The organism is Idiomarina seosinensis, assembly GCF_003987275.1.
Classification (GTDB): domain Bacteria; phylum Pseudomonadota; class Gammaproteobacteria; order Enterobacterales; family Alteromonadaceae; genus Idiomarina; species Idiomarina seosinensis.
This window is the reverse complement of sequence record NZ_PIQF01000003.1, coordinates 57,672-115,342: the sequence shown is the minus strand read 5'-3', so window position 1 is coordinate 115,342 and position 57,671 is coordinate 57,672. Positions and strand designations below refer to the sequence as shown.

At 47.4% G+C, this 57,671-nt stretch carries 48 protein-coding genes and 1 tRNA gene (2 of these 49 cut by a window edge); 17 read left to right on the top strand and 32 right to left on the bottom strand.

The genetic code is table 11. The annotated features are described in order from the left end of the window. Together CWI81_RS09665 and CWI81_RS09660 are read left to right on the top strand one after the other, a co-directional pair. Positions 1 to 415 carry the 3' end of an MBL fold metallo-hydrolase gene (locus CWI81_RS09665; RefSeq protein WP_126785120.1) on the top strand. Its footprint begins 464 nt before the window's first position, so the window shows 415 of its 879 coding nt (coding positions 465-879); its start codon lies beyond the left edge, outside the window; its stop codon occupies positions 413 to 415. A 12-nt stretch (positions 416 to 427) separates the two neighbouring features. After that, positions 428 to 2,056 (top strand): bifunctional protein tyrosine phosphatase family protein/NAD(P)/FAD-dependent oxidoreductase, encoded by a 1,629-nt coding sequence (locus CWI81_RS09660; protein ID WP_126785119.1) that lies wholly within the window; start codon positions 428 to 430, stop codon positions 2,054 to 2,056. 57 nt (positions 2,057 to 2,113) lie between these two features. On the opposite strand, the gene CWI81_RS09655 is transcribed toward CWI81_RS09660, so the two are convergent. The 6 genes from CWI81_RS09655 to CWI81_RS09630 form a co-directional block, all read right to left on the bottom strand. Beyond that, the gene (locus CWI81_RS09655) at positions 2,114 to 3,748 is read right to left on the bottom strand and encodes an amino acid ABC transporter ATP-binding/permease protein (protein WP_126785118.1); all 1,635 of its coding nucleotides are present in this window, start codon (positions 3,746 to 3,748) and stop codon (positions 2,114 to 2,116) included. Beyond that, complete coding sequence (cydD, locus tag CWI81_RS09650) at positions 3,741 to 5,390, bottom strand: thiol reductant ABC exporter subunit CydD (RefSeq protein ID WP_126785117.1); 1,650 nt, start codon at positions 5,388 to 5,390, stop codon at positions 3,741 to 3,743. Before cydD ends, CWI81_RS09655 begins: the two co-directional genes overlap by 8 nt. A gap of 11 nt (positions 5,391 to 5,401) precedes the next feature. Further along, on the bottom strand, positions 5,402 to 6,409 hold the full coding sequence (gene cydB, locus CWI81_RS09645; RefSeq protein ID WP_126785116.1) for a cytochrome d ubiquinol oxidase subunit II: 1,008 nt from the start codon (positions 6,407 to 6,409) through the stop codon (positions 5,402 to 5,404). A gap of 11 nt (positions 6,410 to 6,420) precedes the next feature. Next, entirely contained in the window at positions 6,421 to 7,803 is a 1,383-nt protein-coding gene (locus CWI81_RS09640) for a cytochrome ubiquinol oxidase subunit I (RefSeq protein WP_126785115.1), read from the bottom strand. Between the two features lie 27 nt (positions 7,804 to 7,830). Further along, complete coding sequence (locus tag CWI81_RS09635; protein ID WP_126785114.1) at positions 7,831 to 8,376, bottom strand: Tll0287-like domain-containing protein; 546 nt, start codon at positions 8,374 to 8,376, stop codon at positions 7,831 to 7,833. A 170-nt stretch (positions 8,377 to 8,546) separates the two neighbouring features. Continuing rightward, positions 8,547 to 9,941, bottom strand: coding sequence for a DUF945 family protein (locus CWI81_RS09630; protein WP_126785113.1), 1,395 nt, complete (start codon positions 9,939 to 9,941; stop codon positions 8,547 to 8,549). A 123-nt stretch (positions 9,942 to 10,064) separates the two neighbouring features. Here CWI81_RS09630 and gdhA point away from each other — a divergent pair, with 123 nt between their 5' ends. The 3 genes from gdhA to CWI81_RS09615 are packed head-to-tail and all read left to right on the top strand — an operon-like array spanning position 10,065 to position 14,202. Further along, positions 10,065 to 11,417: an NADP-specific glutamate dehydrogenase gene (gene gdhA, locus CWI81_RS09625; protein WP_126785112.1), complete on the top strand. Its 1,353-nt coding sequence runs from the start codon at positions 10,065 to 10,067 to the stop codon at positions 11,415 to 11,417. Then, a complete protein-coding gene (locus CWI81_RS09620) occupies positions 11,417 to 11,956 on the top strand; it encodes a DUF3750 domain-containing protein (RefSeq protein WP_126785111.1) in 540 nt (179 codons plus the stop codon). The genes gdhA and CWI81_RS09620 overlap by 1 nt, the downstream gene beginning before the upstream one ends. Before the next feature lie 59 nt (positions 11,957 to 12,015). Continuing rightward, positions 12,016 to 14,202, top strand: coding sequence for an OsmC domain/YcaO domain-containing protein (locus tag CWI81_RS09615; RefSeq protein WP_126785110.1), 2,187 nt, complete (start codon positions 12,016 to 12,018; stop codon positions 14,200 to 14,202). On the opposite strand, the gene CWI81_RS09610 is transcribed toward CWI81_RS09615, so the two are convergent. Then, positions 14,192 to 16,237, bottom strand: coding sequence for a methyl-accepting chemotaxis protein (locus CWI81_RS09610; protein WP_198678670.1), 2,046 nt, complete (start codon positions 16,235 to 16,237; stop codon positions 14,192 to 14,194). The genes CWI81_RS09615 and CWI81_RS09610 overlap by 11 nt on opposite strands. A gap of 191 nt (positions 16,238 to 16,428) precedes the next feature. Here CWI81_RS09610 and CWI81_RS09605 point away from each other — a divergent pair, with 191 nt between their 5' ends. After that, positions 16,429 to 17,046 (top strand): porin family protein, encoded by a 618-nt coding sequence (locus CWI81_RS09605; RefSeq protein WP_157983304.1) that lies wholly within the window; start codon positions 16,429 to 16,431, stop codon positions 17,044 to 17,046. 69 nt (positions 17,047 to 17,115) lie between these two features. Here the strand turns inward: CWI81_RS09605 and CWI81_RS09600 are convergent, their stop codons facing one another. Further along, positions 17,116 to 18,498, bottom strand: coding sequence for a serine hydrolase domain-containing protein (locus CWI81_RS09600; RefSeq protein ID WP_126785107.1), 1,383 nt, complete (start codon positions 18,496 to 18,498; stop codon positions 17,116 to 17,118). A gap of 161 nt (positions 18,499 to 18,659) precedes the next feature. Here CWI81_RS09600 and CWI81_RS09595 point away from each other — a divergent pair, with 161 nt between their 5' ends. After that, the gene (locus CWI81_RS09595; protein WP_126785106.1) at positions 18,660 to 21,638 is read left to right on the top strand and encodes a ligand-binding sensor domain-containing diguanylate cyclase; all 2,979 of its coding nucleotides are present in this window, start codon (positions 18,660 to 18,662) and stop codon (positions 21,636 to 21,638) included. Positions 21,639 to 21,724: 86 nt separating this feature from the next. Then, entirely contained in the window at positions 21,725 to 22,810 is a 1,086-nt protein-coding gene (locus CWI81_RS09590) for a zinc-binding metallopeptidase family protein (RefSeq protein WP_126785105.1), read from the top strand. 2 nt (positions 22,811 to 22,812) lie between these two features. Here the strand turns inward: CWI81_RS09590 and CWI81_RS09585 are convergent, their stop codons facing one another. Further along, positions 22,813 to 23,553, bottom strand: coding sequence for a proteasome-type protease (locus CWI81_RS09585; RefSeq protein ID WP_126785104.1), 741 nt, complete (start codon positions 23,551 to 23,553; stop codon positions 22,813 to 22,815). 146 nt (positions 23,554 to 23,699) lie between these two features. On the opposite strand from CWI81_RS09585, the gene CWI81_RS09580 reads away from it, so the two are divergent. Further along, positions 23,700 to 25,151: a circularly permuted type 2 ATP-grasp protein gene (locus tag CWI81_RS09580; RefSeq protein WP_126785103.1), complete on the top strand. Its 1,452-nt coding sequence runs from the start codon at positions 23,700 to 23,702 to the stop codon at positions 25,149 to 25,151. A gap of 2 nt (positions 25,152 to 25,153) precedes the next feature. Continuing rightward, positions 25,154 to 26,074 (top strand): alpha-E domain-containing protein, encoded by a 921-nt coding sequence (locus CWI81_RS09575; RefSeq protein WP_126785102.1) that lies wholly within the window; start codon positions 25,154 to 25,156, stop codon positions 26,072 to 26,074. 6 nt (positions 26,075 to 26,080) lie between these two features. Here the strand turns inward: CWI81_RS09575 and CWI81_RS09570 are convergent, their stop codons facing one another. From CWI81_RS09570 to CWI81_RS09535, 8 genes are all read right to left on the bottom strand, one after another. Continuing rightward, on the bottom strand, positions 26,081 to 27,781 hold the full coding sequence (locus CWI81_RS09570; RefSeq protein ID WP_126785101.1) for a putative bifunctional diguanylate cyclase/phosphodiesterase: 1,701 nt from the start codon (positions 27,779 to 27,781) through the stop codon (positions 26,081 to 26,083). A gap of 126 nt (positions 27,782 to 27,907) precedes the next feature. Then, positions 27,908 to 27,983, bottom strand: a tRNA-Ile gene (locus CWI81_RS09565). Positions 27,984 to 28,031: 48 nt separating this feature from the next. Next, complete coding sequence (locus CWI81_RS09560; protein ID WP_126785100.1) at positions 28,032 to 29,432, bottom strand: histidine kinase; 1,401 nt, start codon at positions 29,430 to 29,432, stop codon at positions 28,032 to 28,034. 29 nt (positions 29,433 to 29,461) lie between these two features. Then, positions 29,462 to 30,232 carry an amidohydrolase family protein gene (locus tag CWI81_RS09555; RefSeq protein WP_241970413.1) on the bottom strand — a complete coding sequence of 257 codons (771 nt, stop codon included), beginning with the start codon at positions 30,230 to 30,232 and terminating at the stop codon, positions 29,462 to 29,464. Between the two features lie 84 nt (positions 30,233 to 30,316). After that, the gene (gene rpoD, locus CWI81_RS09550; RefSeq protein ID WP_126785098.1) at positions 30,317 to 32,155 is read right to left on the bottom strand and encodes an RNA polymerase sigma factor RpoD; all 1,839 of its coding nucleotides are present in this window, start codon (positions 32,153 to 32,155) and stop codon (positions 30,317 to 30,319) included. A 134-nt stretch (positions 32,156 to 32,289) separates the two neighbouring features. Further along, positions 32,290 to 34,035 carry a DNA primase gene (gene dnaG, locus CWI81_RS09545; RefSeq protein WP_126785097.1) on the bottom strand — a complete coding sequence of 582 codons (1,746 nt, stop codon included), beginning with the start codon at positions 34,033 to 34,035 and terminating at the stop codon, positions 32,290 to 32,292. Between the two features lie 150 nt (positions 34,036 to 34,185). Continuing rightward, a complete protein-coding gene (rpsU, locus tag CWI81_RS09540) occupies positions 34,186 to 34,401 on the bottom strand; it encodes a 30S ribosomal protein S21 (protein WP_006954239.1) in 216 nt (71 codons plus the stop codon). An 86-nt stretch (positions 34,402 to 34,487) separates the two neighbouring features. Beyond that, complete coding sequence (locus tag CWI81_RS09535; RefSeq protein ID WP_126785096.1) at positions 34,488 to 35,249, bottom strand: PilZ domain-containing protein; 762 nt, start codon at positions 35,247 to 35,249, stop codon at positions 34,488 to 34,490. Positions 35,250 to 35,422: 173 nt separating this feature from the next. On the opposite strand from CWI81_RS09535, the gene CWI81_RS09530 reads away from it, so the two are divergent. After that, the gene (locus CWI81_RS09530; protein ID WP_157983302.1) at positions 35,423 to 36,853 is read left to right on the top strand and encodes a serine/threonine-protein kinase; all 1,431 of its coding nucleotides are present in this window, start codon (positions 35,423 to 35,425) and stop codon (positions 36,851 to 36,853) included. Here the strand turns inward: CWI81_RS09530 and tgt are convergent. From tgt to metK, 14 genes are all read right to left on the bottom strand, one after another. After that, positions 36,826 to 37,944 (bottom strand): tRNA guanosine(34) transglycosylase Tgt, encoded by a 1,119-nt coding sequence (gene tgt, locus CWI81_RS09525; protein ID WP_126785334.1) that lies wholly within the window; start codon positions 37,942 to 37,944, stop codon positions 36,826 to 36,828. The two genes, CWI81_RS09530 and tgt, sit on opposite strands and share 28 nt — an antisense overlap. A gap of 23 nt (positions 37,945 to 37,967) precedes the next feature. Then, a complete protein-coding gene (gene queA, locus CWI81_RS09520) occupies positions 37,968 to 39,017 on the bottom strand; it encodes a tRNA preQ1(34) S-adenosylmethionine ribosyltransferase-isomerase QueA (protein WP_126785094.1) in 1,050 nt (349 codons plus the stop codon). A gap of 101 nt (positions 39,018 to 39,118) precedes the next feature. After that, complete coding sequence (locus tag CWI81_RS09515) at positions 39,119 to 40,006, bottom strand: hypothetical protein (protein WP_126785093.1); 888 nt, start codon at positions 40,004 to 40,006, stop codon at positions 39,119 to 39,121. Then, complete coding sequence (locus CWI81_RS09510) at positions 40,006 to 40,551, bottom strand: hypothetical protein (RefSeq protein ID WP_126785092.1); 546 nt, start codon at positions 40,549 to 40,551, stop codon at positions 40,006 to 40,008. The genes CWI81_RS09515 and CWI81_RS09510 overlap by 1 nt, the downstream gene beginning before the upstream one ends. After that, positions 40,532 to 41,095, bottom strand: a complete 564-nt coding sequence (locus tag CWI81_RS09505) for an RNA polymerase sigma factor (RefSeq protein ID WP_126785091.1) — start codon at positions 41,093 to 41,095, stop codon at positions 40,532 to 40,534. Before CWI81_RS09505 ends, CWI81_RS09510 begins: the two co-directional genes overlap by 20 nt. A gap of 140 nt (positions 41,096 to 41,235) precedes the next feature. Next, the gene (locus CWI81_RS09500; protein WP_126785090.1) at positions 41,236 to 42,507 is read right to left on the bottom strand and encodes an inorganic phosphate transporter; all 1,272 of its coding nucleotides are present in this window, start codon (positions 42,505 to 42,507) and stop codon (positions 41,236 to 41,238) included. Between the two features lie 12 nt (positions 42,508 to 42,519). Continuing rightward, complete coding sequence (locus CWI81_RS09495) at positions 42,520 to 43,200, bottom strand: TIGR00153 family protein (protein WP_126785089.1); 681 nt, start codon at positions 43,198 to 43,200, stop codon at positions 42,520 to 42,522. A 109-nt stretch (positions 43,201 to 43,309) separates the two neighbouring features. Beyond that, positions 43,310 to 45,229, bottom strand: a complete 1,920-nt coding sequence (locus tag CWI81_RS09490) for a methyl-accepting chemotaxis protein (RefSeq protein WP_126785088.1) — start codon at positions 45,227 to 45,229, stop codon at positions 43,310 to 43,312. Positions 45,230 to 45,335: 106 nt separating this feature from the next. Beyond that, positions 45,336 to 46,115 (bottom strand): DUF481 domain-containing protein, encoded by a 780-nt coding sequence (locus CWI81_RS09485; RefSeq protein ID WP_241970412.1) that lies wholly within the window; start codon positions 46,113 to 46,115, stop codon positions 45,336 to 45,338. An 86-nt stretch (positions 46,116 to 46,201) separates the two neighbouring features. Continuing rightward, positions 46,202 to 47,266, bottom strand: coding sequence for a class II fructose-bisphosphate aldolase (gene fba, locus CWI81_RS09480; RefSeq protein ID WP_126785087.1), 1,065 nt, complete (start codon positions 47,264 to 47,266; stop codon positions 46,202 to 46,204). A 27-nt stretch (positions 47,267 to 47,293) separates the two neighbouring features. Next, entirely contained in the window at positions 47,294 to 48,475 is a 1,182-nt protein-coding gene (locus CWI81_RS09475) for a phosphoglycerate kinase (RefSeq protein WP_126785086.1), read from the bottom strand. Between the two features lie 34 nt (positions 48,476 to 48,509). Continuing rightward, complete coding sequence (gene epd, locus CWI81_RS09470; RefSeq protein ID WP_126785085.1) at positions 48,510 to 49,523, bottom strand: erythrose-4-phosphate dehydrogenase; 1,014 nt, start codon at positions 49,521 to 49,523, stop codon at positions 48,510 to 48,512. Between the two features lie 2 nt (positions 49,524 to 49,525). Then, a complete protein-coding gene (gene tkt, locus CWI81_RS09465; protein WP_126785084.1) occupies positions 49,526 to 51,523 on the bottom strand; it encodes a transketolase in 1,998 nt (665 codons plus the stop codon). A 103-nt stretch (positions 51,524 to 51,626) separates the two neighbouring features. Continuing rightward, positions 51,627 to 52,772, bottom strand: a complete 1,146-nt coding sequence (gene metK / locus CWI81_RS09460) for a methionine adenosyltransferase (protein WP_126785083.1) — start codon at positions 52,770 to 52,772, stop codon at positions 51,627 to 51,629. 122 nt (positions 52,773 to 52,894) lie between these two features. Here metK and CWI81_RS09455 point away from each other — a divergent pair, with 122 nt between their 5' ends. The 6 genes from CWI81_RS09455 (at position 52,895) to CWI81_RS09430 (ending at position 57,021) form a co-directional block, all read left to right on the top strand. Next, positions 52,895 to 53,635 (top strand): 16S rRNA (uracil(1498)-N(3))-methyltransferase, encoded by a 741-nt coding sequence (locus CWI81_RS09455; protein ID WP_126785082.1) that lies wholly within the window; start codon positions 52,895 to 52,897, stop codon positions 53,633 to 53,635. Between the two features lie 24 nt (positions 53,636 to 53,659). Next, positions 53,660 to 54,604: a glutathione synthase gene (gshB, locus tag CWI81_RS09450; RefSeq protein ID WP_126785081.1), complete on the top strand. Its 945-nt coding sequence runs from the start codon at positions 53,660 to 53,662 to the stop codon at positions 54,602 to 54,604. A gap of 62 nt (positions 54,605 to 54,666) precedes the next feature. Beyond that, on the top strand, positions 54,667 to 55,224 hold the full coding sequence (locus CWI81_RS09445) for a YqgE/AlgH family protein (RefSeq protein WP_126785080.1): 558 nt from the start codon (positions 54,667 to 54,669) through the stop codon (positions 55,222 to 55,224). Next, on the top strand, positions 55,221 to 55,634 hold the full coding sequence (gene ruvX / locus CWI81_RS09440; RefSeq protein WP_126785079.1) for a Holliday junction resolvase RuvX: 414 nt from the start codon (positions 55,221 to 55,223) through the stop codon (positions 55,632 to 55,634). The genes CWI81_RS09445 and ruvX overlap by 4 nt, the downstream gene beginning before the upstream one ends. Positions 55,635 to 55,746: 112 nt before the next feature. Beyond that, positions 55,747 to 56,037, top strand: a complete 291-nt coding sequence (locus tag CWI81_RS09435; protein WP_126785078.1) for a hypothetical protein — start codon at positions 55,747 to 55,749, stop codon at positions 56,035 to 56,037. A gap of 6 nt (positions 56,038 to 56,043) precedes the next feature. Next, positions 56,044 to 57,021, top strand: coding sequence for a hypothetical protein (locus tag CWI81_RS09430; protein WP_126785077.1), 978 nt, complete (start codon positions 56,044 to 56,046; stop codon positions 57,019 to 57,021). A gap of 1 nt (position 57,022) precedes the next feature. On the opposite strand, the gene CWI81_RS09425 is transcribed toward CWI81_RS09430, so the two are convergent. Continuing rightward, positions 57,023 to 57,671 carry the 3' portion of a PhoH family protein gene (locus CWI81_RS09425; protein WP_126785076.1) on the bottom strand. Its footprint extends 755 nt past the window's final position, so 649 of the gene's 1,404 nt are visible here — the last part of the coding sequence; its start codon lies off the right edge, out of view; its stop codon occupies positions 57,023 to 57,025.

The window sequence follows — 57,671 nt, the reverse complement described above, 5'->3', positions numbered from 1 at the left end:
AACTTATGTTATCGGTGATGCAGCATTTGTTGGTGACACATTATTTATGCCCGATTTTGGCACCGCCCGCTGCGACTTCCCAGGTGGCGATGCACGCACACTGTACCGGTCGATTCAAAAAGTCTTCGAGCTCCCTGACGACACTCGCTTATTTATGTGTCATGACTACAAAGCACCAAATCGCGACCATTATGCCTTCGAAACTACGGTAGCCGAGGAAAAACAGCACAATATTCACGTGGGCAAAGATACAACTGAGGACGAATTTGTGAAAATGCGCGCTGAGCGGGACGCTACGCTTGATATGCCGCGCTTAATCCTGCCGTCGGTGCAAATTAATATGCGTGCGGGGCAGTTTCCTCCGGAAGAGGATAATCAGCAACGTTATCTTAAAATTCCTCTCAATCTTTTTTAACCGGAGCCGTCAATGGACATTCAAAAATTAACGCCAGAGTTCAGCGTCTCGCCGCAGATTAGCGTCGACGATGTCAGTGTTGCCGCCTCCATGGGGTTTACTACCATTATCTGTAATCGTCCGGATAATGAAAGCGACGATCAGGTTAACTCGGATGCTATTCAGCAAGCAGCTGAAAGTAACGGACTCAACTTTATCCACTTGCCGGTAATTTCAGGTAAAATAACCGACGCCGACGTGCAACAATTTAAGGCCGCCATAGATAAGTTAGACGGACCTGTACTTGCCTACTGTCGCTCTGGCACTCGCTCGCGTAACCTCTGGACATTAGCGGAGTCGTCCATAGAAACTCCGGCTGCCAGTCACAATATTGTTATTATCGGTGGCGGTGCTGGTGGGCAAGCGGTGGCGGCCAGTATTCTTAAGCGCCAGCCCGATCAGGACATCGCCATCATTGAACCACAACAGGCTCATTACTATCAGCCGGGGTGGACCTTGGTTGGCGGCGGCGTGTTCTCGCAGGCACAGACCAAACGCACAATGACATCAGTCATGCCAAAGCAAGTCACTTGGTATCAAACTGCAGCCAATAAATTTGAGCCTGAGCGACAACAAATCACCCTGGAAAATGGCGAGCGGCTTAGCTACAAAGCTCTTATTGTGGCTACCGGCTTGAAACTCGACTGGGAAGCAATACCCGGCTTGAACGAAACACTGGGTAAAAACGGTGTTACTTCAAACTACCGGTTTGATCTAGCCCCCTATACCTGGGAGCTGGTGCAGTCGTTAAAATCCGGCAACGCTATATTTACTCAGCCACCGATGCCGATTAAATGCGCAGGAGCTCCGCAAAAGGCAATGTACCTATCCTGCGACGAATGGCATAGAAACGGCCTGTTAGATAATATTTCCGTCAGTTTTTGTACAGCCGGGGCCGCATTATTTGGCGTGCAGGCTTACGTCCCTGCACTGCAGAAATACATCGATAAATACGGCATTAAACTGCAGCTCCAGAACAAACTGACTGCTGTCGATGGTCCTAATCAACGAGCCACTTTTGCAGTTACCGACGCTGAAGGTAACACCACGACCGAAGTCAAACCCTTTGACATGCTGCATGTTTGTCCCCCACAAAAAGCCCCCGAGGTTATTGCCACAAGCCCTATCGCAGACGAGGCGGGCTGGGTTGATGTAAGTCCGGAGAGTTTGCAACATACTCAGTACCACAATATTTTTGCGCTTGGGGATATTGCCAACGCACCTAATGCCAAGACGGCTGCTGCAGTACGTAAACAGGCGCCAGTCGTAGCTGAAAACGTCCTGTCTATGCTTTCCGGCAAGCCCGCCATTGCGGTCTATGACGGTTATGGCTCCTGCCCACTGACAGTCGAGCGCGGCAAAATTGTGTTAGCGGAATTTGGCTACGGTGGTAAATTATTACCAACATTCCCCACCTGGCTTGTTAATGGTACCAAACCTTCTCGTCTTTCATGGTTGCTTAAAGAGAAAATGCTGCCCTGGCTCTATTGGGACGTCATGCTAAAAGGCAAAGAATGGTTAGCAGCTCCGAGCCATTCAGTTACTAAGTCTAAACCTGCATCCGTGGAAGACGCATGTAACTTTGAAGAGAAACAAAAATAGTCATTTGTTCCCAACCGGTGGTGACTGCTCAACTTCTCTGGCAGTCGCCACTTTCTATTACAACTTAAGATGCACCCCAATCGGAATCTCTGGCTGGATCGCTTGTACGCTTAAATGACTGATAATAATCCAGGTTTTATCTGAAAATTCAGACACCATCCGCTCTAATATCTTTTCCACCAAACTACGCTCAATACCGGCAAACGGCTCATCTAAAATCATAACCGGCTTATCCTGCAGCAACACTCTGGCTAGCGCCAGTCGACGAAGCTGGCCGCCCGACAATTGAATGCCGCGGGGACCAATTAAGGTCGATAAACCTGCAGGCAATGCCCGCACTTTCTCCGATAAATTAACGCAACGTAATACCTGCCAATAACGCTGGTCAGCGATCGGCTGTCGTCCTGGGTTTAAATTTTCTTTAATCGAGCCATCCAGAATTTCTGTCTCCTGCGTTAGGTATGCTGTCACCTCCGGCAAGTTAACTCGCGGCTGTGTGATTACCTGCCCGCGCCATTGCTGTGCTGGTAACATCCCCATTAAAACTTCAGCCAACGTGCTTTTGCCCTTACCAGAGGCTCCCTCAATCCAGTGCACTCTGCCCGCTTCAAAAGTCACGTGAAGGTGTTGCAACAGCAGCCGCTGTTCGCGCCAAATGCTGATATCCTTCAATTCAACCATAATCGGTATGGATAATTGCTGTTGCTGCTTTGCATGATGTGATGGCGCTGTTCCTGTTACCGCCGGATTTAATAACTGCCGTGCTGCTGCCAGAGTTTTGCCGTAATTAAGCCACTGGCCCGGTAATTCAGCAGCAAGCTCCTGCCAGGCGAGCACCGATAACACCAGCATAATGACCTCGGCAGCGCCGATATGCTGCTGCTCTATTTGAGTTAATGTCACAAAAAACACCAACAGTAACACCAACTGAGTAATCAGCTCAGTCACCCATTGCGCCAGTTGCTGATATCGCCAACCTTTCACTTCTAAATTTTCCAGCGATCGCGCGTTATTTAATAGCGAGGCAGATTGCTGATTAAAGCCACTCCAGGCAATAAGTTCAGCAGCCGAGTCTGCAAGATTCATCGCACCACTGCGAAGTCGCTGTTGTGTCACCAGCGACTTAACCGCCAACGAGCGACTTTTAAAGGCCAGCCATGCGCAACTGCCAGCAATCAATAAAGCTCCCAGCAGCAGTAGCAAACTTAGCCAGGGGCTGTATAGCGACCAAAGTACTAATAATAACGCGCTTGCTAACGTAAAAACGATAACCGGCATCAACAGCCGAATCAGTAGGTTATCCATCGCATCAAGATTGCGCGTTAATTGCTGCACTGTGTCAGAAACACGGAAATTTAAGTTCTTCTCAAGAGGTGTTGTTTGCAACAGCCGATACAGCGCAACACGCCAGCGTGCTTGTAATTTCAGCACTAAGTCGTGATTTAACAGGCGTTCAAGATAGCGGCTGAGCGTGCGACCAATCGCGAAAAAGCGAATGCCGGCTCCTGGCGTATAAATATCAAACCCAACATAGAGTGCAGCCGCAGTAATGAACCAGCCCGATAACGAAAGCAAGCCAATACCAAACAATGCGGTAACCAGCGCTAACGTAACACCAAGCAGTAATTGTAGGCGATAGTTATTGAGCTGCTTCAACCAGGGTTTGAGCAAACGCCAGTCGGTTCTAGTCACCAGCCACCTCCGTTTGTTCCAGACTCACCGTTTGGTCCGCAAGCTGGTTCAGAGCCTGGTCATGACTGGCTACGATAACAGTAATGCCTTGCTCTGCCAGCCACTTTAAGTTATTTCGGATAGCCGCCGCAGACTCATCGTCCAGGTTCTCTGTCGGCTCATCCGCAATAATAAAAGGCCGGTTCGATAATATACATCGCGCCAAAGCAACCCGACGTCGTTCGCCCCCCGACAGTCCCAGTCCACGCTCTCCCAGCTTGGTATCAAGCCCCTCTGGCAACTGGTTTAATAATGTGTCCAGGTTAAGCCGTTCAAACACTTGGGTAATATCGGCATCATTATGCTGCTGGTATTGGTTTACGTTGCTTCTAATTGAGGCCGCTGTTAAAAACGGCTGTTGAGGAAAATAAGCTACCTTTGCTACCGCAGAAGTCTGTTCTGGTCGATGCAAAGCACCATCATACGGCTGCTGCCCCAGCAATACTTTCAGCAGAGTTGTTTTGCCACTTCCTGAGGCGCCGCCAATAACCGTTAAGGAGCTTTTCTGAATGGCCACATCGGGATATTTTATGGTTAGCATTGGCGCTATATTAACGGAGAGATTTTGCCAGCTAATCAATCCATTCTGTGTCTGTCCGACCGCTTGTTCCCGCCTAGCCAGCGGCTCTTTATCGGGGCTTGCCAGCAGCGTTGCTGCACCTACCGCAGCGGCGCGATCGTGGTAACTTTGCGCAAACTGCCGCAAAGGCGCAAAATATTCCGGCGCCAGTAATAATACAAATAGTCCGCTAAACAACGTGAGCTGATCGGCTCCGAGCCAGTCGATGTAGCCCAGCAAACCAAAGCCAACGTAAAGCGCCACACCTGCAATGGCGACACTGGCAAAAAACTCCAGAACCGCGGAAGACAGGAACGCGATCTTTAACGTAGACATCGTCGCAGTTCGGTAATCTTCACCAGCAACAGCAACATCTTGTAGGGCGGCATCACCGGCATCAAACAAACGAATCGTAGATAAGTTACGCAACTTGTCAGTGAACACCCTGCTCAAACCGTGAGTTTGTTCAGCGTGCTTTTGGCTTAATTTCTCGGCCCCCATGCCAACCAGCGCCATGAAAACCGGGATAATAGGCCCACTAAACAACAACAATACACCCACAACCGGATTAATATAAAAACAGGTCATTAATATCATTAAAGGAGAGAAAATAACTAAGTATTGCTGCACCAGATAGCGACCGAAGTACCCTTTCAACGCTTCGATGGGTTCTAACTGCAACGCCCCATCCGCGGCCGAAGGTGGCCTGCCATATATAGTTTGCTGATGCCAGTGCGCCAGTAATTGTCGGCGTGCATGCTCTGTGGCTTGCAACGTTGCTTGCTGCAGATACTTCTGTTGCCAATACGGAGAGCTAACCCGCAGGAGGCTCGTAATACTCAATATCGTCCAGGGCAAGATAAGTGAGCCAACACCTTCACCATCAACCAGCGCAGCTTCGGCAATATAGGCAAGGCAACCCAGCTGCGTAATAACCGCACCGGTTTTTACCATTCCAAACAAAAACGCCCTCTTGATGGGGCGTTTTACTTGGTCCGCGAGTTGCCTTAAATAACGCGTCGCTGATTTAAATTCAGCAGCCATTTTATTGCGCCTTAATGATAACCCTGATCCGCTTTGACCTTACCGCGGAATACCCAGTAAGTCCAAGCGGTATATACCAGCACAATAGGGATAACAAACAACAGACCCAGCAACAGGAATAGTTGTGACTCATGAGCCGAGGCTGCATCCGCCAGCGTGTAATTAGGTGGAACCACGTACGGCCATTTGCTGGCTAACAAGCCTAAGTAGGTGAAAATGAACAGGCCCATGGTAGCCACAAATGGGCTGCCTTCGCGCTTGTTATTCACCGATTTATAAATCCAGTAAGCACAGACTAGTCCCAGCACCGGCAACAACCAGATCAGTGAAATGCCACTAAACCAGCGCTCCGCAACAAACGGGTCAACAAACGGTGTCCACACGCTAATAATGGCGAAAATTAGCAGTACTACCGCAAGCAGTGGCTTAACCAATCGGTAAGCCCATTCTTGAGTCGAGCCCTCGGACTTCATGATCAGCCAGGTTGCGCCAAGCAACGCATAACCAGCGACCAGGCCCAGGCCAGTTAGTACGGTAAATGGCGTTAGCCAGTCAAGCGCACCACCGACATAGCGCATATTTTCCGTTTCGAACCCCTGAATGTAAGCACCTACTACCGCTCCCTGAGCAAATGAGGCAACAGTAGAGCCAACGGCAAATGACCAGTTCCACAGGTACCGGGAAGAATGCGCTTTGAATCGAAATTCAAACGCAACGCCACGGAAAATGAGGCCTGCCAGCAGTAAGAACACCCCGATATAAAGCGCCGGAAGAAAAATACTGTAGACCAGCGGAAAGGCGGCCAACAAGCCTGCGCCACCGAGTACTAGCCAGGTTTCATTGCCGTCCCACACCGGAGCTACCGAGTTCATCATTATATCTCTGTCATGTTCGCTTGGAGCAAACATAAATAGAATGCCCTGACCCAGGTCGAAGCCGTCCATTAACACGTACATAATAACGCCAAAGGCAATAATTGCAGCCCAGACATAGGTTAAGTCAAAAATTGGTTCACTCATGATCGCTATCCTTAATCGAAGCTGGCTTCAGCGGCTGATAATGGGCGTTTAGGTCGATGCTTTTCGTCCTCATGCGAGTCGCTACCCTCAGTACCGCTACGAATAACTCGAGTTAAGTAATAAGCACCCGCGGCAAACACACACGCATAGACCAGGAAGTAGCCAATCAATGTAAATAGTGCCATACCGCCGGTGAGTGATGGAGTAACCCCTTCAGCATGAGTCATTTGACCATAAACTAAGTACGGCGCTCGACCTACTTCGGTAACAAACCAGCCCGCGAGAACCGCAATAAACGGGCTTAAGGTCATTAATCGCAATGTCTGTAAATACCAGCGACTATGCATATAAGCCCGATTGCGTCGTAAAAATAGTCCGACAACCGCAACCAAAACCATTAATAAACCCATTGCTACCATAACTCTGAACGACCAAAACACAATTGGCACGTTTGGCTGCAACTCGGGTGGTTTTTCCTTCACTCCAGGCACTACACCGTCCCAATCGTGGGTTAGAATAAAGCTCGCTAGTTTCGGAATGCCCACCTCAAAGTGATTGGTTTGCTGGTCCTGATCAGGGATGGCAAACAGCAACAGCGGTGCCCCCGCCTGGGTATCCCAGTTACCCTCCATTGCGGCTACTTTGGTTGGTTGGTGTTTCATGGTGTTCAGACCATGTAAGTCACCAATAAATACTTGCAGCGGCGTTAGGAAAAGCAGCAACCACAATGTCATTGATAATGCTTTCCGGTGCAGCTCAGTATCCCGTTTTTGAATCAGGAACCAGGCACTGACTCCGGCAACTACGAAACCGCCGGTTAAAAACGACGCTAACCCCATGTGCGCAAAACGATACCAAAAAGATTCGTTGAAGATAGCCGCAGACCAGTCCACCACATGATAGATACCATCCCGTATCTCGACGCCCGCAGGAGTCTGCATCCAGCTGTTTGCGGACAGAATCCAGAACGATGAAATAAAGGTACCAATAGACACCATTAACGCGGCGAAAAAATGAACGCCATTGGGCACTTTGCCACGACCGAAAAGCAGCACGCCTAAGAAAGCCGCCTCCAGGAAGAATGCGGTAACCACTTCGTAGCTAAGCACCGGCCCCAGAAAATTTGCCGTGGCCAGCGAGAAGTTACTCCAGTTAGTGCCAAACTGGAACGACATCACGATACCCGATACCACTCCCATACCGAATACAACGGCAAAAACCTGCGTCCAAAAAGCACCCAACCGTTCCCACTTCGGGTTGTTGGTTTTAAACGCTAAGCCATAAATCAGTGCGATATAGGAAGCGAGCCCGATAGTAAAGACCGGGAAAATGGCGTGGAAGGAAACAACGAACGCGAATTGAATTCGCGATAGTAATAGCGGGTCAAGCTCCATGGCGTGATCTCCTGGTTACACAACAAATTAGTTTGAGGTTACAACAAATGCCCCACGAATCTCTCCAATATCAAAACCTGTCGCCTTATCGTTCGGATAACGTGCATTGATTGCCTGCTTTAATTCAGGTTTAATCGACTTGCCATGGCAGGCGGCACACTGCGGCTGCATTACAATCGCTTTCATCCAAACGGTATGACCGTCATCATTTACGTAGGTTTCGGTTGGTACACTCGCTTTGCTTTGCTGCCAGCGCTCTTCAAAATCTTTTAGCACATCTCGCTGAGCATTATTCGGTTTATTATCTTGATTACGTACTTTAAGCGCCGTACGGCCCACCGTTAAACCCAGTTCTTCGCTAACAGCGCTGGCGATCTCCGGTGCTTGTTCGTTACAGACGTCAATAGCAGCAATATGTCCTTGCTCTTGTATCGTCGTCATAAGCACTTTACCCAATCGCTGCTGTAACTGAGTGGCGGTCGATTGATAGTCCCTCTCGGATGCGAAACTAACGCCAGAAGCTGCTAAGCTTGCTACGAGAAAAATACTAAAAATAGTTTTATTGAATGACATACCGGACTCCTTAATGGAAAACCGATATAATGATATATGCTTATTACAAATAGTTCTATATATTTTTCTGTGACAATTTGTCGCACCCAAACAAGGTCAAATGAAGTGAAATGCAGCCATCGTTAGGTCTGGGCTCTTAACGTTTATGCGCCCAGACCGGATGACCCGCATTAGATCAGCGGTATCGGATTGCCATTTAGCAGAAAGCCGCCTTCCCTAAACTCAAGGATACTTTCGTACTCAGTGTTTTTATCGACCAGATACCCATTTTGTAAATAAAAGCTAATTAATTGCGTCACTTGCTGATCAACTTTGGACTTGAACTGATCAGACTCAACATCCATGTGTGGCATCTGCCGCGCCAGCACAGAACGTAACTGCAGCCCCACTATACTCTCGACTAAAGATTTATCGACCTGAATAGCCCCTTCACCCAACAAATGATTCCGCCAAAACTCAGCCGAGACCCCGTCTGAAGGTAATGTGTCGATTTCATCAAGAACGACATTCGCCTTGCCATTAAAGTCACCGTCAGGAAACTTACCTGACAGTTCTGTGATGGAAAGCTTTGGTTTTGCAGCAATCAGCTGGTCCAGGTGCTGTTCAAATAACGCTGCTATTTGCTCTTGCTGATACTCGGGATCTCCCCCGTCGGTAGCAATGCCAAGCTGATAATACGCTTTCATAAAATCGCTATCGATGCTATCGACTGACAATTTTAACTCCAGATCTTTCGCAACTTGCGATAGCACCGCCACACTAGCAATAGATTGTTCAAAATCGACGTCGATAGTTTCGCCATCTTCTGATAGCTCTGTGGACCCCATCATCCGCAAACCTTCTGCTAAGGTGTTGCTATTACTGCTAATGTTTTCGACAGTAACCAAATGGTTGTTTTCTAACAGTCCCCCGGTGAGCGCATCGATCATCGCCCCCTTAAACTCAGTTTCAAATGCAACATTATTGAGCAGTACCGGTTCGTTTTCGATTCCAAAAACAAGCTTTCCACTAGCTCCCTGATAACGCGACCATTCCCTGCTAAAAGCACCTTCCCCTTGCAATCCTGAAATCTGAAAAGTGAAATTCTGTGTTTTATTTTGATAACTTACATCCGCAATCTCATCACGAAATACTCCCCGGCCAGTTATGCCCACCGAACCGATTGCTTGATACAGCGGTTTATCAGCATCCCAGGTCAAGGCATCACGGAGACTTTGATCATTAGCAGTTAGCTGCCAGGAGAGCGTGCCTAAGCCCGCATCGTAACGGGTTAGTACGGGTCCATGCTGGAGATCCAGTGTGACATCACCGCTGTGCAAAGTAATTTTTCTATCACCCGCGATTTCTTCCGTCTCCGGCAATTCAGAGGTAAAAGTTAATACCGCATGTGAGTTAAACCAATTCCGCTGGTATGACTTAAGTTCAGCACCATAAAGCGGATGTTTATCAATAGCCTCAACCAGCGATTTTACATCACGCTCGGTGGCTTTTCCGATAAACGTCGGAGTAACCACCGCAGCAACAACAGCGATACCGAGAGCAGACAGCACAATATTTTTAATCATAGAAATTTGTAGTTTTTTTGTTAGCTATAATAAGAGCTTATCGGTTCTTTTTTAAATAATCCACTTTTGCTCGATGACAGTAGTACTATGGGCAAAAGCAATTCATCAAAATAGGGAAGCTAGATGGCGTTTATCAAAGATACTATCGAAAAGCTTAAGCAAACCAGTCCCGCGCAAAGCGAGTTCTACCAAGCCGTGGAAGACGTGCTGGAGTCGATAGAGCCTATTATCGAAGAACGACCGAAGTATCAGAAACAAGGTATCATCGAACGCCTGGTGGAACCCGAACGACAGATCATGTTCCGTGTGCCCTGGGTCGATGACGAGGGTAATGTGCAGGTTAATAAAGGCTACCGCGTTGAGTTTAACTCCGCGTTGGGTCCCTACAAAGGCGGCTTACGGTTTCACCCCAGTGTTAACGCCGGCATTATCAAGTTCTTAGGGTTTGAACAAATATTTAAAAATGCTCTAACCGGACTTCCTATTGGGGGCGGCAAAGGCGGTGCTAATTTTGACCCTAAAGGAAAATCCGACGCCGAAATTATGCGCTTTTGTCAGTCCTTTATGACCGAGCTACATCGCCATATTGGTCCAAATACCGATGTCCCGGCGGGCGATATCGGTGTTGGCACCCGTGAGATTGGTTATATGTTTGGACAATATAAGCGGTTGGTGAATCGCTTTGACGGGGTACTCACCGGTAAAAGTCATTTGTGGGGTGGGTCTTATGTCCGTAAACAAGCCACTGGCTACGGCGCAGTGTATTTTGCGCAATGTCTATTAGAAGACAGTAACGAGACTATTGAAGGCAAACGCTGTCTGGTATCCGGCTCAGGCAATGTCGCTATTTATGCGATTGAAAAACTCTATGAACTCGGCGCCAAACCAGTCACTTGCTCTGATTCCAGCGGTACGATATACCATGAACAAGGTATCGACCTGGACTTGTTAAAGCGTATTAAAGAAGAAAATCACGGCCGCTTACACGAATACCTGGAAACCCACGAAAACGCCCAATATACCTCGCGCGAAGACTACCCGGACGATGGTCATTGCGTATGGCGTTATAAAGGCGACATTGCATTCCCTTGCGCAACCCAAAACGAGTTAACTGATAAAGACGCTCAAGCGTTATTGGAAAATGGCTGTCGCTACATTGTCGAGGGCGCCAATATGCCTTCCACGCAAGGGGCCGTCGATTTATTTATTGAAAGTGGTGTCGGCTATGGTCCTGGCAAAGCGGCTAACGCCGGTGGTGTTGCAACCAGCCAATTAGAAATGGCGCAAAATGCGAGCATGCTGCGCTGGAGCTTTGATGAGGTTGACTGCAAACTGCAGAGCATTATGCGAAATATTTATCGCGACTCCAAACGCACAGCTGAAGAGTTTAATCACCCCTCGAACTTAGTTTTAGGTGCTAACATTGCCGGCTTTAGAAAAGTTGCCGACGCTATGCTTGAGCAGGGGGTGGTTTAATGCTGAGGTTGCTTTTTGCCGCCTTACTGGCGGTTAATTTAGTCGCCTGTTCCTCCGGGGACTGGCGTTCAGCCTCACGTGAGCCCGCTGGCATTGCTCCCAATCCGAGTGATTATAAACCAGCAGTGATAGAAGCCTACGCAGCCGACGCATTCGGCTGGCGTGGGTGGTTCGCAGTACATACCTGGTTAGCGGTAAAGCCAGAAAACGCGCAACAGTACACTGTTTACGAAGTGGTTGGATGGGGTGTCGAAAATGGTCGCTCGGCGCTGAGAGTCTATGAAACAGATGCACCCGACCGATATTGGTATGGCGCAAAACCGAAAAAACTGTTGTCTATTAACGGTGACCAGGCGGCACAACTGATCCCCCGCATCGCGGAAGCAGCCAACCGTTACCCCTGGGCAGACCAATACGAGGTACTGCCGGGACCAAACAGCAACACCTTTCCAGCCTGGATCGGTTTGCAGCTGCCTGAACTGGGTTTGAACTTACCCTTTAGCGCTATCGGTAGTGGCTACGCGGATAATGATCAGTAAGCCAAAGTATGGGATAATGTCGCACGTTTTATCTGCCACAAGCCAACAGTAAGCCGCTCATGGAAATCAATGTAAACTTTCTCGACAATATGCGCCTCGAGGCGAAATTCGACGACTTCACAGTCATTTCGGATCAGCCCATACGTTACAAAGGGGACGGTTCAGCACCGGGGCCTTTTGACTATTTCCTGGCTTCATCGGTGATGTGCGCAGCTCATTTTATTCGGCTTTACTGCCTGACCCGCGACATTCCAACAGACAATATTCGCGTATCGCAGAACAATATCGTTGATCCTGAGGATCGCTATAAACAGCTGTTTAAAATTCAGGTCGAGTTACCCACTGATATCTCCGACAAGGATCGTAAGGCAATTATTCGCGCGGCCGAGCGCTGCGCGGTAAAACGCGTTATCCAAAACGATCTAGAGTTTGATATTGAGCCCGTCGAGAGCATCACTCAGGATGCCCAGGCATTGCTCACCATTAATCCGGATACCGATAGTCAGACCTTTATCGAGGGCAAAGACCTGCCGTTAGAGCAGACCATCGCGAACATGACCTCGATCTTAGCGGATCTGGGTATGAAAATTGAGATATCCTCCTGGCGTAATATAGTGCCGCACGTATGGTCATTGCATGTACGTGATGCAGCTTCCCCGATGTGTTTTACCAACGGCAAAGGGGCAACTAAGGAGAGCGCGCTATGTTCAGCGCTGGGCGAGTTTATCGAGCGCTTAAGTTGTAATTTCTTTTACAATGATCAGTATTTTGGTGAGGAAATTGCTAATGCTGAGTTCGTTCATTACCCCAACGAGCGCTGGTTCAAACCGGGCCCTGATGACCAGTTGCCGGCCGAGATTCTTGACCCGTACTGTCGCGAGTTTTATGACCCGGAAAATGAATTGCTTGGCTCTCATCTGGTTGACACAAACTCTGGTCGCGCGGATCGTGGCATCTGCTCGTTGCCGTTTGTTCGTCACAGCGATGGAGAAGTGGTTTACTTCCCGTCTAACCTGATTGAAAACTTGTACCTGAGTAACGGTATGAGCGCAGGCAACACCTTAGCGGAAGCTCAGGTTCAGTGCTTGTCGGAGATATTTGAGCGAGCTGTTAAGAAACAAATTATTGAAGAAGAAATCACACTTCCTGACGTACCTGATGACGTCCTTAATAAATACCCAAGCATTGTTGAAGGTATTAAAGCATTAGAAGAGCAAGGTTACCCGGTGCTGGTGAAAGACGCCTCTCTTGGCGGCCAGTTCCCGGTAGCCTGTGTCACTTTGATGAACCCAAGAACCGGTGGTGTGTTTGCTTCTTTTGGTGCACACCCGAGCTTTGAGGTAGCGTTGGAGCGAAGCCTGACAGAGTTACTACAAGGTCGCAGTTTTGAAGGCCTGAATGATCTGCCGGCACCGACCTTTAACTCAATGGCCGTTACCGAACCCAATAACTTTGTTGAGCACTTTATTGATTCCTCCGGTGTCGTTTCATGGCGCTTCTTTAGCAGTAAATCAGACATAGAGTTTGTGGAATGGGACTTCTCTGGCAGTAACCAACAGGAAGCGGATACCTTGTTCGGTATTTTATACGACTTGGGTAAACAAGCTTATGTGGCAGTGCATGAAGACCTCGGTGCCCCGGTATGTCGTATCTTAGTGCCAGGCTATTCCGAGGTTTATCCGGTGGAAGACCTGGTCTGGGACAACACCAATATAGCGCTACTGTTCCGTGAAGATATCCTTAATCTGCATGCATTGACTGACGATCAGCTAGAAGATTTAGTCGAACGACTCGAAGACAGTCAGCTGGATAACTACATGGATATTATCACCCTGATCGGTATCGAGTTTGATGAGAATACCGTCTGGGGACAACTGACCATCGTCGAGCTAAAACTACTTATTTATTTAGCCCTGCAACGCCACGAAGATGCGCAGGAGTATCTGGAGATGTTCCTGCAGTACAACGACAATACAGTAGAACGTGTGCTGTTTTATCGAGCCGTCGAAGCCGTGCTGGAAATCACCATGGACGATGAGCTGGAGCTTGCTGATTATCGCTACAACCTCGGACGTATGTACGGCGAGGATGTTATTGAGGCTGTCATTGGCTCTGTAGCAGGAACAGAGCGATTTTACGGGCTAACCCCAACCAGCATGAAGCTGGAAGGGCTGGACCGTCACCTACGCTTATTAGATAGCTATAAGAAGCTGCACGCGGCGCGCGCAGCCCGGGCTAAACTTTAAAGCGCTTAACCGTGCTTTTCAGCTCTGAAGAAATGTCATTCAGGCGGTGGAAGTCTTGTTCCATTGAGCCTGAATGATTCACCATTTGTTCCGTTAACAGGTGTACCGAGTCAAGGCTTTCAGAAATAGACTTAGTCAGCGATTGCTGCTCGCTACTGGCGCCTGAGATTGAATCATTCATTTGTTTCATTCTATCCACAGCCACATTAATTTCAGTAATTGCCTGTAACACCAGTTCTACCTGCTGCTCTCCCTGATTACTCATCGAGTCCGTACGCTGCATTGCTTCCCGAACCTGAGTTGCACCACTTTGCAGCTTCTCTACGGTTGAACGAATGTGGTCGGTGGACTGTTGTGTCCGGTTCGCCAATGTTCTGACTTCATCGGCAACTACGGCAAAGCCACGGCCCTGCTCACCGGCGCGAGCCGCTTCAATGGCAGCGTTTAGTGCCAGTAAATTAGTTTGCTCCGCGATACTGGTGATAACTTCCAGCACGGAGGTGATTTCAGCCACGTCTTCATTGAGATTAACCACCGCCTCGGTCGCGCTGGTAATAGACTTTGAAACGTCGCCAATCACCTGTTGGGTTTTGGTCGAGTTCTGTGACACTACCTGCATTGACTCGCTCATTTCATTAGCCGCACCCGTTGCGTCCTGAGCGTATTGGTTAATGGTCTCACTGGTTCGATTCAATTCAGCTACCGAGCTGCCTATTTGCTTTATTTTCTGCTGCTCACCCAGCACCTCGTTATTCAAGTCGGATACCGTCGCGGAAACTCGACGAACCGACTGATCAACATCGTCTGATGATTGGTAAGCATGAGCTATCAGTTCCTGAATTCTATCGACAAAGCGATTAAACTCGCGCGCTACTGCGCCAACCTCATCATCCGATTCGACCTTAAGCCGACGAGTTAAGTCACCGTCGCCATGCGCGACATTTTCCATCGCCCGTGCAATTTCTTTCACTGGCTTAAATATTTTTAAGGAAATAACGTAGGTAATAATCGTTAAGGCAATAATAATCGCAATGAGAGTACCAAAAGAAAACCAACGAGCTTCTGCGATCGGGCCTTCAACCAGCTGGTTTGGGACAAGAATGGCAAGCGTCCAGTCAATGTCGGGGTTTTCTGAATAAATTGGTACGTAAAACAACTGATAATCGTCACCCTTCCAGGTTAGCTCTAAACCTTCGCCCGCGTTCTGGCGTGACATGGCCTCCGCCGCTTGATCAAAACCACTGGTTTTGGCTGATTGTTTGCTCGAGTATATCGAATCTAAATCATCCAGCTGAGTATTTAATTCCAGGTCAATATCTTTGGTAGGAAAGTAAACCAACTGCTGCTGTTCGTTTAATAAAAACGCTTTACCTCTCCCCTGATACTCGATCTGATCGACCAAATCAGCAATAGTGGTAATTAAAATATCAACGCCACCAACACCGACAAATTCACCATTTTCGTTGTATAGCGTCATTTGCAAAACTGATGAAATTGTTTTGTCGGTTGCATCAACCTGAGGTGAAGTCAGGTACAAGCCGTCTTTTTTGACTGCCTGATGCCACCACGGCCGCTTATTCGTGAAGTATCCTTTATCAGGGTCACCGGCGTCAGGGCCACTTGTGTCGACACCGACACGGCCTTTGTCGTACAGATATTCGTAGGTGTTTGCAGACCCCACAAAAATCGATTTAATGGTCGGGTCGCTACTCACTACTTTTTCAAACGATTCAATAATAGACTGGTAGGTATTATCGCCTGTTAGATCTTTTCCCCGCTCATCGTAGTCCGAAAGCCAATTTGTAATGCGGGGGTCGGTTAGCACCGTTTGCGGCACTCGCGCACGTTCGACAAAAAACCCTTTTATCTCTTCCGCTTTAAGCTTGATGAGTTCTGCTACCTGAGCTTCAGTTTTCTCGCGGGTAAGATCAGAAATTGTCTGCGTAATAACAAGCCCAAAGCCTGCCAACAAAACAATCAACACACCTGAAATTGAAAGAATAAGTTTGCGCTGCAGTGAGCCTTTTAGCTTCATACCGTGGGCCATTTATTATTATGTTTAATGATTGTAAATAATATCGGCCAAATTGGCCTTAACTTAAATCATATTATGCGTCAGCGCTTACAATTAATGATTTGTCTTACGCCAGCAGGAGCTATTAAATCGGGCCTTTTATCATTACAACAGTTACTCTTTAACACGTTTTTACTCAACTAAGGATGGTTATGAAAAAAACGTTATCAGCTGTTGCCCTGTCTGCAATTTGCATTGCTGCCGCCACTACCTCTGCTGTTAGTCATGCAGCCTCTAACGCTCCCAGTTTTGACAACGCTGGAATTAGTTACGTTAACCTGGACACTAGCGGTGGCAGTGCTAGTGGCTTTGCAATCGACTTCGAAAGCTCTGCGCTGGCCAATAACTGGCTTATCAGTGTGGATTATCTCTATGCGTCTGACGACCTGACTGTGAACAACATTAATGTCGACTTTGAAGCCTCTAACCTTTATGCCAACTTAGGCTACAAGTTTTACGCCAACGACAGCTTTACCGCTTACGCGTCGGGAGGAGTAACCTGGGTAGACAGTCAGGCCAGCAGCTCGGCACTGTCGGTTAACGACGATGATACCGGTTGGAACCTGCAACTCGGTGTGCGCTCAAAGCTGACCGAGTTGTTTGAAATTGACGCTAACGTTCGCCACGTCGATGTGTTTGACACCAGTGATCAGGAACTTAGCCTGACCGCACGCTACTACCTAACCGCTAACGCCAGTTTGGGACTTAATTATACGTTCGCCGACAGTGACAGCAGTTACTTTGGGCTTGGAGGTAGCTACCACTTTTAAGCAATGTAAGGTATTAGAGAGCCCCGGGCTGGGTCTCTCTAATACCCTTAAAAGTGAACTCAATTGCTATTATTGTTTCAGCGCTTTTAACACGTCACGGGTAAAATCATGCTCGCTAAAGCCTTGTTCGCCGGCTAAATCATAGCCACGGCGAACCACCACTAAATTCTCACTTGGAATAACCAGTAAAAATTGACCACGGTTGCCACGCGCAGCGATAGTGTCGTTAGGCAGCTCCGGAAAGCGCTCATTATATAGCCACCACTGAGCCCCATAGCCAGGCGCCCCTTTAGGTGGCTGCGCGGGTGCAGGCTTGCTAATATAGCTTAACCAGTCTTTGGGTAAGATTTGTTCACCCTCCCACACACCATTTTGTAAGTGCAAAACCCCTAATCGGGCTAAGTCACGGGATGTCGTCCAAACTTGTGAGGATAAGATAAAATCACTCTGCCAGTCGGTTTCTAAAAACGTATGATGCATGCCAATTTTGTCGAGCAACGATTGGTAGGGGAAATGCACAAAAGTCTCTGTGTTATCGATTGACTCCCGCAGCACACGCAGTGCCAGCATGGTATCGTTATTGGCGTACTTCCAACGCGTACCCGGCTCAACCTCTAATGCCGTTTGCGTTGCCGTATCACTCACCAGGCCCCCGCCCATATAGACTCGATCAGTGCGATTACCCGCTTGGTTACTGTCCAGCCCCGAAGCCATGTGCAGCAAATTTTCGAGAGTAATATGCTGACGCGGATCCAACGGGTGGGACCAGTTTTCCAAACCCGCTTGCTGATCCACTTTAACAATATCCTGCTGCACCGCCGCTCCAATAACGCTGGCACCAATGCTTTTAGCAACTGACCATGTCCGCTGCGCTGTTTCGGGCGTAAAGTTTTCTTTGTAACGCTCGGCAATTATCTGATCCGGTGTTGCAATCAAAATGGCTGAAGTACGTGCACCGTCGCCATAATGTTTGCTAAACGCTTGCTCGATAACGGTATCCAGTGACTTATTTCCCGTAGACTCGTTCACTCCGTTGCGTTGTTGCCAGGGCTCACCAGAATCCGCCTGAGCGGCAGTGTTTTCGGTAAATGGCTTATAGACTTTTTCAATGTCTTGCTGCGTAGCACCAACCGGCAAGTCCACGCAGCCTAAACGGGGACGCCAGACCGAATAGCGGGCTCGCTTGCCCCCGTCGTACTCAACCCGAACCCAACGATTAGTGGTATCGACAAAGCTATCCAGGGTATGAATATACTCTGCCACCAGCGAGTAAATACCCGTTAACTCGTCCTCAGTAATTTGTGGATTCGACTTATTGCCGTTAAAGGTCGCACTGCAGGTAAAGTTTGCTTTGTAACCTGCCGTGTAAGCGTTGACGGTGGTTTGCGTTTCTTCAGCTTGAGCAGGGGCTAGACAACTAACGGCCAGCGCAATGGTTAAATAGCGTTTCATCGTTATCCTCAATAAAGCTTATTAGTGGAATTACGCTATAACAACTTTGCAAAGATAGCGAGGTTAGAATCCTGAGCAACGTCAAATTAAAGATTATCTATATTGTTTAAATGAATGCGCTAGCGTAAGCTTCCAGCTGAGCAGTTATTAAACACAAATTTATGAAAAAGTATTTTATTGCCCTCACAATCTTCGTTTTTACAAGCTTAGTTGCCAACGCTAGCACCCACATCCAGCAGAAGGAGTTTTCTCGTGTTGCGCAAAACATGGCTGAGCGGCAGGCTTCTGTCTACCAATTAGCGTTGGATGACCACGGCTTATTGTGGCTGGCAACCGATACCGACGGTATTCTCCGCTACAATGGTCAACAATTTACCCGCTGGACAAGCACTATCCTGCCGTCAGTCGATGCGCCTGACTTTTCTAAACTACTGATTGACGGCAATATGATTTGGGCCGCTACCTGGGGACATGGCCTTGCCGCATGGAACTCCAAAACGCAGCAAGCCTTTCAATTCAAAAAATCTGACGATGCGAGAGGCCTAAAAAACGACCGGGTACAAACGCTGTTCAAGGACAGTAGCGGTCGTCTCTGGGTCGGCTCGCTGGATGGTTTGCAGTATATTGACGCCAACGAGACTGTAACTCAGTCGTTAGCGTTTAAATTTCTGGATCAGCAACACCCACTCAACAACTTAAGAATTTGGTGGATAACGGAATCAAGTTCAGCATTATGGGTGGCGACCTCTCAGGGCGTTTTTAAAATCTCACCGGAATTAACAACCTGGAAGCAGTACTTTATTGATCCAAAGAATATTGGCCAAAACCGCACCAACGAAGTTCGCACGATTAAACAAATAGATAACACGCTTTGGGCAGGAACGGATCAAGGTTTATTTTACTTTGACGCCGAAGCCGATGCTTTTAAACCGGTAACGTTCAGCAGCGACAACGCCCCGCCCAGTTTGCGTGTAAACGATATCGTGTATGAGCACAGTAATGTACTCTCCTCCTCGCTGTGGGTTGGTGCCAGCGAAGGGTTATATCGGGTCGATACCAAAGCCAAAACCTTTATAAAGAAAGACGACCAGTGGACCGATCTTAAGAATATTGATATCCGCTCGCTGCAGTTTGACCAAACCGGAACTTTATGGATTGGCACTCGCGGTCAGGGTTTGTTTCAGGGCATCAGTATTTATACTAATTTCTTTAATCCCCTGGCAGCAACAGAAGGTCAAGCGGGCCCTGAGCCAATTGATAACCCCATACAAGCCGTGCATTACTCGGATAATAATGACTTGTGGCTGGCTAGCAGCGAGGGAATTTACAAACGAGAAGCGACAAGCCAAAGTTGGCATTTTTTCCCGTTTTCGAAGGAACATGCGGTACGCGATGTGAATGTGCTGCTTACAGACAGCCAAGACAATTTATGGGTTGGCACCAACGAGGAGCTATTTAAAACTGATACAAAGTACCCAAAGTTAGAACCTTTTACCGGTATCAAAGATCAGCTCGGTCTCGAGGAAAATACAGTCACCGCAATACATGAGCTTGCTGATGGCGCCATTTTAATTGGCTTATGGGGTCAGGGTATTGTTCGCTACGAACTCTCATCACAAGTGTTTTCCTGGCAAGACAGAACCTTTGGCGAGCTGCGCGGCGATCAAGCCTACTCTATTGTTACTGTTGAAAACTCCGGCGTCTATAGCGCTACCCGTTACTCTGGACTGCTTAACCTGACCAAGCCATCAGCAGCCGAAGGTCCTTTTAACGACACAACCTTACTCTGCGCTGATTCGTTTGCCCCAAATACAGTTTGGTTGTGCAGCGATAGCGGCTTATGGATGTACGATACTAAGACCGGTAAGACCGAGCAGTTTACTGAGGCTGACGGGCTTCCCTCAAACCGAGTATTGGGGCTGGCCGAAGACACAATGGGCAGCCTCTGGGTAATTACTTCGCACGGCCTGGCTCGATTAGATCTAGCCACCAATAAAATCATTACATTAGGCGAAGCAGAAGGGCTTTCAACAAGCAGCTTTCTAGAACATTCGATTGATAGCTCAGCCGTAGACGAAGTTACCGTAGGTAGTATGGATGGCGCTCGTTCATTTTCCCCCAGCCAAATCGAAATCCGGGAAGTTGCTTCTAACATCGCATTAACCGCCATAGCTCTGGACAATGAAGACGTAACACAGCAATTTGCGCTGGCATCAAAACGTCTGGAGTTGCCCGAGGGCTACCAGACACTGACCCTGTCATTTAGCGTCACCGACTTTCGGGCTCCCGACAAAAATGCAATTCGCTACCAACTAGCCGGCGTAACCGATCAATGGAGTGACTGGAGCAATAACCTGTCACTTAACTTTAGCGCACTGTCGCCAGGCGTCTATCAATTAAGAGTTCAGGGTCGAAATAGCCAGGGTATAGAAAGTGCCGAGCCGCTGACGTTGTCATTAGTTGTTGCAGCCCCTTGGTGGTATAGCTTTTGGGTACTTTTAGTGGCCATATTGCTGTTCATTCTGTTTATATACTTCGTCATCCGTTTGCGCACCAAAACACTTGAACGTGCCAATCGAAACCTGGAAAACGAAATTGCTTTACGCACGCGCGAGCTCAAAGTTGCCAATGGAAAACTGCAAAAGCTTTCTGAAACGGATCCGCTGACAGGACTGCTAAACCGGCGCGGGTTTGAAACGAGTTTCCAGCGTCTGTTAAAGCAGCATAAAAGAGACAACAAGCCACTCAGCGTACTTCTTATCGATGTTGATCATTTCAAAAAATTTAACGATGAATACGGTCATGACGTCGGTGACCGCGCCTTAGAAGCAGTCAGCCAGGCGATTAGCGACTGCGTAAGAGATCAAGATCTTGTCGCCCGGTGGGGCGGCGAAGAATTTACACTTGCCCTACCCGGACTTAGCATTCAGCAGGCCGAACGGGCTGCCCAAAGGCTGAGGGAAGCGATTGCCAACCAAACCTTAGAGCATCAGGGCACTTCTCTAACTATCACAGCAACGATTGGTGTCAGTAGCTTTACAGAGCACGAAGATAATTTAGAAACCTGGATCAAAGCCGCCGATGAGGCTCTTTATGAAGGCAAAGAGCAAGGCAGAAATACAGTAGTTACCAATTGCTAAGCAAACTCTTTGTTCAGTATCGTGCTAAAGTAGTGCATAAAATGAACGCTCATTGCTAATGAGCATCTGATTGCTGGTACCAAATTATGCGAACCTTCGAATGTCAATGCGGTAATACTCTGCATTTTGCTAACACCCGCTGTGTCAGTTGTGGGCTAATGTTGGGTTTTATGCCAGACGACAAGAAGCTAAGTGCTTTTACCAAGCAACAAGCGGGAGTTTGGCGCGCCGCTACCAACGGCAGACTCTATCGTCAGTGCAAAAATTATTCGATACAAGATGTCTGCAACTGGATGATACCCGTTGAAGAACAAGGTGACTTATGTGCGTCCTGCGAATTAACCCTTACTATTCCAAACCTGGATCAACCAGATAACCGGCGACTTTGGTTCCGTATGGAGCATGCCAAGCGGCGTTTGCTTTATACCATTTACAAACTAAAACTGCCGGTAAAATCGCGACGGCAGGATCCAGAACATGGCCTGGGCTTTGAGTTTCTTGAAGATCAAACAGAAGACGAGTTTGGCAATGAGCTTACCGTTAAAAACTTCGTCACCACGGGTCACAATGCGGGCATTATTACACTCGACCTGAAAGAGGCTGAACATAGCTCAAGGGTTAAAATGCGCGAGGAAATGAACGAGCAGTATCGCACCCTTGTCGGGCATTTTCGTCACGAATCGGGACATTACTACTGGGATCGGCTAGTGCGGAACAGCCACTGGTTAACTGAGTTCCGTGAGCTATTTGGTGATGAGCGACTCAATTATACCTATGCGCTGCAAAATTATTACGAGCATGGTCCGGCTGCTGACTGGCATAAAGTTTGGGTCAGTGCCTACGCCAGTATGCATCCCTGGGAAGACTGGGCAGAAACATGGGCCCACTACCTGCACATGGTGGATACCCTGGAAACTGCCAGTAATTTTGATTTCAGCGTGTCTTCACATCAGGTAATCAATCCTTTGCAACAATTACCGGAAACTGGCGACGCCAAAAGCGAAGCGCATTTTAATCAGCTTTATAACGACTGGTGCCGACTAACAGCAGTGTTAAACGCACTTAACCGCAGCATGGGCGTGGACGACGCTTATCCTTTTGTTATTTCCAATATCGCAACCGATAAACTGCGTTTTGTGCACAAGATTATCAGCGACGCTTATACTGACTAGGCTTAATTCTCTTTTTCCCAATCGAATCGTGGCAGGCCAGAAAAAGCCTGTCGCAAACCTTCATTCCATTGTTTTTGCAGAGATTTATACATAGGGCTGAAGGCGCTGTATTTATTGTGCCAAGGCTCTTCAATACTGTCGCTCGTATAAATGGCCAGCTCAATCGGTAAGCCCACGCTAATATTACTGCGCACCGTCGAATCCAGCGATACCATGGCACAGCGGGCAGCGTCTTCCAGCGAAGTATTTGGCGTTATAATACGATCCAGTATTGGCTTTCCATATTTGTTTTCGCCAATCTGCAAATAGGGGGTATCGTCCGACGCACTGATGTAATTGCCCTGCGGATAAATCATATAGATTTCACAGGTTTTACCGTCGATTTGTCCACCCAAAATAAAACTGGCTTCGCCGCTGGCATTACTTTTCTCCAATGCCGGCGCATGTTGTTGCTGCTCTTGTTGACTCAAATTACCGACATAACTGGCAACATCGTATAGATGTTTGCCCTTGCGCAAATTAAATGGCGCATCGGGGTCTTCTAAGTCTGAATTTATGGCGTTAACCACTGCCTGTGAGGTCGCCAGGCTGCCCGCCGAAAGTAGCACAATACTGCGTTCACCCGGCCAGGCAAACCGATACATCTTACTGTAGGTAGCTACATAGTCTACGCCTGCATTTGTGCGCGAATCCGACGCAAAAACCAAGCCTTTGTTCACACGAATAGCCAAACAATAGGTCACAAAACACTCCAAAGATACCGGCTCTAGTCGAGCCTAAACTATCCATATTCTCTAACTAAGTACCAACAAAAACAAACAGTTTTGTATTTTTCATTCAAAAACCGCTATGTTTATAAGTGATTACAAAATAAACAAGAGAGCTGCACATGACCATTCGCTGGGGAAGCTATAAAGTAAACAACTTGTACGATGAACTTTTACGGGCGTCCGGCAAACCACGCGCAGCGGCGGCAATCATATGCAGCTATTTACGCAGCTTAACGGATAAAAACCTTGAAGAGTATAAGGTTGCAGCAGAATCTGCTATCCATGTCATGGGCATCAGTTTCCGGGTTTATCACGAGGACGAAGGGTCTATCGATCGTGCCTGGCCGTTTGACATTATCCCCAGAATTATCGACAAGCAGGAATGGCAACAGATAGAGGCTGGGCTGAAGCAACGGGTCAAAGCCATGAATATGTTTATTGATGATCTTTATAACGATCAGAAAATTATCAAAGATGGTGTGTTCCCCGCCAGCCTGCTGAAAAAATCTAAAAACTTCTTACCCCAATGCAAAGGCGTTCACCCACCACTGGGAATATGGGCGCATATTTGCGGCTCAGATTTGGTCAGAGATAATGATGGCACTGTGTACGTACTTGAAGATAATTTGCGAGTTCCTTCCGGGGTCTCTTATATGCTGGAAAACCGAGAAGTGATGAAGCGCGTTTTCCCTGAGATGTTCGAGCAATATAATATTTTACCGGTGGACGATTACCCCTCTCATCTTTATGACATGCTGTGTGAACTATCGCCCAGAGACATTGAACAGCCGGAAATCGTGATATTAACGCCAGGCATCTACAATTCAGCCTATTTTGAGCACGCCTATTTAGCCCAACAAATGGGCGCCGAGGTAGTTGAAGGCCGCGATTTGTTGGTCGACGATGACGACGTCGTGTATATGCGCACTATTGAAGGCCCGGCTCGGGTAGATGTCATTTATCGGCGGGTTGATGATCACTTTATCGACCCGGAGGTATTTAATCCCGATTCGCTGCTCGGCGTTCCTGGTCTTATGCGCGCCTGGAAGGCAGGCAATGTCGCGCTGGCCAATGCTCCTGGCTCCGGAGTTGCCGACGATAAGGTCGTGTATGCCTTTGTTCCCGATATTATTCGTTACTATCTGAACGAAGATCCTATCATTCCTAATGTTCCAACCTATAAATGTATTAACAAGGATGAACGCGATTATGTGATTGAAAACATAGATAAAATGGTGGTTAAGCCCGCCAATGAATCCGGCGGTGCCGGCATGTTAATTGGCCCTCACGCCAGTAAAGCTGAGTGTGAAAAGTTTAAACGCCTGGTCCGCAAAGACCCGCGTAACTACGTGGCGCAGCCAATGCTGATGCTGTCTACCGCCCCTACCCTAATTGAAAACAAGGCAGAGCCCAGGCACCTGGATTTAAGGCCCTTTGTGCTGAGTGGAAAAAATATTCAGGTGACCACCGGTGGACTGACTCGGGTGGCATTACGCAAAGGTTCTATTGTGGTCAACTCGTCTCAGGGTGGCGGCAGTAAGGATACTTGGATAGTGGATATGGAGGCTTAATCATGTTGTCACGCGTAGCAAGCAATATATTCTGGATGTCCAGGTATCTGGAGCGGGCAGAAAACACCGCCCGGGTAATCAACGTGAACTCGCACTTATTAATGGATTTACCGCGAACGGTTAAACTTGGCTGGGAACCCATTATCGACATCCTGTCGGTAAGAGAAGAGTTCTATAACCACTACGAGGAAGCCGACGAACGCAGCGTGGTCAAGTATATGGTCACGGATAAGTACAACCCGGGATCTATTATCAGCTCGCTCACCCAGGCCCGGGAGAACGCCCGCACAATCAGAGAAATTATTCCACGGGAGAGCTGGGAGCAGATCAACACCTTATATTTGTCAGCCGTTAAGAATTGCCAGTCGCTGGTTGGCCGACGCCATCGCTACGAGTCTTTGACTGATGTCATTCGTTCCAATCAGACCATTACTGGCATGCTAGCAGGCACTATGACACACGATGAAGGCTATGCCTTTTTGCGCATGGGTCGTAACCTTGAACGCGCCGACATGACCACCCGAATTATCGACGTACGGTCAGCTTCTCTGCTTCCTGAGCTGGATCTTGAACAATCGGCTTTTGAAAACATTCAGTGGATGGGGGTACTTAAATCCATGTCTGCCTACCAGATGTACCGGCGAGAATTGCGCCTGCGCATTAACCGGGCCGATGTGCTGAGATTCCTATTATTAGAATCCCGTTTTCCGCGTTCTCTGGCACATACCCTGAAGCAGGTTAAGGTATTTTTGCAGGAATTACCGCACCACGATGATGCGATTAAGTCTATTGATACGCTGCAAGCAAAGCTATTAAAAGCCAAACCTCAGTCGTTAAAACAGGAAAGTTTGCACGAGTTTATTGACGACATGCAGCTGGGCCTGATTAAAATCTCAGAACAAATCCGTGAAACTTATTTTTAGGGAAGTTTACTCTAAATAACCTGAAACATCAGTACGTGGTTCCCCAAGCAGGAACCCCTGAAAATAGTTGCACCCCATATCCTGCAGGCGTTGAAACTGCTGATGCGTTTCAACGCCCTCAGCGACAACGTCAAGGTTCATACTACGACCAAGACTAATAATAGTCTCGGTTAACAGTTCGCCTTTACCCTTTTTATCCAGGTCGCTAACGAATGCACGGTCGATTTTAAGCTCGTCCAGCGGCAACTGGGTAAGATAAGCCAAGGAAGCATAGCCAGTACCAAAGTCATCCAAAGAGATAGAAACCCCTAACCCGCGCAACCGCTCCATCTGTGCAATAACAAAGTCGATGTTCTCGGCCAGTAGACTTTCTGTTAGCTCAAAACGTAAATTATGGGGGCTGGCACCGGTGCGCTTAAGAATTTCTTCTACCCGTTGTACAAAATCTCCTCGACGAAACTGCACGGGGCTGACATTGACCGAAATTTTTAGATGCTCGTGTGCTTTATTGGTTGCCCACTGCACAAGCATTTCACAGCTTTTTTCCAGTACCCAATCGCCGATCGGGATAATGCTGCCAGTAGCCTCAGCAATCGGGATAAAGTCGTTCGGTGATATCGTGTTCAGTTTAGGGTGCTGCCAACGCAGTAGAGCTTCGAAACCTATAACCTGCTTCTTTTGATTAACCTGTGGCTGCAGAGCCAGCCTTAACTCCTGATTTTCGATGGCATGGTTAAGAGCTTGTGACAGTTGTAAACGCTCTTTTACTGCAACCTCCATTTCCTGGTCAAAGAAACTAATAGTATTGATCTTAGACCGCTTAGCCGTTTTTAATGCAATATCCGCCTGGCGTAGCAATTCATCACCTGCTAAGTCGCTCGGGCACTGGCTTAGGGTGATGCCGACACAAGCATTCAGTTGGTGAGTGCGCTGTTCTAACAGTAAGGGCTCTTCCAGCACGCGAAGGATCTGAGTGGCCAGTTGTTCGGCTTCTGCAGCAGCGTCAGCAAATGACATAGCAGAGCATGGCAGTAAGATGGCAAATTCATCTTTGCCCAGACGAGCCAAGTCATCTGCAGTTGAGCTAAAGCACTGCAGCGATCTTGCACAACTCACCAGAACGCGGTCACCATAACTGTAACCAAGACTCTCATTGATACTGTGAAAGTTATCAATATCAACAATAAGTAATGCAGCAACCGCTCTCTCGCCGTTAGCATTGCGCATCATACTCGCAATACGCTCAAGCATTAGGCGCCGATTAGGCAGTTCGGTGAGCGGGTCGTAGTACGAAAGTCGCTGCACCTCTGCCTCTGCCATTTCAAGCGCCCGCATATCTGCGTCCATACAAAACATAATGGGCTCATCGTATGGTAGTGACACAACGGTGTGGCTTGAGTATACAGGAACAGTACTACCATCTTTATGTCGCAGGTTAAGCCGCGCTGGCGGAATGCCTTCTTTATGCTGAAACATCCAGGCGACTGCTTGCTTAACCTCGTCACGCATCTCATGGGGAATAATTAGGTCGTAAAGCGTTTTCCCCAGCGCTTCATTAGTGGAATAACCGTAGATTTTTTCTGAAGCGGCATTCCAATAGACAACCGTGCCATCGACACGATAGCCCTGAATAGACATAGCTTGTGTATCATCAAAGAGCTTATGGAACCGAGCTTCGCTAATTTGCTTGTCGCGGTTGTCAGTCATTAAAACTAGCCGTTGGTTAAAGTTAACTGTTAAAACTTAACATAAGTGTAGAAGATAATTGATAAAACGGTAAGGTTATAAAGGAATCTAAGTTGGTGGTGGCTATTCAGAAATAGCCCTTAAAAATGGTGGCCCCTCGCAGATTTGAACTGCGGACCAACCGATTATGAGTCGGGTGCTCTAACCACTGAGCTAAGGGGCCATATACAGGTTGGATTGCTTGAAAAGCGGCGCAAATTATACGAACTTTTTAGTCGCTTGTCATCGGTATCTGCAAGATAAATCGAGAGTTTTCGCCATCTGCTTGATAACTGACCTCTGCACCGATACTTTGCAGTGCATCTCGAACGGGTTTCAAGCCTTTTCCATAGGCTTCTGGCAGCACGTCGTCTTGTCGGAACATCCGCCGCTCTTCGTCTTTAGTCAGGCCTTCACTCTCGTCGACAATCTCGATAATTAACTTGTTGTCACGCTCAATAGCCTTCAGCAATACTTCGCCATGCTTGGGACCAAAGGTAACAGCTTGCATGATAAACACATCGACGGCGTAGCGCAGTAACAAATAGTTTTGCTCGAGTACTAAATCTTCGGTGCATATTGCATTGATCGACTGCTGATCTCCGGCTGAATTATGCTGATGATAGCTCGCCACTTGTTGAAGCCAGTCTTTCACATTAATTTGTTCGGCACCGCTGTGACTACGATGGCGCAGATCCAGATTTATATAAGAATGCAGCAACTGCTGAATCTGCTCAATTACTAACTCTTTGTTGTCTGTATTTGCAGCTTTTAAGCGCAACTGGAGCTCTCTCGCCAGTGACGTTGCTAAGCGGGCCACGACTGAAAGTTCATGGTTTCGGCTTAACTTGGCTTCCAAAGAAGAAATCGATCGTTCCAAGTTAATCCGTTTTTGCCGCGATTGATACAGCAGCATCAGTAACGGCTGAATCTCGTTAATACCAGACGTGACCGGAACTGGCTTAGTTTCATCTTCGGCTTGTTTCACCAGGCGGTCGCGTTCGCTATACCAACTGCGCTCAAACACGATGGTGCGGCTTAAGCTAATAACCGACAGCACCAGAATGATGGAAAATAGGCCAACGGATAATAGCGTATAAGACAGAGGTACCAGGCTGGTACGTTGCATCAGCCAGGCCGATAGCCCCTCATGCGTTGTTACCGGACAGGCCACACCGATAAGAGCGTTGCTATCATTACGCTGCACCGACAAAGTGATTTGTCGCTGTTCGAGGCTGCGTTGCGCTAAAGAGCTTAGTAACGTTTTTTCTGCTTCGGGAACGCCACTTTTTATATCGTTGCCCAAATAGGTAGGAAATGAGTAACCAAAAAACTTGCTGTTGATATGCCAGAAGCCACCTTCGGTGCCGGACATTGTCGATGTTACCCGATACATTTGTTGTTGTAGTAAATCGGGATTACCGACTCTTACTTGCCGGAAGTCATTACTGGGAAATAGTTGGGCAACTTCTTTGTCTATTTTACCGCATGCAGAAGCTAGCTTTTCAGACTGATGGGAGATGGTCTGACTGGCCGAAAACCAAAAGGAGACGGCAAGCCCTAAAATAGCAATGGCGATGAAAATCATCGCCATCCATCTATTTAATTTTGTATGGGAAGACAGTGCTGACACCCAGTACCACTCTTATTAGTGACGGCCAATTAAGGCAGTTTATAAAACTCTTGAGCATTTTGGTAGAACACTTTATCGACGGCATCGTCATCATCGAGTGCTTTTACCATCATACTAATATCGCTTGGCTCAAATGAGCGATTGCTTCGTGTCCCGGGAAGATCGGTGCCAAACATTAAGCAGTCGGGGTTTGCCTTGTACAAACTTTTAACGGCGTCTGCGACATTAACTTCGGTACGACCAAAGCCGCTGGCCTTAATTTTAACACCAGCTTCGGCCAGTCGACGTACCTGCGACAAGCCAGATTTTGCCATACCCAGATGATCAACACTGAGCTTTGGTAACTTCAATAAGGTCGGAACCATATCGTCAAGTTCGCGGCTATCGACATAGATTTCCAGGTGCCAGCCGGCTAAGTCCCAAATGCGCTGACCAAATTCGACGATACCGTCGATGTCGCGGTGAACACCTCGTTTTAGGTTAACCCGAACACCACGAATACGATGCTCGTTTAACTGCATTATTTTTTCGTCGCTGATACTACCTGGTAACTGTGTAACGCCCACGTAGTTGTCGCCAAGATTTTCCAGAGCGGCTTTTAGGTAACGTTGTTCGAAGCCCTGAAATGACCCGGATACTATAACGCCACCCTCTACGGGCATGCCTGTTACCAATTTACGGTAATCGTCGATATAAAAAGGCTCTGGGATGTGTCCTTGGTTTTCAATCAACGGAAACTGATCATCATAAATATGTAGATGTGAATCAATTATCCGCTTTGGCCAATTATCACGGTTCATTCCCATGCTGCCTCCTCACCATTAATTCCAATAATGGCCAGATTAACGCATCTGGCCAAGGATCGTAAGTTATTCATCCAGTCTTTATTCATCCAAGAAGGATTTTAGCTGCTCAGAGCGGCTTGGATGACGTAATTTACGTAATGCTTTTGCCTCAATCTGACGAATCCGTTCCCGAGTAACATCAAATTGCTTACCAACTTCTTCTAGCGTGTGGTCGGTATTCATGTCGATACCAAACCGCATGCGTAATACTTTTGCTTCTCGGGCAGTCAGGCCACCAAGCACTTCACGCACAGAGTTGCGTAAGCTTTCAGACGTGGCTGAATCGATCGGCAAGTCTAGCGTGTTATCTTCAATAAAGTCGCCCAGGTGCGAATCTTCATCATCACCGATTGGGGTTTCCATAGAAATCGGTTCTTTGGCTATTTTAAGCACCTTGCGGATTTTATCTTCCGGCATCATCATCCGTTCTGCCAGTTCTTCTGGCAACGGCTCACGACCCATTTCCTGCAACATTTGACGCGAGATACGGTTCAGTTTATTGATCGTCTCGATCATGTGTACCGGAATACGGATAGTCCGCGCCTGATCGGCAATCGACCGCGTGATCGCCTGACGAATCCACCATGTGGCGTAGGTTGAGAACTTATAACCACGGCGGTATTCAAACTTATCCACCGCTTTCATTAAGCCGATGTTACCTTCCTGAATCAGGTCGAGGAACTGCAAGCCACGATTGGTGTACTTCTTAGCGATCGAAATAACCAGTCGTAAGTTCGCTTCTACCATTTCCTTTTTGGCGCGGCGAGCTTTAGCTTCGCCAATCGACATGCGACGGTTAATGTCTTTAACTTTTGCAATGGTTAAGCCAGTTTCACGCTCAACTTCTAATAGCTTTCCGACACAGCGTTCAATTTCAGGCTTGATGTCATCGAGCGCGGCTGAGTAACTCTCGTCAGCTGCAACGTGTACATCAACCCAGGCCAGCGAGTTTTCATTGCCCGAGAACGCTTTCATGAAAGTTCTCTTTGGCATACCCGCCTGCTCGACGCTGGCTTTCATGACTAAGCGTTCCTGTACGCGCACCCGATGCATCATATCGCGCATATCTTTAACCAAGCGGTCGAACTGTTTAGGAACCAGTCGGAATTGCTTGAATAGATCGCTGAGCTTATCAATTTCTGCGCGCGCTTTTGCATGGTCACGCCCGTGCGCAGTTATCGCCTTGCGGGTGATGTCATATTGGTCGCGCAGCTCGGTAAATTTGGCGCGCGCAAACTCTGGATCGATACCAGTATCTGTTTCTTCATCGTCGTCAGCGTCATCGGCATCGGCTTTATTGTCTTCTTCCAGCTCTTCTTCTGGCAGCTCTGAACCAATATGTGTCGCGCTGACCGGCGCTTCGTCCACTTCGTCGGGATCAATAAATCCAACAATAATGTCCGTTAAACGAAGTTCTTCTGCTTCGTACGAGTCCCACTGATCGAGTAAGAAGTTAATCGCTTCGGGGTATTCAGCTACGGAGCACTGAACCTGGTTGATACCTTCTTCGATACGCTTGGCGATATCGATTTCACCTTCACGGGTTAGCAGTTCTACCGTACCCATTTCGCGCATGTACATACGCACTGGATCGGTCGTGCGGCCAATCTCACTATCGACCGAGGCCAGCGCCTGGGCGGCTTCTTCCGCTGCGTCTTCATCCGCGGCACTTTCTGCCATCATTAGATCATCGGCATCCGGTGCGCTTTCGAACACACGGATCCCCATGTCGTTAATCATGCGGATAATATCTTCGATCTGATCGGAATCAACAATTTCCTGAGGTAAATGGTCATTGACCTCAGCGAATGTTAAAAACCCTTGTTCTTTGCCTTTCGCAATAAGGACCTTAAGTTGCGATTGCCGACTCTGCTGCATACAGACGTTCCACCCGTTGTTACTTACTCAGTGAGAATTTGCTCAATGAGAAACCAAATGAGAATACCCAAAATGACCAGAAAGTATAACAGATTGCTGGCTTTTAAGCCAGTAAAACGCTTACTTTGCCAGTGTTACTGTTTTTTTCTAAGATGCTGTAACAGCATCAATAATTCCTGTTTTTCTGTCTTGTTAAGTTGTTGATCCTGCTCTTTTTTGAGCAAGTCATTTGCTCGTTGTTCAACATATTGATCAATCAGAAAAACAAAAATATCGTTAAATTCAGCTGCAATATGTTCATCATCGAGTTGATGATCCCACATCGCTAACTTTTCAAGCGCCTGATGATAATCGCTGTCGCGCCAGCCTTCCAAAATTTGCGCTGTCGTCATCGGGCGCTCGGACGTTTGCTTGTGCAGCTGCATGAACAAGTCAATTCCTGCTAGCTTTAACTGCCCTAACTCTTCCCTTAGCGGCACTGTTTTTCCAAGTTTCGGGTACTGCAGCAACAGCGCTATTGCTTTTCTTAACGGAGTCATTTTTACGTTTTGCGGCACAAACCGGTTTTGTTTGGGCTTATCAACGTAACGATCAAGTTGTGATTTCTCGCGGCGCAACCACTCCGCTAACTTTTCCATTAATGCTTCGCGATAAAAATCACTGGCCACTTTTTCAATTTTCGGTTTTGCCTGGCTTAACAACTGTGAACGGCCCGTTTCCGAACTTGGATCGATATCGGCCAACAAATGTTCAAAGAAGTAGTCAATAAATGAAACTGATTCACCTAGCTTTTTCTCGAATTCTTTAGCGCCTTGCTCACGGACCAGCGAGTCTGGATCTTGTCCGTCTGGCAGGAACAGAAAACGCATATCGACGCCATCTTTTAACAACGGCAATGCATTTTCCAGAGCTCGCCAGGCAGCGTCACGCCCGGCTCTGTCACCGTCGTAGCAACACACGACTTTAGAGGTTGTTCTGAACAACCGCTGAAGTTGTTCTGTGGTGGTGGCGGTACCTAAAGATGCGACCGAATAATCGATGCCAGCTTGCGCCAACCCGACGACATCCATGTAACCTTCTACGATAACTACCTGAGCGGGTTTTTGTCGTTTTTGCTGTAACTGCCAAAAACCATATAGCTCATGACCTTTATGAAACAGTCGAGTTTCCGGAGAGTTCAGGTATTTGGGGCCATCCGAATCAATGACCCGGCCACCGAATCCGACCACTCGACCGCGACGGTCATGAATTGGGAACATGATGCGATCGCGGAAAAAGTCATAGTGGCGTCCGTTATCGTTGCGATTTACCAGCTTTAAGTCGACCAGTTGCTGACGTTGTTGGTCGTTTTTCGCGAAAGTTTTTAAAATGCCGTCCCAATCACTACTGGCATAGCCAATTTGAAAACGCTTGACTGTTTCGCCACTCAAACCGCGTTGCTTTAAGTAATTGATGGCTTTGGCAGAGTCACTATGATGCTTTAACTGATGCTGAAAATACTTAGTACACTGCGCCATCAGTTCGGCATCATCACGCAATTGCTGCTGGCGTTGCTGACTTTGTTGGGGATTGCTCGTTTGCTCGCGGGGCACATCTAAGCCCATAAGGCTGGCCAGTTCTTCCACCGCGTCGGGAAAATCAAGACCATCGTACTTCATTAAAAAGTCGATAGCATTGCCATGCTCACCACAGCCAAAGCAATGATAAAACTGCTTGTCCTGGCTGACCGTAAAAGATGGTGTTTTTTCGTTATGGAATGGACAGCAGGCTTGATGATTTCTGCCGGCTTTTTTAAGCGCGACGCGACTATCAACCACTTCAATAATATCCGCTCGATCTAACAGATCGTGAATAAATGATTTTGGAATAAGTCCGGACATACCACCTATAGCCTTTTAGCTGCGCTTAGCAAATACGAGTTCCCGAAAACAAGAAAGCCGCGACGGCTTTCCGACACGGCTTTCAGTACAAGACCAAATTTAGCAAGTCATTGTCATTATGCGAAAGGATTCGCTCTTTCGGTCGCTAGCTTAGTATAAACGAGTGCGACGAGCGTTTTCGCGAGCCAGCTTTTTAGCATGACGCTTAACAGCTGCTGCTTTCTTGCGCTTACGTTCTGCAGTTGGCTTTTCGTAGTGTTCACGACGACGAACTTCAGACAGAACGCCTGCTTTTTCACAAGAGCGCTTGAAACGACGCAGTGCTACGTCAAACGGCTCGTTTTCTTTCACTTTAACGACTGGCATTAAAAAATCACCTCGGATAAATTATCTGTTTTGGTTAAAATTTAACCACATCGGGTTTAATTAGTGCTGAATTGTACCGAGTCAGATTAGTCTTGTAAAGCATTATCCGAATTTGATCGTTCTGATCGCTGCACCTGTTTTAGCCGAATAACAGGCAGCGAATTAAGCAGTAATCGATGCATCAACTCTATTCTGTCTTCGTCGGTTAAATCACTCTCTAAACCGATTCGCCATTGCTTTGGCCCGCGCTTTTCTACAGCCCGTATTTTTACCGCGAAAGACTCGTGTTCGTCGTCACTAAACTGAATATTTAACACCGGCTGCTGTGCTATTAACTCGGCTTCGATACACGGCAGTATCCCTTCACAATCAAAACCAAACCCATTGGCAGAGATATCTTTTAAATAGCCGTTGATCATTGGGCCGTCTTCATCACCCAGCATCAGCTGACCACTAACGTCTATTGCCATTCGCGGTGTTTTTCTTAGCGGCTTGGACTGCATTTGTTGTGGGTAGGAGACAAACAGCAATTTATCGGGGAACTGTGTTGCATGCACCAGATTTACATAACCGGCGATTACCTCACCCTGCTGAGAAATCGTCCGCATAATCAATTTGTCGCTGGCTCGCAATTCTGGCAGCACGTCCTGCCAGCGATAATAACAGGGCAACTCCAAGATCAAGTAATCCGGATAATGCTGACCAATAAGGGTTAAATGCAACGATGTTTGACCAGCGCCCTGCGCATCGGAACCCGACTTCTGCAGTTCGACGATCTGGTTGTAACCTGAGTCTATAAGCTTGTGCGCATGATCCGACATAATAATTATTGTTATTAGCTTTGCCATTTAGAATAGCTCAATTTTGGCATTTGTTAAGATGCATTGCTAATATTCATTTATTGACGTCAAGTGACGCCACTGAGGCTATTAGATGGCCTTAGAAATTATCCCCTTTGGGTAAACAGTCTATTATTCTGTAAACTGAAACTGATCTAAAATCAGCAAGAAAGGATGCGATATTGACTGAAGAGGGAGTTGATAAAACGGCTGATCCGCTTCGCTTTCCGTATCGAATTGCGAGCCGCTATCACTGTAAAGGTTATCTCGGCAGTGGCGGCAGTGGACTGGTGTTTAAAGCTTGGGACGACCTATTGCAGCGCATGGTCGCCATCAAGTTTATTCGGAACCCTACCTTTGTTACTCGCCAACGACTCGTCAGCGAGGCTCGCGCGCTGGCAAAAGTAAACCACCCCAGTTTGTGTTCTATTTATGACATCGGCGAGCCTGTAGATGAACATTCTTCGCTGTTTATGGTGATGGAGCTCATTGAAGGAGCACGACTGTCGGAGCTTGCCGGTCAACTCAACATAGAAACGACGGTTAGACTTATTCAGAAACTAGCCGAAGGCGTCGCTCAACTGCATGCTGCAGGCCTAGTACATAATGACATTAATCCGACTAATGTCATTATTAAACATAATAACTCTGATGAACCCATTCCGACGTTAATCGATCTTAGCGTTGCTGATACACCATCAAAAGCATACCGCAATAGGCAAACGGGGTTTGGTCTAACCCCATTGTTCTCGGCACCAGAGCAAAATGATCCTAAATTGAAACAAACACATCGCCGCGAACTTGTTGATATATACAGCCTTGGTGCTTTGATGTTTTTTCTGTTCACGGGTCAGGCGCCAACTTCTAATCCGGAACAGCAACTAAATGAACATGCAGCACAGTGCCCGGCTCGGCTAAAAAAGTTAATTGTTAAGTGTGTCGCTAACGATCCGGCGCAACGAATCCAGTCTGCAAGTTTGTTGGCACAAAACCTTGCCGCTTACCGCTATCAACGCTACTCCTGGTTTCCAGTCACAGCTTTGGTCATCACCATTACCATTTTGTTTACTGCCACCATCGCCGCTTTTTCAGATAACAACTCAATAGCAACGACAGAGCCTCTTGAGCAAATTGATGTTGAATCAATCTGGACCCATCAAGGCATCGCTTATTCTTTATATACCAAGGAACTACTACGGCAGAACCGACTGAGAGAGGCGCGACAACAGGCGAATTTAACCGTTCGCTTCTTTCAGTCAGCGCTTAAAAACAACTCAGCTGAAATTACCGCACTATCAGAGTTTATCGACTTTTTGGAGCGCGACGACGGTTTGTTCAATCCATCGGAGAGAACAGCTTTATTGCTCGATACTGCATCACGCATTGAAAAAACCGAGGTGGAGCAGCATATCCGTGCGTACGCATTAGCGAAAATTTATTTCAAGCTTGCTAAGCTTCATCGTTCCCAACCCCATTTACATTCTCGTTGGCGGGAACGAGCGCTGTCCGCTGTGTCCAGCGCTCTTGAACAACACCCTAATTCACAACGGTATCAACAGCTACGTTGTATCATTAAGGCTGAAAATCAACAGTCCAGTGGCGGTACCTGTTGATCTCTTAGTTGATAGAACCGCTCTACGTATTGATCAAACGTGCCGTTATCCAAGGCATCACGCATATCCCCCATAACCCGCTGGTAAAAACGCAAATTATGAATCGTGTTTAACCGCGCACCCAGCATTTCATTAGTTCTGTCTAAATGATGTAAGTAAGCCCGCGAGTAGTTTTTACAGGTATAGCAATCACAATCGGTATCAAGCGGGCCGGTATCGGTGCGATGAACGGCGTTACGTATTTTTACCACACCACTGCTGATAAACAAATGGCCATTGCGAGCGTTTCGAGTGGGCATCACACAATCGAACATATCAATCCCGCGCCGTACCGCTTCGACCAAATCCTCAGGTTTGCCAACGCCCATCAGGTAGCGCGGTTTTTGTTCCGGCATTTGTGGCGCAGTGTGTTCTAAAATGCGCATCATATCTTCTTTCGGCTCACCCACCGACAAACCGCCGATGGCATAGCCATCAAACTCAATATCAGTCAGGCCTTTTAACGAGATATCCCGAAGTTCTTCGTACATACCCCCCTGAATAATCCCAAATAGCGCAGACTTGTTACCTTCGTGAGCTTTTTTCGAGCGGTCGGCCCAACGCAATGATAGCTCCATTGACTGACGAGCTTCTGCTTGGGTTGCCGGGTACGGTGTGCATTCATCAAATATCATGACAATATCGGCACCTAACTCCCGCTGCACCTGCATCGACTTTTCCGGGGTCAGCAAAATCTTTTCACCGTTGATAGGCGAGCGGAAAGTAACGCCTTCTTCGGTAATTTTACGCAGTTCACCTAAACTGAAAACTTGGAAACCACCCGAATCGGTCAGGATCGGTTTATCCCAGTTCATAAAGTCGTGCAAATCGCCATGTTGTTGAATAATGGACGTTCCTGGGCGCAGCATTAGGTGAAAGGTATTACCCAGACAAATTTCAGCGCCGGTTTCTTTCACTTCTTCCGGCGTCATCCCCTTTACCGTGCCAACGGTGCCAACCGGCATAAAAGCAGGCGTCTCTACTGTGCCACGTGCAAACTTCATACGGCCGCGACGTGCGCGCCCGTGAGTTTTATCCAATTCAAATTTCATCATGTCTCATAACTTTTGTGTTGTTAGCGCGATAAAAGCATCGCGTCACCATAACTAAAAAAACGGTACTTCTGTTCAATTGCCTGCTGATAAGCATCCATGATCAGCTCGCGACCAGAAAAAGCGGATACCAGCATGATAAGCGTAGACTCTGGCAGATGGAAGTTTGTGATTAAGCTGTCCACGACTTGAAACTGATACCCTGGGTAGATAAAAATATCAGTGTCATCAAAAAATGGTTCGATCAAACTGTCACTATCTCGCGCCGCCGACTCCAGCGAGCGCACCGACGTTGTGCCAACGGCCACCACGCGCTTACCAGCGGCTTTGGTCGCCTTAACCGCCGCACAGGTAGCCTCGGGTACTTTTGCATATTCACTGTGCATGACATGCTCTTCGATACTATCAACTCTGACTGGCTGAAAGGTTCCAGCGCCAACATGCAAAGTTACATACGCAAAGTTAACGCCCTTATCCTGTAACTGTTGCAGGATCTGCTCATCAAAATGTAGTCCTGCGGTTGGCGCAGCAACAGCACCGGGCTCTTTGTTGTAGACCGTCTGATAACGTTCTTTATCGCTGTCCTCGTCAGGCCTGTCGATATAGGGGGGGAGCGGCATATGGCCATAGCTTTCAAGTAATTCAAGTACGCCCTGTTGATGCTCAAACTCAAGTTCAAATAAAGCATCATGGCGAGCGATCATGGTGGCGGTAATAGCATTTTCTAAGCGCAGCTGTTGGCCGGTTTTGGGAGCTCGATTGGCCCGGACATGAGCTAGTACTCGATGTTCATCGATAATACGCTCAACCAATACTTCTACTTTCCCGCCAGACAGCTTTTCACCTAATAACCGCGCCGGAATAACTCGCGTATCGTTAAATACCAACAGGTCACCAGCGTCCAGGCAATCTACGATATCGACAAACTGTTTGTGTTCAATAGTCTGGTGACGGCTATCAACGGCAAGTAAACGGCTAGCGCTTCTTTGCTGCTGGGGATAGCGGGCTATCAATTCATCCGGGAGGTCAAAATTGAAGTCACTGACTTTAAAGGAGGACTCTGGCTGGCTCATATCATCGCGCTATATTTTAATCGAGTTAAAAAGTTGCGCGGATTTTACTCGAAACTCGGCAGCCTGTCACGGCTGCCGAGTCGGGTTGTCATTGACAAAAATTAAAAATAGTAAGGTTTTGCGGTTTCTAACAAAGCCTCTGCATCGTCGGCTGTCTGACAATTGTTAACGTCGCTCTTCCGGAATACGTAAACTTTATCACGCTGTTCATCGGTGTCGGCGCTAGCCCCTTCGATAACAAAACTAATAAACTCATCATCTGGCAAGCCTTTTAACGTAGCACCGTAGTTACAAAGAGTCTCTGCGATCAAGCTTTCGGCTTTCGCTAACTTCTGGTCCAACGTCTGCCGTTGTTGCTTCCGAGCTTGCTGCTGCTGTTCCTTCAGTTCCTGTTTCAGCTCATTAGCTTGCTGCTGTATCTTAGCGCGACGTTCACGCAACTCTTCCAGCTGCTGCTGTTGCTGCTCCAGTTGTTGTTGCAACTCTTCCGTCCTCTCGCTATCAGCATTGCGTAACTCAAATTCAGTGTCACGCAGCTCTCGCTCGATATCCCGGATCTCCCAAGCCAAATCGCGTTGTTGCTCGGTCAATTCAAACCATTCGTCCGAATATTCACCGCTAAGCTTACTCAAGATTCGGTGTGCACTTCGTAATCCCTGCTCAACCACTACATCTAATTGTAAATCTCGGGCGAACTCTCCCATTTCAGGTGCATCCGGAGGCATAGGCGGCTCAGGAATATCAGGCCGGACAAAGTGCCATGAAGACGCCCCCAAACGAGTGCGGAATATTACCCCCTGATCGCGCAGGTAAGTGTACTCAAAGGAAACCAGCTTAGCGGTTTCTTCCTTATGCTGCTTTGCTGCCGTTTCTAATATACCACTGAAGATTTCTAGCTGGTTCTGCAAGCTCTGATAAGGTTGCTGAGCCTGCCCGCTTTGACTAAACAGTGCCGCTGATACTGCCGCTGCTAATAACCATTTTTTCATTATTCATCCTCCAACATTGGGATAACTGATTGTGCACTGGCACGTTGTAACTGCTGTGCATAAAAGCTGTAGTCTTCTTCACGAGTATCATTCACGTACTCTACAAGTTGCTGAATATCGTCTTTTCGCTCCTCGCGGTTAGTTGCCAGGATATACGTAGCTAACTGCGTAGTAGAAGTAGACAACTGCTCACGAAAGTCACTGCGTAAATCTTTATTGTGCTGCGCCAGGCGTATTTTTTGCTGCTGTTCAAATACATTCAAACGTTCATTAACCTGCTGCTCCACTTGCTCCGCAACCATCATATCTATACCTGCCTTGTAGTCTTTGACTACCGCCAATGATACAGCCACACATGACAGCGCAAAGGAGGCAAAGATCAGCGACTGCATGAACCAGCTGGGTCGTTGTTGTGCCCGACCATAACGCCGAATAATTGCTTCGCGATCCCATTCGGGGGGCTCGACCTGCTCGTTATATTGTTGACCCGCCTGTTGTAACCAGCTTTCAAATCGCTGGTCTTGGTTAGGATGCTTGTTGCTCATAATCGCCCTCCAGGTACACCTTTAACTTTTCCATTCCCGAATACAGTCGGGACTTAATGGTATTTTCTGAATCCCCCTGCTGCTCGGCAATTTCTCGAGTCGTTAATTGACGAAAAAATTTGGCTTCGATGACCGTTCGCTGTTCGATCGGTAGTTGCTGCATAGCGCGCAGCAATTGCTCTTGCTGCTGCTGTTGTCCATAACTCTGTTCAGGATCGCTCCAGCTATCATTAGCCGGCTGGTCATGTTCTTCCTCAGTCCAGCTGTGTTGTTCTTTACGGCGTCGATAAAACTCCACGCAGCGGCGATGAGCTATTGTCATTAACCAGGGTTTAAAAGGATTATCCGGATTCCAGCCTGGTAAGCTTTTAAATACGCTGGTAAACGTTTCTTGTAATAAATCCAACGCATCATCGGCGTTAGGAAGCATACGTATTCCGTAGTGATAGACCAGTTTTTCATATCGCTTGACCAAACTTACCCATGCCTTAGCGTTACCATTTAACGCCTGATGGACCAGTTTTTTATCTGTTTTTATAAACACGAGCTGTCATATCCATGAATTTGTATACAGAGTCGATAGTGGCGGGAAAAAAGTTTGATGAAAAGAATATTTTTTTTGATTTTAGTACACACATAAAAAAAGCCCCGTAAAAACGGGGCTTCCATTTACAACGTTCGTTTTTAAGCAACGCCGAATATGGCTTTTAATAGGTAGAAGAAGATTATCGACATAATAGCGCCAGCAGGCAGAGTAACTACCCACGAAACAACAATGTTTCGAACAACACCTAAGTTAAGCGCTGCAATACCGCGCGCCATACCAACACCTAGCACTGCACCGACCAGGGTTTGAGTGGTCGAAATTGGTAGTCCTGTGCCTGATGCCAATACCACAGTGGTAGCGGCAGCAAGTTCCGCTGCGAAACCACGGCTTGGTGTTAGATGGGTAATTCCTTTACCAATCGTTGCGATAACTCGCTTACCTAACATTGCCAGACCAAGCACGATACCGACGGCACCAACCGGCAATACCCACCAGGCCAACGCAGCTTTCGACGAAATTTCGCCGTTGTTAGAAACAATGCTTACCACAGCCGCCAGTGGGCCGATAGCATTGGCAACATCGTTGGAACCATGCGCAAAAGCCATGGCACAAGCGGTAACCACCATCAGTACCGCGAACACCTTCTCAACGTTGGTGTAGTGCATTTCCTTGTCATCGGAGGGGTTAAACTTAAGACGCGAAATTGCTGCCTTACCAATGACAAATACCACTACGGCGATAGAGATAGCCCATAGGTAACCCTCTAAAGTTCCTAAGTCCAGACCAACGTGCTTTAAGCCTTTTTTAATCGTGACCAACGACAATACAAAGCCGGCTAAGCCCATGTAATAAGGTACATAACGCTGTGCCTGTTTCAGCGGGTTAGTGCGATCAAATATGAGCTTTTGTGCGCTCATAAATATCAGGTAGGCGATAAACCCGGAAATGGCCGGGGTCACTACCCAGGAGCCAACGACACCGCCAACTTTTGCCCACTGCACCGACTCCATACTCACACCGATTGCCGAGAAACCGACAATCGCACCAATAATAGAGTGCGTGGTTGATACTGGCCATCCCAGAAAAGATGCGATTAACAGCCAAACACCCGCCGCCAGCAACGCAGAGATCATACCAAATACGAGTAATTCGGGCTGGTCTGCATAATAGGCGGAATCAATAATTCCTTTGCGAATGGTCGACGTGACTTCGCCACCGGCTAAATAGGCGCCCGCAAACTCAAATATCATCGCAATCAAAATAGCTTGCTTAATGGTCAGGGCTTTCGAACCTACCGAGGTGCCCATTGCATTAGCAACATCGTTAGCACCTATACCCCAGGCCATAAAAAAGCCAAAGACGGCCGCCATGATCACCAGGATCATGCCATAAGAAGAAATAATATCCATCAGTCGCTCCCGTTACACTCGCGCTAGCATGAGTTCGAAGCGTGCGCCGACACGCTCTGAGAGATCGGCCAGATCACCGACCCAGTCCAGAATGCGGTATAAAAACATTGCATCCAAGGGGTTCATTTCGGTTTCGATTTTGCGAAGATCTTTACGCAACTGAATTTGTAGGTTGTCGGTATCAGCTTCGATAGCATCGAGTTCAGCGATAAAGTTATTGACTAAATCACGCTCGCGCCCTTTAAAACCGGTTTCTAACAAATCATCAAATTCGCCAATAGTTTCTTTGGCTTTTTCGGTGGCGTCCAGACAACGGTTAAGATAGGCATCAAAAGCTTCAATCATTGGCTCTGGTATTTCCAACTCACGGCCTGTCATCAGCCCAGCAATATCTTTAGCCTTATTAGCAATACGATCCTGTTGCGAGACAAGTTCCAACAAGTCAGTACGTTCAACCGGCATAAACAAGCCGCCGGGCAAATTCAGTCGAATCTTACGTTTTAACTCATCGGCCCGCTGTTCATGCTTGACGACTGATTGACGCGCGGTTTCAGCTGCCGCCCAATCTTTTGCATATACAGCTTTGAAAAACTCCTTGAGTGACTCAGCGCAATAATGAACCTCTTCCATGTGTTCTATCATTGGTTTTATCGGGGATTTAGCGAATACCCCCAGAAATGAATTTACAGACATATAAGGTCCTTAGTTTTTAGCCAATCATAGCTGCCGCGAATGTTAGCTAAATCTTAGTACAAAAGGAACCGTTAAAAAGACAATTTTATGACCTGTAGAGCGCTTACCTTTAACGTCCAAACACTTGATCAATTTTTTGTTGCTGTTGATCAGCCTGCTGTTGAACTTTTTGTAACAAGTCAACCGACCCATTCAGGCTATTAACCAGCTGCGACATCGTTTGCTCAAAACGCTGAACATGATCGGACTGAGCCGACACAAGCTCGAAAGCCGTATCGACTTGAGCGGAAGACGATGAGGCTTTTTCCCCCATTTCACTCAATGCATCCGCCAAATTAGTAACCTTCTGCCGTTGTTCCGTTGCCGCTGATTGAATTAAAAGGTAGTTTTCGTCCAGACTCTCCGAGGCGCCGGTTAAACGCGTTAGTATTTGCTGCACTTCTGACAGCGATTGATTAGTTTGGCTTGCAAGCTTACGCACTTCATCAGCAACCACCGCAAAACCACGACCATGCTCCCCTGCTCTTGCTGCTTCGATAGCTGCATTTAAGGCGAGTAAGTTTGTTTGCTCGGCAATAGAATTTATCACGGTTAAGATATGGTTTACCTCGGTGACCGATGTTGCCAGCTCTTTCACCGATAAGCTTCCCTTTTCAATAAGCCGCTGTGCCTCCGCCGAGGCTTGCTCGAGGCCGGTCGTGTCGGCTTCACTGCGCATCACTGATTGACTGGTTGCCTGCGCATTTTTTTCCAGGACTTCAAAACGTTGGATCAGTTGCTCACTTAGCTCAGATAGTTGCTGTAATTGCTGCATGTTTTGGTTAGCACTTCGACTACTACCCTCGCTGCTATCAGTCACTTGTCGAATTTCATCGGCAATGGTATTCAACGCTCCTTTTACTACTTTCATTTGTTGCTTTTTACGCTGTTCTTCTTCCGAATTAATAGTCAGTAACGTGTTAAAGCTTTCGGCTATTTCGCCCATTTCGGACCGCGCTCCAGAACTCGGTAGTGATTCCATTTGTCCTTCCTGAACGAGCCTCTGCATCGCATCTCTAAGTGTTCTTAATGGACTAAGAACCATACGTTTCATTAATACAAAATTCGTCAAGGCAAAGACAATTAACAAAGCGACCAAACCCACGATAGCCCATTTAATCTGGGTTAAAGTGTGTTGCTGTTGTTGTTCTATTGCCTGCTCCGACAGCAACGCTTTTTCCTGAAGCAACTGGATATCAGTTTTAATTTGCACGAGAGCCTTAGTTCGTTCTCCCACCAGCTCCTGAGTTTGCTTAAGTTCGCCCGGGTACCGCCTGGTTAAACTTGCTAACTCGCTAATAATTTTTTCTCCTAAATCACGAGCTTCTCGTTGCACCAACATCATTGATTGGTCCGGCAACTCTTCCATGACTCCTAACAGCGGCAACGCTTCAAGAGCCGCAATTGATCGTTCAATAGTCTCCAGTACGGGTTTCACATCTGCTTCTTCATTACTATCAGTCAGCTGTTCGCGCTCATGGATGAGCTGAGTTATATTTTGTACGAGGTCACTAGCAAGCGCGAGATAAGCTCTCGCTACTTCCGGTTGTTCGCTATAGCCTTGCTGTGCATAGTCAATCAGACTGGAGACTTCATTGGTTAGTGAGCGTTCAGCATTAGTAACCAAGCCATTACTCTGGCCTGCTAATTTGCCGACAGCACGATAATCTTGTGCGATTCGCTGTTGTAATGTCCTGACTGCATTACTCAAAGGAGCGGCCTGTTGTAACTCCATCTTGTGTAATTTTTTGTCAACGACCTGAAGTAAGTCCGCAGCCTGATTTAGCTTTATGGTGTCGCCGGACTGAAGATAGTTAGTCAGAGCAGCCACGACACCAACTTGAATTTGTTGTTTAATTTGCTGAAAAGATTTTTGCTGTTTACTCAGCTGGTTTAATTGGACGTTACTCCAAAGTAAAAGTGCCAGAAATAAAACTGAAACTAAAGAAACGGCTAGTGAGGAAAGACGACTGAAACTTGATACGCGCATCGATATCTAAAGCAAATAAGTTAATATCGAAAGCCTACCAATTTAATATGACATTTTTATTAAAAAGCCCGCCATGAGGCGGGCTTTGGGAAGCGTTGCTTAATAGTCAGAAACTATACACAATGGTTACTGCAGTTTCAGTATCCAGTTTTTCAATAGTTTCGTTAGCGACATCAGAGTTATGTGTTGCAGATAGCGATACTTTTAGCGCCAGAGAGCTATTCAGATTCGATGATACAGATGCTTCGGCACGACTTTTCGTATTATCTTCGCCAATTTCAGAAGACAGCAATGCATTGAACTTTGCATTTTCGGAAATTTTCCAATGTGCACTTCCGGCCAAACGGAGAATTGCAGACCCTTCAGACTCCTGCGGCACACCGTCGATAATTGGTTTGGACCAAGCGTAACCAGGACCAACCTCATAATCGGCATAGATATCGTCGCTGTAGCGATAACGTGCACCGTAACCAACCGCTAACGTGCTTTGATACTCATAACCACTGTACTCGTCTTCTTCGTACGAGCCAAAAACAAACAGTGAAGACTTACTATCTGCAGAGAATTTATAGTTGCTCTGGACTGATAAAAACAAATTATCGGCAGTCTCAAAAGTTTCACCGGTGTTTTGGTCTTCTTGCTCTGAGGTATAATAATCTAAAACACCTTTATGGCGCCATTTTTTGTAATCACGAGACACATCGAACTTGGCTTTCAAGCTCTCAGTTTCTGTGTTACCGGTCGTAAACAACAGGCCAAACTCAGCACTTGCTTCCCATTCTTCAACTGTTTCAGTATCTATATCATCCGCGTCATCAAACATTAACGTTTGAGCATTAACGGATACAGGAAACAACAAGCTGGCCATTAAAATCGATAAGCGCACACAAACTCCTACTGGGGATTTCCCATGGTTGATCGCTTATTCGATCAACCATGACTACAAATGAACAAACTACGATGTATTTTACGTTACTTTACAACGGCCTTCAAATCACCGTTTTCGTATAGTTTGAACATTTCTTCCAGTGAAATTGGCTTTATTTTGCTGGCCTGCCCTTCACATCCGAAAGCCACATAACGGTCTTCACAAATTTTTTGCATAGCATCAGTTGCCGCTGCAAAATATTTACGAGGATCGAAGTTTGAAGGGTTTTCAGTTAAATGCCGACGAATAGCACCCGTCGAGGCTAGACGCAGATCGGTATCGATATTTACCTTACGAACACCGTTCTTAATGCCTTCCTGAATTTGTTCCACAGGTACACCGTAAGTCTCTGGAATTTCGCCACCATGTTCGTTAATGATCGCTAGCCAATCTTGTGGCACTGAAGATGAGCCGTGCATCACCAAATGGGTATTCGGAATGCGACGATTAATCTCTTTAATGCGGTCAATCGCCAAAATATCGCCCGTTGGTGGACGAGTAAACTTATAAGCACCGTGTGAGGTACCACAGGCAATTGCCAATGCGTCCACTTGCGTTGCTTTAACAAAGTCGGCCGCTTCTTCTGGATCCGTTAACAACTGCTCATGCGATAGCTTGCCTTCCGCACCTACGCCGTCTTCTTCGCCCGCTTCACCGGTTTCCAGTGAGCCAAGGCAACCCAGTTCACCTTCGACAGAAACTCCGCAAGCATGTGCCATAGCGACTGTCTGCTGTGTTACCCGAACATTGTAATCATAGTCAGCCGGAGTTTTACCGTCTTCCAACAAAGAACCGTCCATCATTACGGATGAGAAACCTAGCTGAATCGAACGCTGGCAGACCGCAGGTGATGTACCATGATCCTGATGAACAACCACCGGAATGTCTGGCCACTCTTCAACCGCTGCTTGAATTAAGTGACGCAGGAAAGGCGCTCCGGCATATTTACGAGCACCGGCAGAAGCCTGCACAATAACTGGGCTATTCGTTTTCTGTGCGGCCTGCATAATGGCTCGCATTTGCTCTAAGTTATTAACGTTAAACGCTGGCACGCCATAGCCGTTCTCCGCGGCGTGGTCCAGTACTTGTCTTAATGACACTAGGGCCATAATTTTGTCTCCTTAATAATTGGGCGATTAAGCGTCTTTTGCGCGTTGTTCTAAAATTTCAACAGCCGGTAATTTTTTGCCCTCTAAAAACTCGAGGAAGGCACCACCACCGGTAGAGATATAGCTCATCTTATCAGCGATACCGTATTGATCAATTGCCGCAAGGGTATCGCCCCCGCCAGCGATTGAAAAGGCATCGCTATCGGCAATGGCATTTGCCATTACTTCGGTACCGTTACTAAAAGCCTCAAATTCAAACACGCCAACCGGACCATTCCAAACAATAGTTCCGGCGTTTTTTAATTTTTCGGCTAATGCTTTTGCCGTATCCGGACCGACATCAAAAATCATATCGTCGTCTTCGACTTCTGAAACCGGTTTTGTTTCGGCTCGCGTGTCAGCACTAAATTCTTTTCCGGTAACAACGTCCGTTGGTAACGGGATTTCAGCGTTTTTCTTTTCTGCTTCCACCATTAAGCGTTTAGCTTCTGCCATTAAGTCTGCTTCATACAGGGATTTGCCGACAGCATGCCCTTGAGCGGCGATGAATGTGTTGGCGATTCCGCCACCCACGATCAGTTGGTCAACAATACCTGATAACGACTCCAACACGGTTAATTTAGTCGACACTTTCGAACCACCAACAATGGCTACTAGCGGACGTTTTGGATTATCCAATGCTTTACCGAGGGCGTCCAACTCGTTAACTAGTAACGGACCGGCGCAGGCAATCGGAGCGTACTTAGCCACACCGTGCGTTGAGGCTTGCGCTCTATGCGCGGTGCCAAATGCATCCATCACATAAACATCGCAAAGGGCTGCTAGCTGTTTAGCCAGTGCCTCGTCGTTGCTCTTTTCACCGACATTAAAGCGCACGTTTTCAAACACCACCAATTCACCTGGCTGTGCCTCGACACCGTTTAGGTAGTCGTTTTCTAACCGCACTGGCGCTGACAAAGATTGCTTTAAATAATCAACAACCGGCGCCATCGAAAACTCACTTGAGAATTCACCTTCGGTCGGCCGACCGAGGTGCGACATCACCATAACTGCAGCACCTTTATCCAGCGCCAGCTTTATACTGGGCAACGCTGCCTTCAAGCGGGCATCAGATGCTACCTTTCCGTCCTTTATCGGTACGTTTAAGTCTTCGCGGATAAGAACTCGTTTTCCGTTTAGATCCAAGTCTGCCATTGCTAGTACTGACATGGGTTTCCTCATATTTACTGAAATTAAAGCCTGATTACAGAGTCGCTTTCATAACGCAGCTGGTGTCCAGCAAGCGATTTGCAAATCCCCATTCGTTATCACACCAGCATAATATTTTTACTAACCGTTTGTGACTAACACGCGTTTGGGTACCGTCAACAATGCAGGAGTGGGGATCATGATTAAAATCTATTGATACTAATGGTTCCTCAGTATAGTCGAGGATCGTCTTTAGATCGCTTTTCGAGGCTTGTTCAATCACCTGATTAATTTGCTGCAACGATGCGTCACTATTCAGTGTTACGCTTAAATCCATAGCGGTAACGTTAGTGGTAGGAACTCGTACAGCAATCGCTTCGAAGCGCCCCTTTAAACTCGGTAAAATACGCTCAATACCTCGCGCCAACCGGGTATCGACCGGAATGATTGAGCGACCCGCAGCCCTTGTACGCCGCAAGTCTGGGTGGTAAGCGTCAATCACTTGCTGGTCGTGCATCGCTGAGTGAATAGTTGTTACCGCTCCAGAGTCTATCCCGAAAGCATCGTCGATCAACTTAATCACAGGCACGATGCAATTTGTGGTACAAGAACCGTTTGAGACGATGGCGTGTGAACTTTCTAACTGGTGGTGGTTGATACCATAAATTGCGGTAAAGTCGACGTCAGGCTTGCCCGGATGCGAAAATAGCACTCGTTTTATGCCATGTTGTAGATAACGTTGCCCATCTTCCTGACTGCCGTATACACCAGTGCAGTCGATCACCAGATCAATTCCATGGGCGCGCCAGTCAACGCCATCGATATCAGTTTCGTGAGTGAGCGCAATACTGTCATCACCCACGGTAAGCTGATCGTCAACCTGATTAACAGCCGTTTTAAAACGGCCATGACTCGAATCGTATTTTAATAAATGCGCTATGGCTTTAGAGTCCGCAGGTTCATTAATCAAAACCACCCGCAGTTGATCACGATAACCATTTTCGTACAGGGCTCTTAAGCAACTGCGGCCGATCCGACCAAAGCCATTAATGGCGACATTAATACTCACAACTACCCCAGTAACGCATTGGCTTTTTCTACGGTGGCTTCGACCGTAATATTAAAGTGTTTGAACAAATCACCAGCAGGAGCTGATTCGCCAAAACTGTTCATGCCAACTACAGCGCCATTGAGCCCGACGTACTTATACCAAAAGTCTTCAATAGCAGCTTCAACAGCCACTCGCTTGGTAACCGCAGCCGGTAAAACTTGTTCTTTATAGTCAGCAGATTGCTGTTCAAACACATCGGTTGATGGCATCGACACAACTCGGACAGAATTGCCCTGTTCGGTCAGTTTTTCAGCCGCTTGGACAGCAATATCAACCTCTGATCCGGTAGCGATTAAAATAAGCTCCGGGGTGTCGTCGCTGTCACGTAAGACATAACCGCCCTTAGCAATATCGGTTAACTGCTGATCACTACGCTGTTGTTGTGACATACCTTGGCGACTAAATACCAATGCGTTGGGTGTTGTCTTACTTTTTAACGCTTCAGTCCAGGCAACCGCAGTCTCTACCGCGTCACATGGGCGCCAGCAATTAAGATTCGGTGTCATTCGTAAATTAGCAATCTGTTCAACTGGCTGGTGAGTTGGACCATCTTCGCCCAAACCAATAGAGTCATGGGTGTAGACAAAAATTGACGGCTGCTTCATTAACGCTGACATGCGTACCGCATTGCGTGCATATTCCATAAACATTAGGAAGGTCGCGCCATAGGCTTTAAATCCGCCATGCAAGGTAACGCCATTAATAATTGCCGACATGGCAAATTCACGGACACCATAGTAAACATAGTTGCCACTTGCGTCGTCCGCAGTAATACCTTGAGCACCATCCCATAAAGTCAGATTAGAGCCTGCAAGGTCAGCTGAGCCGCCTAACAACTCGCCCAGCTCCGGGCCAAATTTATTTAATGTGTTTAGTGACGCCTTACGGGTAGCTGGATTATCCGGGTTTTGTTGTAGTTGTTTGGCAAACTCGGTCGCTAGTTGATCAAAGTTGCCCGGTAATTCACCATTCAGACGTCGCTTCAGTTCGGCAGCCAGCTTCGGGTATTCGTGCTCATAAGCCACCCAACGCTTATTCCAGCTGGCCTCGATGGCGTCGCCACGGTCTTTGGCTGACCACTGCTGATACACGTCGGCCGGTATCTCAAATGGCCCATGCTGCCAGCCCAGTTGCTCGCGAGTCACTTTAATTTCATCGTCACCTAAAGGCGCGCCATGACAGCTTTCTTTACCCTGCTTATTAGGAGAGCCAAAACCAATAACGGTCTTGCAAATAATTAGCGTCGGCTGCTGCTCATTCGCCTGTGCCTGTTCAATCGCTTTCTGAACCGCCGCAGAATCGTGCCCATCAACCCCAGCAATCACTTGCCAGTTATAGGATTCAAAACGTTTCGCGGTGTCGTCGGTAAACCAGCCTTCAACCTCACCGTCGATGGAAATTCCGTTATCGTCGTAAAAAGCAATTAACTTGCCCAGACCCAGGGTACCGGCCAGTGAACATGCTTCGTGAGAGATACCTTCCATCAGACAGCCGTCACCCAAAAAAGCATACGTGTGGTGGTCAATAATGTCGTGACTTTCGCGATTAAACTGAGCAGCTAAGGTTTTCTCGGCTAGTGCCATGCCCACGGCGTTAGCTAAGCCTTGACCCAGCGGGCCGGTGGTTGTTTCAACGCCCGGCGTATAGCCATATTCAGGGTGGCCCGGTGTTTTTGAGTCGAGCTGACGGAATTGTTTTAAATCGTCAATGCTCAGTTCATAGCCGGTTAGATGCAGCAAAGAGTAGATCAGCATTGAGCCGTGGCCATTAGACAAGACAAAACGGTCACGATCGGCCCAGTTTGGATTATTGGGGTTGTGCTTTAAGTGGTCTCGCCAGAGAACTTCAGCAATATCTGCCATTCCCATTGGTGCTCCGGGGTGGCCGGACTTAGCTTGTTGTACCGCATCCATACTTAGAGCACGAATAGCATTAGCGAGATAACGACGATCTGACATTAAAAAACCCCCAAACGGTGAGAAGCGAACCTTGATGCGCGTATTCTCCACATTTCGGGGGTTACAAGCAAATTTAATGCGTATTTTGTAAGCAGCTAGCGGGCTAGATATCCGCTTTTAGTATCTCCGCTTTATCGGTCTGTTCCCACGGGAACTCATCCCGACCGAAGTGCCCGTAACTGGAGGTTTGCCGATAAATAGGGCGTTCCAGATTCAGCATTTTAATTAACCCGTAAGGGCGCAGATCAAAATGACGACGGACCAATTCAATTAAAGCCTGCTCATCGTGTTTAGAAGTACCAAAGGTATCAATACTAATCGATGTGGGCTGCGCAACACCAATAGCGTAAGAAACCTGAATTTCACACCGTTCACAGAGGCCAGCTGCGACTAGGTTTTTAGCCACATAACGGGCTGCATAAGCAGCACTGCGATCCACTTTGGATGGATCTTTGCCGGAAAATGCACCACCGCCATGACGGGCCATACCACCATACGTATCAACAATAATTTTGCGCCCGGTTAGGCCACAGTCGCCCATAGGACCGCCAATCACGAAGCGACCGGTCGGGTTGATATGAAACTTTGTTTCTTTGGTAATCCACTGCTCCGGCAACACAGGTTTAAGAATTTCTTCCATTACCGCTTCCCGAAGCTGCGGCTGAGTAATGTCCTGATGGTGCTGAGTGGATAGAACGACAGTATCAATCGCAACAGGCTTGCCATTTTCGTAGACAAACGTCAGTTGGCTTTTAGCATCTGGCCGTAACCAGCTTAGCGTACCGTTTTTACGCATTTCAGACTGGCGTTGTACCACTCGATGAGCGTAAGTAATTGGTGCTGGCATTAACACTGAAGTTTCGTTCGATGCATAACCAAACATAAGCCCCTGGTCACCAGCGCCCTGCTCTTCTGGATGTTCTCGATCGACCCCCTGATTGATATCGGCACTTTGCTTTCCGATAGCATTTAGTACCGCACAAGAGCCGGCATCAAACCCCATATCAGAATGGGTATAGCCAACATCTTTAATCGTATTTCGAGTTAGCTCTTCAATATCGACCCAGGCATTCGTCGATATTTCTCCGCCTACCAGCACCATGCCGGTTTTGACATAGGTTTCACAGGCCACGCGAGCTCGTGGATCGTCGGTTAATATAGCATCCAAAACTGCATCGGAAATTTGATCTGCAATTTTATCCGGATGCCCTTCAGAAACTGATTCTGAGGTAAACAGGTGACGTGACATATGTCTACCATTCCTTTATTTTGATTAAAGCGTTAATTACTTATCGAGTAATGTAACCGATCAATTATTTTTTTTCTACTTCTGGACGTCTAAAAGTCCTGACTTTGGGTGAGAACACATTAATGAGAATTCCCAGAATTTTTCATCCTGAACCATTGTCGGTTGGAGCCGATGTTAACTTAACCGCCGATGCATTTCAGCACGTGGTAAAAGTTCTACGGATGTCGGCTGGTCAAGCGGTCTGCTTTTTTAACGGAGATGGCAATGACTATCCTGCGGAGCTTAATGAGGTAGAAAAGCGTAGTGCCCGCGCATTGGTTACCGGCTGCGTAGCGAATACGGCGGAATCTCCAACAAAGGTTCACCTGGGGCAGGTCATATCGCGCGGGGACCGCATGGACTTTGCGCTACAAAAGTCAGTGGAGCTGGGGGTTACCGAGATTACCCCTCTGTTCAGTGAGCGTTGCGGCGTGAAATTAAGCGGGGAGCGACTTCAGAAAAAACAGCAACAATGGCAAAAAGTTGTGATTTCTGCCTGTGAGCAGTGCGGCCGCAGTAGCGTACCAACCGTGCAGCCAGCGGTTAGTCTGGACGAGTTTGCGAAGCAATCATTTGATGGCCTTAAGCTGACGCTAGACCCAACAGCGCAAAAACCGCTAGCCGAATTGGCCAGCAATTATCAAGATTGTCGCGATATCCGTCTGGTGATAGGTCCAGAAGGTGGCTTTACCGAACATGAGGTAGCACTAGCCTCTGCCCAGGGCTTTAATCCAATGCGACTGGGGCCACGTATTTTGCGAACAGAAACTGCGGCACTAACCGCACTCAGTATCATACAATATCAACTCGGCGACTTAGCTTAGTGGACACGTTAAAAGGATAAATTTATGAAAACCCTTGCTATGGTGATGGACCCTATCGCCGCTGTAAAAACGGCTAAAGACACCAGTTTTAGGTTGCTGCTGGAAGCTCAGGCGCAAGGCTATCAGTGCTATTACATCGAAATGTCAGATTTGCTGATTGATAACGGGACCCCTTACGCGTTGACACGTACTGTGCAAGTAAAAGATCAAACCGAGGACTTTTATCAGTTGGGAGATGACGAGCGTATCCCGCTGGGCAATTTTGATGTCATCATGATGCGTAAAGACCCTCCCTTTGACAGCGAGTTTTTATACGCAACTCAGATACTTGAACTGGCCGAACGCGACGGCGCACTAGTGGTTAATAGTCCGCAAAGCTTACGCGACTGTAACGAAAAGCTTTACACCAGTTGGTTCCCCGAGTTCACGGCCGACACCGTTGTTAGCGCCAGTGCCAAGGTGCTTAAAGAGTTTCACCAGCGCCATGGTGAGGTCATCATGAAGCCTCTGGACGGCATGGGCGGCGCTTCAATTTTTAAAGTAGGCGCCAGCGGCGATAACCTTGGAGTAATCATAGAAACTCTGACCGAGAAAGGTCAACGCTATGCTATGGCACAAAAGTATTTACCGGAAATAAAAGATGGCGACAAACGCATTTTAATTATCGACGGCGAGCCAATGCCCTATGCTTTGGCACGCGTTCCCAGTGCCGGAGAAACTCGCGGTAACTTAGCCGCAGGCGGCAGCGGCAGGGCACAGCCTTTGTCCGACAGTGACTGGCAAATAGCACGAACTATTGGACCTGTATTGAAACGTCGTGGGCTAATGCTTGTCGGATTGGATGTCATTGGTGCTAATATCACAGAGATTAACGTGACCAGCCCCACTTGCATGCGTGAGATAGAGGCCGCGTATGACATTAATATTGCAGCGAAACTATTTTCGGCAATTGCTAAAAAACTAAATTAAACCTATTGAAAAAACGGCTGTCGCACCGATATAAAAAGTATCTGAGCGCTGAGGAGTATCCGATGGAAAGCTTACAAAATCATTTTTTAATTGCGACACCGACAATGAATGATCCGTTGTTTAAACGCAGTGTTACCTATATCTGTGAACATAATGACGAAGGCGCTATGGGCTTGATAGTTAACCAGCCTGCAAACTTAAACGTCACGACACTGCTGGATAAGCTTGAGATCATCTATCCGGAGGCATCGGATAACTTAACCGGACCGGTGTTCCAGGGAGGCCCGGTCGGACAGGAGCGAGGTTTTGTTATCCACCCGCCTCAGGAAAATTGGCGCAGTAGCTTAAAAATGAGCGACGACATTATGGTCACGACCTCACGCGATATATTAGAAGCACTAGGCTCCTCTGCTGCTCCCCTTAAGTTTATACTGACACTTGGTTATGCGGGCTGGGAAGCAGGCCAATTAGAGGAAGAACTGGCTGAGAATTCTTGGTTAGCAATACCTGCAGATGCCGATATCTTATTCAATACGCCGGTGTCAGAACGCTGGCAAAAAGCCACAGAAAAACTCGGGTTTGATGTTTGGCAATTAGGACCCGACGTAGGCCACGCATGACGGTAATTGGCTTTGATTTTGGCACCAAAAGCATCGGCGTGGCGGTCGGTCAGTCAATAACCGCTACAGCCTCGTCTTTAAATGCCTTAAAAGCTCGTGAAGGTATTCCTGACTGGCAACTGATTGAACAGCTCATCAAAGAGTGGCAACCGACCCAACTGGTGGTTGGGCTGCCATTAAATATGGACGGAACTGAACAACCACTCACACAGCGCGCGAAAAAATTCGGTAACCGCTTACATGGTCGGTTTGGCCTTCCTGTTATCTTTCAGGACGAGCGACTAACATCCACCGCCGCGCGCGAGCAGCTTTTTAATGACGGAGGCTTTCGTAACCTGGCCAAAGGTAAAGTGGATAGCCAGGCAGCGTTATTAATTGTTGAGGACTTTCTAAGTACCCAGGGCAATTAGCTCACAACGATCATTGATTGACGTGATATTGGTTAATCTTAAATAATTCGTTATAGTGTCGAAAGCTAACTTGCCGAATGGCTCATTCTCTACTCGTGATAGGAGTTAACTTGTGTTTGGTAACGAAGAACCATACACCTTAACGGGCAACACAATAATGCTTAAAGATGATAACAAGAAGCTGTTACTCATCACTAATGAGCGTTATAAAAACATTTTGGTAACCCGCATGGGCGTCGAGTTGTCTGATTGGGGTTCCGAGCGTCGCCCGGGCGTCAAAATAGTTTCATTGCAGGAACTCTTTAAACGGGACAAAACATACTTTTTCGTTCGTGCCGGTGGCGTCGAGTATCAAGTCGACTTAAAGTTTGAAGATAACCCCATTTCCGAAATGAAATTCTAAGGCTCTATGAACAAACGCCGACTGACTAACACCTTGTCCTGTATTGTTGGCGTTTGTATTTTAGTGTTTAGCTACTCGGCCTTTGCTCAGCAAACATCCTTTAACAAAACCAAGCAAGACGGCCAGTTAAGTTTTGGCTACCAGTGGCAAGATGCTAACGGTCAGCAACAACAGCTTAAGTTTTCAGTTGATAGTTCCGAGTTTCTGTCATCACTGGAGCGGTTCCGAAGTTATAATTTAGAGCGCGCTAATCGCGAACTCGCTCATCAGCTGAATCGTTATATTAAGCAACAGCAGTGGCGTGGGGTCGAAGTTCAATTATCGCCCCGGCAAAAAAACATTCGAATTCGTCTAAAAAATGCCCGCAGCCAACAGCAGCAACGCGACTTTGAAGGTCAGGCTGAACGTGTTCGTCATTATTACCAACAACAGTGGCAGCACTACTTAGATGCCAATAATTACCAATATATAAGCTTGCCTCCCGGGGAAACGGGTATCATCCCCGATGCCGTATCCATCGCCAAACAACAACAGTCGTTATTTAACTCGTTGATAACTGAAGTAGGCGAAACATTAAGAGATAATAGTCGGCAAAGCTACACCAACTTTGTTGGTCAATTCATCCAGTCAATCCCCTACGATAAACTCGAAGACGATATTAATAGCCGGGGCGATGGCTTTACCCCGCCTAACCAGCTGATTTATTACAACCGCGGCGACTGCGACAGTAAAAGTGCGCTCATGGCCGCCATTCTCAGACCTATTATCCCGCAAGCCAAGATGGCAATCGTCTATCTACCAGGCCATGCACTATTTGCCATAGCCATGAACGCCTCCGATGCTGATAAAACAATTACGGTGGATGGCTCAACTTTAGTGTTAATGGAAGTGGCTGGACCCACGCTGATGCCGGCAGGAGAGATTGCAGACAGCAGCGCGTTTTATATCGATAACGGACAATACACGGTAGTAGAAGTTAACTAGCTTACAAATGCTCTTCAGCAAATTGCGCCAGCGAACTTCTTACCACGCCATTTAAGTTTACGGTAGCACTGTCGGGGTAGTCCTTGAACCGCTCGACAATATAGGTTAATCCCGAGGTCACCGCCGTTAAGTAATAGCTGTCAATTTGCGCAAGGTTACCAGAGACCACCAGTTTGGTGTTCTCGCCACAGCGAGTGATCAATGTTTTTAACTGCGAAGCCGTTAAGTTCTGTGCTTCATCAAGCAATACCACAGCATTTTGAATACTCCGGCCACGCATAAAGTTTAATGATTTAAACTGAATATTGGCTTTTTTCATAATGTAGTTAAGACTTGATTCCATACTCTCGTCTTGTCGATGCAGTACTTCCAGCGAGTCGGTTATTGCGGCTAGCCAGGGCGCCATCTTCTCTTCTTCCGTGCCGGGAAGAAAACCAATAGATTCAGCAATCTCCGGGGTATTTCTGGTGACGATGATTTTCTCGTAAATTCCCTGCTCGACCACCATTTCTAAAGCTGCCGATAACGCTAATAAGGTTTTCCCGCTACCGGCTGGGCCGGTTAAAATAACCATATCCATGTGGGTATCCAGCAAAGCTTGCAGAGCCATGGCCTGATAAATGTTTTTAGGTCTGACCCCCCAGGCGTCA

Bases quoted from the DNA above. Each gene is read 5' to 3' on its own strand.
- CWI81_RS09595 (WP_126785106.1), top strand. From the start codon at position 18,660: ATGAAAAAGTATTTTATTGCCCTCACAATCTTCGTTTTTACAAGCTTA.
- CWI81_RS09555 (WP_241970413.1), bottom strand. From the start codon at position 30,232: ATGAACCGTGATAATTGGCCAAAGCGGATAATTGATTCACATCTACAT.
- CWI81_RS09510 (WP_126785092.1), bottom strand. From the start codon at position 40,551: ATGAGCAACAAGCATCCTAACCAAGACCAGCGATTTGAAAGCTGGTTA.
- CWI81_RS09490 (WP_126785088.1), bottom strand. From the start codon at position 45,229: ATGCGCGTATCAAGTTTCAGTCGTCTTTCCTCACTAGCCGTTTCTTTA.
- CWI81_RS09620 (WP_126785111.1), top strand. From the start codon at position 11,417: ATGCTGAGGTTGCTTTTTGCCGCCTTACTGGCGGTTAATTTAGTCGCC.
- CWI81_RS09660 (WP_126785119.1), top strand. From the start codon at position 428: ATGGACATTCAAAAATTAACGCCAGAGTTCAGCGTCTCGCCGCAGATT.
- CWI81_RS09640 (WP_126785115.1), bottom strand. From the start codon at position 7,803: ATGGAGCTTGACCCGCTATTACTATCGCGAATTCAATTCGCGTTCGTT.
- CWI81_RS09615 (WP_126785110.1), top strand. From the start codon at position 12,016: ATGGAAATCAATGTAAACTTTCTCGACAATATGCGCCTCGAGGCGAAA.
- CWI81_RS09630 (WP_126785113.1), bottom strand. From the start codon at position 9,941: ATGATTAAAAATATTGTGCTGTCTGCTCTCGGTATCGCTGTTGTTGCT.
- dnaG (WP_126785097.1), bottom strand. From the start codon at position 34,035: ATGTCCGGACTTATTCCAAAATCATTTATTCACGATCTGTTAGATCGA.
- CWI81_RS09515 (WP_126785093.1), bottom strand. From the start codon at position 40,006: ATGAAAAAATGGTTATTAGCAGCGGCAGTATCAGCGGCACTGTTTAGT.
- CWI81_RS09605 (WP_157983304.1), top strand. From the start codon at position 16,429: ATGAAAAAAACGTTATCAGCTGTTGCCCTGTCTGCAATTTGCATTGCT.
- tgt (WP_126785334.1), bottom strand. From the start codon at position 37,944: ATGAAATTTGAATTGGATAAAACTCACGGGCGCGCACGTCGCGGCCGT.
- gshB (WP_126785081.1), top strand. From the start codon at position 53,660: ATGAAAACCCTTGCTATGGTGATGGACCCTATCGCCGCTGTAAAAACG.
- CWI81_RS09495 (WP_126785089.1), bottom strand. From the start codon at position 43,200: ATGTCTGTAAATTCATTTCTGGGGGTATTCGCTAAATCCCCGATAAAA.
- ruvX (WP_126785079.1), top strand. From the start codon at position 55,221: ATGACGGTAATTGGCTTTGATTTTGGCACCAAAAGCATCGGCGTGGCG.
- rpsU (WP_006954239.1), bottom strand. From the start codon at position 34,401: ATGCCAGTCGTTAAAGTGAAAGAAAACGAGCCGTTTGACGTAGCACTG.
- CWI81_RS09455 (WP_126785082.1), top strand. From the start codon at position 52,895: ATGAGAATTCCCAGAATTTTTCATCCTGAACCATTGTCGGTTGGAGCC.
- CWI81_RS09430 (WP_126785077.1), top strand. From the start codon at position 56,044: ATGAACAAACGCCGACTGACTAACACCTTGTCCTGTATTGTTGGCGTT.
- CWI81_RS09635 (WP_126785114.1), bottom strand. From the start codon at position 8,376: ATGTCATTCAATAAAACTATTTTTAGTATTTTTCTCGTAGCAAGCTTA.
- rpoD (WP_126785098.1), bottom strand. From the start codon at position 32,155: ATGCAGCAGAGTCGGCAATCGCAACTTAAGGTCCTTATTGCGAAAGGC.
- CWI81_RS09475 (WP_126785086.1), bottom strand. From the start codon at position 48,475: ATGTCAGTACTAGCAATGGCAGACTTGGATCTAAACGGAAAACGAGTT.
- cydD (WP_126785117.1), bottom strand. From the start codon at position 5,390: ATGGCTGCTGAATTTAAATCAGCGACGCGTTATTTAAGGCAACTCGCG.
- fba (WP_126785087.1), bottom strand. From the start codon at position 47,266: ATGGCCCTAGTGTCATTAAGACAAGTACTGGACCACGCCGCGGAGAAC.
- CWI81_RS09445 (WP_126785080.1), top strand. From the start codon at position 54,667: ATGGAAAGCTTACAAAATCATTTTTTAATTGCGACACCGACAATGAAT.
- CWI81_RS09580 (WP_126785103.1), top strand. From the start codon at position 23,700: ATGACCATTCGCTGGGGAAGCTATAAAGTAAACAACTTGTACGATGAA.
- tkt (WP_126785084.1), bottom strand. From the start codon at position 51,523: ATGTCAGATCGTCGTTATCTCGCTAATGCTATTCGTGCTCTAAGTATG.
- gdhA (WP_126785112.1), top strand. From the start codon at position 10,065: ATGGCGTTTATCAAAGATACTATCGAAAAGCTTAAGCAAACCAGTCCC.
- CWI81_RS09500 (WP_126785090.1), bottom strand. From the start codon at position 42,507: ATGGATATTATTTCTTCTTATGGCATGATCCTGGTGATCATGGCGGCC.
- CWI81_RS09575 (WP_126785102.1), top strand. From the start codon at position 25,154: ATGTTGTCACGCGTAGCAAGCAATATATTCTGGATGTCCAGGTATCTG.
- CWI81_RS09570 (WP_126785101.1), bottom strand. From the start codon at position 27,781: ATGACTGACAACCGCGACAAGCAAATTAGCGAAGCTCGGTTCCATAAG.
- CWI81_RS09535 (WP_126785096.1), bottom strand. From the start codon at position 35,249: ATGGCAAAGCTAATAACAATAATTATTATGTCGGATCATGCGCACAAG.
- CWI81_RS09590 (WP_126785105.1), top strand. From the start codon at position 21,725: ATGCGAACCTTCGAATGTCAATGCGGTAATACTCTGCATTTTGCTAAC.
- queA (WP_126785094.1), bottom strand. From the start codon at position 39,017: ATGAGCCAGCCAGAGTCCTCCTTTAAAGTCAGTGACTTCAATTTTGAC.
- CWI81_RS09610 (WP_198678670.1), bottom strand. From the start codon at position 16,237: ATGAAGCTAAAAGGCTCACTGCAGCGCAAACTTATTCTTTCAATTTCA.
- metK (WP_126785083.1), bottom strand. From the start codon at position 52,772: ATGTCACGTCACCTGTTTACCTCAGAATCAGTTTCTGAAGGGCATCCG.
- CWI81_RS09600 (WP_126785107.1), bottom strand. From the start codon at position 18,498: ATGAAACGCTATTTAACCATTGCGCTGGCCGTTAGTTGTCTAGCCCCT.
- cydB (WP_126785116.1), bottom strand. From the start codon at position 6,409: ATGAGTGAACCAATTTTTGACTTAACCTATGTCTGGGCTGCAATTATT.